The sequence below is a fragment of the Imperialibacter sp. genome (assembly GCF_040222815.1).
In the GTDB taxonomy this organism is placed as follows: Bacteria; Bacteroidota; Bacteroidia; order Cytophagales; family Cyclobacteriaceae; genus Imperialibacter.
This window is the reverse complement of record NZ_JAVKCH010000057.1, coordinates 115344-173014: the sequence shown is the minus strand read 5'-3', so window position 1 is coordinate 173014 and position 57671 is coordinate 115344. Positions and strand designations below refer to the sequence as shown.

Below are 57671 nucleotides of genomic sequence, written 5' to 3'. Positions count from 1 at the left end.
GTTTTGCTGTGTCAGGAATTCCATGGCAAAATACACTCCCTTCAAGTCCCGTCCGGGAATTGGGATATCTCTAGGAATGGTAGAGCCACCTGCCAGCAAGATACTGTCATACTTTGACTGTAGTTCCTTAGCTGTAATATCAACACCTACGTTCACTCCACATTTAAATTCAATTCCCTCTGCCTTCAACACCTCAACACGGCGCTCCACAACCCACTTTTCGAGCTTAAAGTCGGGGATGCCATAACGTAGTAGTCCACCGGGCTGAGCCGCTCTTTCGTACACCGTTACGGTATGACCAGCTTTATTTAGCTGAGCCGCCGCCGCCAGGCCGGCAGGCCCCGAACCAACCACAGCAATGGTTTTACCGGTTCTTGTTTTAGGTGGGTTCGGCTTTATCAGACCCAGTTCGAATGCCTTTTCCGCTATCGACTTCTCGATGTGCTCAATAGCTACCGCAGGCTTGTTTATTCCCAACACGCACGATCCTTCACAGGGTGCAGGGCATATCCGCCCTGTGAATTCAGGAAAGTTATTGGTGCTGCCAAGTATCTCGGCGGCCAGCTCCCAGTCCTGCTGGTAAACAGCGTCGTTGAACTCGGGTATGTTATTCCCTAACGGGCATCCGGTGTGGCAAAAAGGTACACCACAGCTCATACAACGAGCCGCCTGTTCTTCTGTCTTCTCATCAGCAAACTCGTCGTATATTTCTTTGTACTCGTTAATGCGCTGCTTGGGAGGCTTTGCAGTTGGCAGCTCCCTATTGTATTCTAAAAAACCTGTTACTTTTCCCATGATCTTATACTGCTTGACGGATTCTACGCTTATTGGCATTGGCCAAAACTTCCTTGTACTCTTTTGGCATCACTTTGATAAACTTACCAATATGCCTGTCCCACTCTGACAAAATCATTTCAGCCTTTTTGCTACCCGTAAACTTCACGTGATTCGTCACAAGTGTTTTAATTGTGGAAACGTCCTGATGATCTATTGAATCGAATAGCACCATTTCCATGTTGCACAGCTGCTCAAATTCTTCTCCCGGAGAATAAACATAAGCAATACCTCCACTCATTCCGGCAGCAAAGTTCTTTCCAGTAGGACCGAGTATTACAACTCTACCTCCAGTCATGTACTCACAGCCATGATCGCCCACACCTTCCACAACGGCGTTAGCACCTGAATTTCTGACGGCAAACCGCTCGCCAGCCATACCATTGATATAGGCCTCTCCCGTAATTGCGCCGTAAAGGGCCACGTTGCCTATTATGATCTGCTGGTCGTGCACAAACTTCGTACGCCTGTCGGGGAAGACTATCAGCTGGCTACCAGAAAGGCCCTTACCAAAGTAGTCGTTGGCCTCTCCTTCAAGCACAAACTTAAGCCCAGGAGCGCCAAAAGCGCCAAAGCTCTGGCCAGCTGACCCCCTGAAGTTTATCCTTATTGTTCCTTCCGGAAGCCCCTCTTCGTTGTATTTCTTCGAAATTTCATTCGAAATAAGCGCTCCTACTGACCTGTTGATATTCACTATCTTCAACTTGCCTGAAGAGAACTGACCGGTGTCCAATGAAGGCTGTGCAATTTTTAAAAGCTTCCAATCCAGTGCCTCGTTCAGCTTATGCTTTTGCGCAATTGAGTTGTAAGCGGTCTCTCCCTGAGCTGGCTCGGCATATTTCAATACAGGGCTCAAATCAATTGTAGCAGCCTTCCAACCAGGTAGTTTGTCTTTCACCTGAAGCATATCAGCACGGCCGACCATCTCGTTGATTGTCCTGAAGCCCAGCGAAGCCATTATCTCTCTTAGCTCCTCCGCCATATATGTAAACAAGGCAATCACTTCTTCGGGGTTACCGGTGAAGAGCGCCCTCAAATCCGGGTTCTGGGTCGCTACACCAACAGGGCAGGTGTTCAGATGACACTTTCTCATCATAATACAGCCCATGGTAATCAAAGCGGCCGTAGAAACGCCCCACTCCTCAGCACCCAGCATTGCAGCTATGGCGATATCTCTTCCCGTCCTTAACTGGCCGTCGGTTTGCAGTACCACTCGGGAACGTAGCCTGTTTTTCACGAGCGTTTGATGTGCTTCTGCCAAACCAAGTTCCCATGGCAAGCCGGCATGCCTGATTGAACTTATTGGGGAAGCTCCGGTGCCGCCGTCATAACCAGATATAAGAATGGCGTCAGAAAATGCCTTTGCCACACCAGCTGCAACAGTTCCAACACCTGCCTCCGAAACAAGCTTAACGTTGATCCTCGCTTCCCGGTTGGCATTTTTAAGGTCGTGGATAAGCTGCGCCAAATCTTCAATCGAGTATATATCGTGGTGCGGGGGCGGTGAGATAAGACCAACACCCGGCGTAGAGTTTCTAACACGTCCTATCCAATCATCCACTTTGTGACCCGGTAGCTGCCCACCCTCACCTGGCTTTGCACCCTGAGCTACTTTGATTTGAAGCTCGTCAGCATTGCTGAGGTAGTAAGACGACACACCAAACCTGCCAGACGCTACCTGTTTGATAGCCGATCTCATGTAGTCCCCATTTGGCTTGCGCTCGTAGCGGATTGGGTCTTCACCACCTTCCCCACTATTACTTTTTCCACCAATCCGGTTCATGGCAATGGCTAATGTCGTATGGGCTTCAAAAGAGATAGAACCAAATGACATAGCTCCGGTAGCAAACCTTTTGAAGATTTCCTCCTTTGGCTCCACCTCTTCGATAGGAATAGCCTTACCAGCCTTAAATTCTAGTAAGCTCCTGAGCGTAATGGCCTTCTCTTCTTGTTTATTGATCTTCTCAGCGTACTTTTTATACAAGTCGTACGACTTAAGCTTAGTAGATTTTTGAAGCAAGTGGATTGTGTCGGGGTTAAATAAGTGAACCTCTCCCCGGCGCTTCCACTGGTAGATTCCTCCCTCTGGAAGTCGCTTTGTTTGGTTCGACTCCATGAATGCCAGCTTGTGCTTAGCCAGCGTTTCCCGTGCGATGCCATCGAAACCTAGGCCCTCAATTCTGGAAATAGTGCCGTAGAAGCATTTGTTTACCACAGCACTGGAAAGCCCAAGTATTTCGAAGATTTGAGCTCCCTGGTAAGACTGAAGAGTAGAAATGCCCATTTTCGACATTACCTTCAAAATTCCATCACCTATGGCTTTGATGAACTTGGCGTTTGCCTCCTGAAAGCTCAAGGGTTTATCAAGCTTTTCACTTTTCACCAACTCAGCAATAGTATCAAGCGCCATGTAAGGATAGATAGCACTGGCACCAAAGCCAACAAGAGTCGCAAAATGATGCACTTCCAGGGCGTCGCCGCATTCCACGATCAGACTTGCCTTGGTGCGTATTTTGTTCTTTACAAGGTGATTCTGAACTGCTCCCAGTGCCAGCAATGATGGTATGGCGGCTCTGTTCTTACTTAGGTTTCTATCACTCAGCACAAGGATGTTGGAGCCTTCAGCAATGGCCTTTTCGGCCTCTTTGCAAATTTCGTTGACCCCTTCTTCAAGTCTGCCTGCCTTGCCGTCTGCGTTGAACAAGATATTTATAATCTTGTAGTTATAATGCTTGTGATCCCACTGAAGCAGCTTTTCAAAGTTTGACTTGTCCAGAACGGGCTGCGATATATGTATCTGCCTGCAATGCTCAGGCGTTTCAGCCAAAATATTCTTTGAGGTACCCACCCTGGTGAACAATGACATCACAAGCCGCTCCCTGATGGGATCGATAGGTGGGTTACTTACCTGAGCAAACAACTGCTTAAAGTAGAATGAAAGGTGTTGAGGCTGGTTAGACAAGACGGCAACAGGGGTGTCGGTCCCCATAGAGCCGAGTGGCTCTTTTCCATCTTCGACCATCGGCTTAAGGATGGTTCTCACGTCTTCGTTGGAGTACCCAAACGCCAACTGCCTCGTTTTCAATTGGTCGTCCTCAAACGACGGGTGCAAATCCTTGGGCTCGGGCAGCAGTCTAAGCTTTGTTCTATTGCCTTTAATCCACTCGGAATAGGGCTGCTTGTCAAAAATCTGCTGTTTGATCTCTTCGTCAAACAACACCTTTTTTTGCACCAGGTCAACCATTACCATTTTTCCCGGCTGCAACCTTCCGTTGGAAATAATTTTGGAAGGGTCGACGGGGTAAACTCCAACCTCCGAAGCCAAAATGATCAGGCCATCGCTGGTTACTGTATAGCGAGCTGGCCTTAGGCCGTTTCTATCAAGCGTAGCACCTATTCTCAAACCATCAGTAAAGCATACTGCTGCGGGGCCATCCCAGGGCTCCATCATCGACGCATGAAACTTATAGAATGCCTTTCTGTCCTCATCCATCAGAGGATTGTTTTGCCAGGCTTCAGGAATAAGCATCATCATTGCATGCTGTATGCTTCTGCCAGAGAGCACCAAAAGCTCCACCATCGCATCCAGATTGGCAGAATCTGAATCGGCTGAATCACAAATGGGCAGCAACCACCGCATCTCCTCTTTGGTAAACAACGAAGACTCCATCAGCGCCTGCTTCGACTTCATTTTGTTCACATTCCCTCTTATGGTATTTATTTCACCATTGTGCGCAAGAAAACGAAAGGGCTGTGCCAGCTTCCATTTGGGGAAAGTATTGGTAGAAAACCGGGAGTGAATCATGGCAAAGGCTGACGTCAGCCTTTTGTCTCTCAGGTCTGTATAGTAAAACCGTAATTGGTCTGTACGCAACTGCCCTTTGTAAACCACTTTAAAAGCAGAGCACGAGGCTATATAGAAATCGGGATGTGATTTGGCAATGAAGTGAGTGGCCTGGTTTTTAAAAACGTATAGTTTTCTTTCTAATACCATTGAGTCTTCCAAGGGCTCCTTTGGCACCAGAAGGTAGTGATACATGTCAGGCTCTGTTTGCCGGGCCGACAAACCTATTCTGCTATTGTCGGTGGGTATTTTTCTGCGGAAAACAATATTAAACTCCCTTTCGGTGGCGATTTGCTTTAGTTGACTAACAGTATCTTCTCTTCCCCTTTGGTCTTTTGGAAGAAAGAGTGTAACCACGCCATATTTACCCGGGGCCGGAAGTTTGACTCCTGAAGCCAGCGCCTCTGCTTCAAAAAACTCATAGGGCACCTGAAACTGAATACCAGCCCCATCTCCGGTTTCTGGCTCAGCGCCGGTAGCGCCTCTGTGCTCCATGTTTTCAAGCATGGATATAGCACCAGTAATTATCTCATTCGATTTATGGCCATTGTAATTGGCAAGAAAGCCCATACCACAATTGTCGTGTTCGAGCTCCGGGCAGTACAAGCCCTCACGTTGTTTTTTTATTTCTTCCATACTTAGGATGTCTAAAAACGTTCAAGATGCATTTAGCAAAAAGCAAATGGCGATGCCTTTTTGGAAAAAGGCCAATTATCATCTTGGGGTTAATGCGAAGCCGTTTTTATGAATTTGTCAAAATGAGAGGCGAAGCAACCAATTTTGTTGTGAAATTCACAATTTAATTATCACGGTACTATGAAAATACGGAATTTCTTGAATGATTCGCAACAAATACGAAAAATTATTAAAAATCAGCAAGCTTCACGTTGCGATGAAAAGATGCATTTAAAGCGCTTTTCCTTCTTTTTGAAAAATCGTTAAGAATGAAGCTCTTTTTATGAAAATACTCACAGTGGGTATAATTTTAGTCGTAAAAATTCATAATTGTGTAAATTTTCATTTTTAAGGGTAAAAAAAAGACCTAAAACTTTCTCATTTGCATTTTTTTAGAAAACTTTGGGTCATATTTGAAGCAGAAAAAGAATTCTTCATGATTTTTGTGTAAGGATTTGCCATAAATAAATTAGGGTGTTGTTTAAGCGTGAAAAGGGTGATTAATTTAGTCACCTTTTTTTTTTGTGTCGTCTCTCATCGATTTCAGAAACGATGACAACTCAGTTCCCCCAGTGCCAATTACCCCTTCTTCTGCTTTTGCCTGCGCAATTATATACTCGTGCGCTATTTTGAAATGCTCTGTCCTAAAGTCATGGATTGTCTCTACAGCTTTATCGTAAAAGAACCGGAGTGTCGATTCCGAACTACAATAGTCTTTCAGGGGAGATCCTTGTTTTAGCTTTCTCACAATCGTGGCATGCTGCGGAGGCATGTAATTAAGCATATCTTTCATGTATGCCGAAGACTTAGGCTCCATGTGCTCAATCCCCATTCCTGCGTCCAAAAACTGCAGGACAGCACTTTGAGCAGCACTCCCACCGTGCCAGCTCTCTGTCACTGTTCTCCCTCCAAGGTCATACCTGACATCCTTGAAAGAGCTGAGAAAAGGCCGTATGCTGGAGTAAAAAACTGAAGGGTTACACTTCTCTTTCATCCTCTTCAGCGTCGTGGTCATCATCCTCACTGAGTTCCTGACTACTTTCAGTTGTTGGAGAATATTCTCAGAGTTTCTCGTGGTGGTGTATTCCAGCGCCAGGGCAACGGCAGCAATAGCTTCTGCAGCCTGCGATTCAATCTCCACGGTGACCATATAGAACCACTTCTCATCTTCAGTTCTGGTGAATGTTACCAGAGGCTCAATGTTATCCAATGACACCACCCCCATATTGCCTATTCTTTTCCAATTAGCCAGCACAGCGGATGCATGCGATAACACGGGGGGCCTTCCTAAGCGAGTGGCAATGTATCGCCATGGAACGGAGATGTTTCTCGGGATAAGTGGCGAAGCATCGGCAGATGTATGAACTATGGCGCTTCCCAAAAATGAAAGCACCAGCATGGCCCTTTCCATTTCGCCTTTGCTGCTTATTCTGCCCGGGTCTTTGAATGGTAATTTGCCTGCCTCTTCGGCTACGCTGCCGTTTTCTATCCACTCTGGCAAATGGAGTGCAGCCTGATCCCAGGGAGCAAAATAGGACGAAAGGCTTACTTCAGGAAACGGAGTCAAAAGAAATCCGTAGTCAGGGTCGACGCCATGTTCAACCAAAAAAAATTTCCAGTCTGTTACCATTAGCTTAATTAAAGTTCTATGATGGAAGGTGTAACTTTTCACAAGTTATCGGGTACTATAGATATAGCCAACAATAGCAAGGGGGAATTGTCAACGATTTGTTCAGGTTCGGGCCGGAGGCATTTTAACTTTTTTTAACACAATGCAACCAACTAATCCTGATGCGCATCGTATATACAGCAACCAAGAGGTAGTGCCCAACCGTAAATGATTCTCCAGTACTAATGCTCAAGGCATTTTTTTAAAATGGGGGCTAAAATAAAGTGAAGTATTGACGCAACCTGAACGGAGAATAACCGTCTTTAGTGAAGATTTGTAAGAGGATCTGAATAGCATAATCAATCGGAAACTAATGTGTGACTATTGAACACTTAAATTTTCGTGCTATGAGAAACTCAGTAAAAAGGACACTAGTGGCTGGCGTTATGAGCCTGTCACTAATTGGAATGACAAATTTGGTTTGGGCAGCAGGCCCAAAAGAGAAAAATGAAAGCAGGGCAGTGCAAAAGGCCAGGGAAATGGTTGAGGAGTCGGCCTACCATGATTGGAAAACACTGGCAAAAGCAGCTGAAAGGTGCATTGTGATTGACAAAAACCTGAAGGAAGCTTACGACTGGCTTTCAAAGTCAATAGACCTCAATGAGGCGGTTTACAACCTGACAGTGTTGGGGGACTATTACCTCAAAAATGACTTGCCCGTCAAGGCAATGAACACCTACCTGAAAGCGTTAGGTAAGGGTAGAAGCGAAATAGAAGATTTCGACGGGCGTGAACTAGAAAGTAAAGTATGGGTGGTGAGAAACATCATCTACCCTTAAAGATAACAAGTAGTAGAATCCTCTTACGGGAAAGCGCCGGGTAAATTATCCGGTGCTTTTTTTTGCATTCTATTCACTGCTTCAGGACTATTGCTTTTGAAGCTGGGCAAATTCCCTGGCAAAATAGCTCAGTATGATGCTGGCACCTGCTCTTTTGATACTCAAAAGGGACTCAACCATCGCCTTCTCCCCATCAAGCCACCCATTTTGAGCAGCAGCTTTAATCATGGCGTACTCTCCGCTCACATTATATGCCGCTATGGGCAATGGAAAATTATCTTTCAACAGCCTGATCACGTCGAGGTAAGCCAGTGCAGGCTTTACCATCAATATATCAGCTCCCTCATTATAGTCCAGTTCGGCTTCCACGAGGGCTTCGTTCCGATTAGCCGTATCCATCTGGTAAGTTTTTTTGTCTCCGGCTTTTGGAGCCGAGTCAAGCGCATCTCTGAATGGACCGTAAAAGGCACTTGCATACTTGGCTGTGTAGGCAAGGATAGACGTATTGGTATATCCTGCGTCATCCAGCATTTCTCTGATGTACCCAACACGCCCATCCATCATGTCGGAGGGGCCGATAATGTCAGCTCCGGTGCCAGCCTGAGCAACGGCCATTTTTCCGAGTATCTCGAGGGTTTCGTCGTTTACAATTTGTCCATCTTTTACTAACCCGTCGTGTCCGTCGCTGCTATAAGGATCCATAGCAACGTCAGTCATCAGGCAAGCCTCAGGAAATCTCTTTTTAATCTCGCTCAGCGCCCTGAGGTAAAGCCCTTCACCATTTAGGCTCTCGGTAGCGTACTTATCCTTCTTTGAATCGTCGATGGCTGGAAAAATCGCAAATGTGCGAATACCTAACATCAGGCATTCCTCAATTTCCTTCAAAAGGAGATCCAACGAAAACCGGAAAATCCCAGGCATAGACTTTACCTCCACTCTTTTCCCGGCCCCCTCTACGACAAAAAGCGGAAAGATAAAGTCTTTTGTAGAAAGCCTTGTTTCCTCCACCATTTCCCTAATTACCGCCGATTTCCTGTTTCTTCTTGGTCTTCTTGAAAGCATTGTCCATCAATATTTTTACAAATATAACAGGCCAAAAAGGTAAGTCGGCAGAAACAAGAAAGATATTGGTGCCGCCGTCACTTTGAGTGGAATATTGCGCTTCAAAAATATTCTTACATCAAAGGCCTGTGAACGATTCCGTTATCTACATTTGTTCCGTACTAGCGGCTTTTATGACAAGATTATTCATTGCTCTTTTGTTCATTGTTTCCGGAGTGGCCTTTGCTCAGGAAAAGAGTCTGGAGGATGAGTCAGCGGACTTCTCGCCTGATCGTCAGCTTCTATTGTACTACCAGTCGTTTGCTAAGGAGGAGCCCCTACCGGATTTTGGGCTTTTCAAGCTTGCAGTCACAGGTTATTTCAATCTCAAAGATAGCGATCGTATTGGCCAGGCAGATATTGTCACCATTATTGACTTCCGAAAGCCTTCCAACCAAAAAAGACTTTGGATAGTTGACCTGAAAGCGAGAAGCGTGCTGTATCATACACTTGTTGCACATGGAAGAAATACAGGAAACCTCTACGCAGAGTCATTTTCTAATGTTCCCAATTCCAACACGAGCAGCCTTGGCTTCTACACCACAGCTCAAACTTACATAGGTAAACATGGGCTCTCCCTTCGTTTAGATGGGCAGGAAAAAGGCTTTAATGACAAAGCGAGAGAAAGAGCGATTGTGCTTCACGGCGCTGACTATGTAAGCAAAGACTTTGTAAAAGCACATGGACGACTAGGACGTAGCTTCGGATGCCCTTCAGTTCCAATGGCTGTTCATAAGGAGGTTATCAACACCATCAAAGACGGAACGGCCCTCTTTATATTCTACCCCGACAAAAACTATCTTTCCAAAAGCAAATTGCTTCAACCAACCAATTTGGTTGCCCAGGTTCAAAAATTGACATCAGAGCCTGCTGCCAATGCTGCTGCCCCCCTGGGGAGTTCCCGATAGGCCTTTGGCTATCCTGGCATCACGTTCGTATATATCCACACCAAAGCGAAGGCTGTTACTTTCGCTTACCCACGCCGTGAGATAGAGTATGTGTACATCAAGTGGTTTCGGCAAGGTGATGGTAGTTTCCACCCTCGTTTGCACGATTTTTCCAATCTCCTCTCTGGTATACTTAGTGCCTGCTAAAAGGTAGGCAGCCATGTTCAATGGGTTTTTTAACCTGATACACCCGGAGCTGAACGCTCTTTCACTTTTGTTGAACATCTCCCGACTCGGGGTGTCATGTATGTAAACACTGTAGGGGTTTGGAAACATAAACTTCACATCTCCCAAAGCATTTGAGGGGCCCGGTGGCTGGCGTAGCATATAGGGAAAGTTGGTTGAAGAAACATTTGGCCAGTCTACATCTGCCAACGGCACTTCAGTTCCATCACTTCTCAGCACCTTTAAACCTTTTCTTGTGATTACAGATGGATCCTTTCTGGCCTCCGGAAGAATATCGGATTTAAGAATAGTTGGGGGCACAGTCCAGGTTGGATTAAGCACCAAATAGGTCATTTTACTGCTAAACACGGGGGTCTTCCTATAGGTTTTACCAATGATCACTTCCGAGTCATACGTCCTGGAGGCCTTGTCGAATATTTCAAGCTCAAAGCTTCCAAGGTTGACGAGTATGTAGCGTTCGCCAAGATCTTCGGGCAACCATCTGAGTCGCTCCATGTTGATCTTTATGTCCTGGATACGTTTCTCGGCAGGCACATTAAGTAAATCCACGGTTTTTACCCCAGCCACACCATCTGCCCCCAACCCATTTCGGCGTTGAAATATCTTTAAGGCTGCTTCCAGATCGTCATCGAAAAAAGGCGACATGTTGCCATCTTTAATTTCTACGTTCGATCCCATGTACAGTCGTCTCTTGATGGCCACTACTCGCTCACTACTATCTCCCTTTTGAAGCTTATCACCAGCAGGCACGTTTGGAAAGCCTCCCTTTGACACCACCTCACGGTAGTAGTCGAGAAAAGACTTGAGTATCGTGTACTCCGGCAGGCTGGGAGCCAGCACTTGGGTGTACTCTCTTAGCTTGCCCGACTCCACCGCCTCGGTTAAATAACCGGCAAAGTCGAAGCTATCGGTTTTTCGTTTTGCTTTCCACTCGGGGTCGGCAGTCTCAGGGTTCAACTTTCCATAGTAAAGGTGAGAGGCGTACAAAAAGAAGGCGTCGGAAAGCAAAAGCTCTAATTTAATAAGCTCAAAACGACCGACCGAATCATGCCGAATGGAGTGATTAAGCGACTTCAATATATGAGCATAGTGATAGTCGTCAGGTGCTAGTCCTTCTTCCTCCGCATCGCCGATGATGCTCAGCATCTCCTTTGCTTTTTGGTATTTGTCCCTGGTTGTTATCCAAAGTGGCTGAAAGTCTCTGCTTACATAAAACTCAGGCAAAGTGTTGATGCAAAAAACTGGCTCTTCGCCAAGCCTCATTTGCCCATATGCCTGGGCTGTTTCCAATCGCAAGCGGATGGCTTCAGCCAACTCATCATTGCTAAAATCGTGAGCTGATACCTTGGGCACAAAAAAGAGAAAGCTAAGGAAAACAAAAAAGAAAGCGTTGCGAACGATCATTTTGATAGATTTGTAAAACGAGGGCCTCTTTAATATACGAAAATAAACGCAATAAATGCATCCAGAATTCATTTCATTCGAGCTTTTTGGGAAGCCCGTCACCATCCATTTTTACGGTTTATTGATCGCTCTTGGAGCAACATTGGGCTATTTTTACGCAGCAAAAACCGCCAAACGGGAACTGGGGATCGAGTCAGATGTCATCCAAGGACTCGCAAGATGGGTAATTATTGCCGCCTTTGTTGGGGGGAAATTGTTCTATTATTTCGAGTCACCTGCCTACTATTTTGGCGAACCGGCCAATATGTTAAAAAACTTTCGAACAGGTTTCGTTTTTTACGGTTCCCTCATTTTTGCCATTCCGACCGTCATTTGGTATTTCAGAAAGCACAAACTACCGTTTTGGCCCATGATGGATTTGGTAGCTGTTACGGGCTGCATCGTTCACGTTTGTGGTAGAATGGGCTGTTTTTTTGCTGGCTGCTGCTACGGCAAGCCAACTGACATGCCGTGGGGTATTAGCTTTTCCGACACCCTTTCACAAGCCAAACCACTAAACACTCCGCTGCACCCGACACAGCTTTATGAGATCTTTCTCATTCTTTCTATTTTGGTAGTGCTGCTAATGTTCAAACGGCACAAACGGTTTGAGGGGCAGTTGTTTTTTCTGTACATCATGATGTACGCTGTTGGCAGGTCGGTTACAGAAATATTCAGGGGTGATATCCGAAGGGGGTTCATTATTGAAAATGTACTTTCACATTCTCAGCTTATCTCTCTTGTTCTGATTTCTCTGGTAGGTATTTTCTACTACCGGTTCTCCAAAAAACAAAAGCCTATCGTCAAGCGGAAGCCCTGACTCTCACTTTTAATGCCTTCTTATGAATGTTGATTTCAAAAGGTGGGTGGCCCAAAAGCTCCCCGTCGATATGCATCCATTGCTTTTTGTCAGCCTCTATGCTTACGTGACTGGCCTTAAAGAAACTTACTTCTTCAAGCTTGCCGTGCCTTCCGGCTCCAAGCTTACTCAGGCTCAGGAACCTGTTCCAGGGGAGAATTCTTTCAATAAGGCACACATCCAGCAAGCCATCATCCACTTTGGCATCTGGCGTTAGCACAAAGCCGCCGCCAAAAGTGGTTCCATTGGCCACCGTGAGCAAAAGAACTTTTTTGGTGTATTTCTTACCATCGATGCTGAATGATAGCTGCTTCTCCTGGTATGAGCTTAAGATTCTGAGCACCCTGTACAAGTAGGCCCCGTAGCCCCAGAGGAGTAACGGCCTTTTCTTTTGCTTCATATCAGCTACAATCTGACCATCGAACCCTATTCCAACCCCGTTGTGAAACAGCCGATCATTGCAAACGCCCAAATCGATGGTTTTCTCTACCCCATGAAGAAGGGTATCCAACTGCTGGATGAGATTGCTCCCAACATTTACCGACTTAATAAAGTCGTTGCCTGTGCCGGTAGAAATTACATTTACAACGACCTTCCTATTCTCGCCAATGCCGTTTATCGCATCGTTGAGCGTTCCGTCTCCGCCGATAACCAAAAGGTCAGTAAAGCTTTCGTCCAATCTCTTCTTCACGATTGCCCTTGCATTCTGGCCTTTCTTAGTAAAGAAAGATTCGTACACCAGGTCGTTCGTTCGCAGGAATTTCTCTACCTCTCCAACTATTTTGGCACCTTTGCCATACCCGGCGGCCGGGTTTACCATTAACAGAAGTTTTCTGGGCATAGTCGGCTATAGGTTGTCAGTAATGAAATTAGTCATCATATTGTACAAATGATACCGGTACTTACCACCAGAAATACCATGCGTTTTATCGGGGTAGTAAAACGACTCAAACTGCTTTCCCTCTCTGATAAGTGCATCTTGCAGAGCCACCGAGTTTTGAAAGTGAACATTGTCATCACCCGTTCCGTGTATAAGCAAGAAATTGCCCTTTAGCTTATCGGCATGAGTAATGGGGGAGTTGTCATCATATCCACCGGCGTTGTCCTGCGGACGCATGAGGTAGCGTTCAGTATAAATGGTGTCATAAAATCGCCATGTGGTCACAGGTGCCACCGCAATGGCCGCCTTGAAGAGATCGGCTCCTTTGAACAACACCAGTGAGCTCATGTATCCTCCGTAGCTCCAACCCCATATGCCGATGCGGGAGGTATCAATAAATGGGAGCGTTCCGAAATACCGGGCCGCTTCTATGTGATCCTCCGTTTCATACTTCCCAAGTTGCTTATAGGTCATTTTCTTAAACCCTTCCCCACGCCCTCCTGTTCCCCGGGTGTCTATCACTGCAACAATGTAGCCCCTTTGGGTCAGCATTTGGTGCCAAAAAAAATGCCCTCCACCCCAGGCGTTGGTGGCGTTTTGTGACCCTGGCCCACTGTATTGATATAGCAATACTGGATATTTTTTGTCAGAGTCAAAATCAGTCGGCTTCAGAAAATAGCCATTCAGGTTACTTCCCTGCGAAGTTGTAAAACTGAAGAACTCCTTGTCTACAAATCCATGGTCTTGAATGGCTTTCGCCAGTGCGGCATTGTCCTTCAATACTTTTACTAATTTGTTGCCTTTGCTTTGATGTAAAGTAACTTTCTGTGGCTGCGTGGCACTGGTAAAGTAATTTATATAAAACCTGGTGTCGGTACTCATCACTACCCTGTTCCACCCTTTATCAAGACTCAATTTCGCCTTGTTCTTCCCCTTTATATCTATTCTGTAAAAGGCTCTTTCCATCGGCGAATCTTCAGTAGAAGTATAGAACAACACGGGTGTTTTGGTGCTTTGGTCAACGCCCACAAGCGACACCGCCTCCCATGAGCCATTGGTAATCTGACGGATCAACTCGCCACTCAGGCTATACAGATAAAAGTGCTTGAAGCCACTTTTTTCGGAGGAAAACAAAAATGTTTTGTCATCCACCAGGTAGGTAAGGTCGTCACAAAACGTGAAGTCAATGTAAGTCTCCGACTTATCGGTGAGTATGATTGCTGATTTCCCCGTGGAGGCGTCAGTGTGCAAAATATCTAATTGGTTTTGAAGACGGTTCAGTCGCTGAATCGAAAGGGTTTTTGCATCCTTCAGCCACTTGATTCTGGGGATATAAATATCTGTTTCGCTACCAATGTCGGCTTTAACGTTTCGGTTGGCTCCCACCTCGTAAATAAAAATACTTACCTCCGAGTTTGATTCACCGGCTTTCGGGTACTTGTATCTATAGTCCTCCGGATAAAGCTGGCCCTCATGCCACACTTGCATGTTGTACTCCTTCACCAGCGACTCATCGAACTTGTAGTAGGCTATCCGCTGTCCGTCGGGTGACCATTCAAAGGCTTTGGTGAGGTACAACTCCTCCTCGTACACCCAGTCGGTACTACCGTTGATGATGGCGTTCCGTTCGCCATCGGTGGTTATCTGGACTTCCCGGTCTGAAGTAATGTCTTTCCAAAACAGATTGTTGTCACGGGTAAAGGCAACTTTGGTTCCGTCGGGTGAAAAGGTGCCGTATGCCTGGCGCCCCTCAGAAAGTTTCGAAATTGCCTTCGTAGCGATGTCATACACGTAAAACACCGCCGTGTAGGATCTCCTGAATACTGACTGCCTATCAGTTAACAATAATAGTTTAGTCTCGTCGTCGCTAAACGTATAGTCGTCTATTTTTAGCGAAGGGGAAAGCGCACTTCCATCAACTATCTCCTCAACTGCCACACCGGTAGTCACATCAAATTTTACAACCTTATTGTCCTCGAGTGCAGAGTAAAACTGCCCGTCTTTCATCCAGTTCACACTGTTCACCGACTCCACGTTGAAAGTGTTCTTCAAAGTAAAATCTTCGATAGATATCTGGCTTTGCGAAAGAAGAGAAGTATTCAGGCTAATTAGAAATAAGAGCGTTGCGACTAACTTATGCATTTTTTCATGTGTATATAATTTGTTTCTCAGCGGCCACATGGAATAGCTTTTACCAATGGGAATGAATATTTAGATTTTCGATCCACTTATTCATTTCCGTTGGGTATGGTATTCCTTATGGCTATTTCATCTTTGAACTTCGAAAATAACCATTTCCAGAAGTATTTCTAAACATATAGGAAATCCGCTCCTATATGTATAATTAACTCTGCTGTTTCCTTCCTTAAATTTCTCAATTCCCATACTCAATACGTTCCATAAATAGTTATCTTTATTATCAATTATAAAATGTCAATATTTTCAACTATGCTAAAAGTAAAAACCAGGCAGGAATTGGCCAATGAGCTTGGCGTGAGTTATCATACCCTCAGAAGAAGAATCAAAGATCATAGTCTAAACATTTCTCCCAGAAAATACCTGAGTCCCAAAGAACAAAAGTTAATAATTGAGATTTTTCACGCATAATAGAGCAATGTAGATCAAGATTAAATTGAGCCTTGCAATGACTAATACAAAGATTTACTCTTAGTTATTCATTTAACTAAATAATGCCATGAAAAAAATCTTAAGTATTACCGCTTTTCTAGCACTCATGCTAGCTTTTTCTTGCTCTCAGGATGATGTTTCCAACCCTGAACCTGCCGCCGCTATACCATCCAAGGTCAGTGTGACGGACGGGAGGCTAGTATTTCCTAGCGTCACAATATTCAATAGTACACGAAAGGCACTATCAGACGCTACTAACGACGACCTCGACAATTGGGAAAGTGGGTTCTATGAATTCAAGTCTCAGAGATCTATTCTAAACGAAATATTAAAAAAAGATGAAAAACACAAGGAAGCCATCGATAACCTCCCTATGGAGGATGCTCTTAAGTTAAAAGAAACTGTTGGAGATGACTTTTACTTTGACGAAAGCGTTCTTTCAAACAAGAATCTTCTTGACTTCGACGAAGATGGAATTTACTCGCTAAAAATAGAGGGCTACGACCAGGGAATTGAAAGGTTTGTTAATAAAAAAGGGCTATTGCAGATAGGCGACTCCATTTACTCCTACTCCAAAGGCTTTATTAGAATTATTATGAATGGGGATGTTAGTAAGTTGAAAACACTTGATAAATACGAAAATTCAAGTGTCGAAGACCAAATAACTGTGCTTACTGTTCGCCGAGAGGTTATCAGTTTACCCTCTCAAAATGGCAAGATTCTCTTTAACGGCACAACAGATTGCACTGGATACACTAGTGGAGGTGGACAGCGGGTCAAAGGACGAGCCGCCGCTGTCTATACAACAGGATCAGGGGTGTACGGAATCTACATGTATCTGCATGCCTGGAACGAGTACCATGGGGTATTTGGCTGGCGGCTTAAAGATACTTCTCAATTGAATATTAGTGGAATTATCGATTATTATGTAACTACATATCCCGTTAATACAGTTTCCGACCAGTTATCGATTTATGCCACTACGAATGGACAAACTGTTTCCTCTATTCGATATGACATCTACGATACTGTCAGTTCGTCGCCGATCGGCTATGGCCTGTCAGGTAATCTAACCTACACAGGCAGGCATGGATCCAGCTGCTCTCTCTAACCAGTTTAAGCGAGCGTCAATCAAAATAACACAAAAGGCCATAGAGGGAATACCTCTATGGCCTTTTTTGCATTGTAAGTAAATCTGCTAGTTTCCTCCAGTTGGAGCAGCCTTTGGAGTAATCCCCATTTTCTGCAACACGATGTTAGAAATCTCGTCACTGTCCTTGGCAAAAAGCAACGCTTCTGATCTGAATACGTGAGTGAAGCCATTTTCTTTGGCTACATCGTCAATCGCTTTCTGAATTTTGTCGTAAGCCGGCTGAAGCAACTGAAGCTCCTTGTCCTGCATAGACTGCTGCGCATCACGCTGAAATTTTTCGATAGAGGCCTGAAGGTTCTGAAGCTCCTCCTGCTTGTCAGCCCTTTCGATGTCGGTCATCGTCTGGTAGCCGCTTTGGAACGCCTGGCCTTTGGTTTGGAACTCCTGAATTTTTGCCTGAAGGCGGTTTTGCAATTGAGTTTCATATGCCTTGAGATCGGCCTCGATTTGCTTCGATTCGGGCATTTGGGTGAGTATATAGTCTACATTGGTGTACCCAACTTTCAGTTCCTGTGCTGTGACTGAAACAGCGAAAAGTACAAATACACCAAACAGCAAGCTTCTAAGTTTCATGACTTTACGTTTTAATTTTTAATTACATCGTTTTCGTTGGCCAGGCCAAGCTCTTCAAGTACATAGTCAGTATAATCATGAATCGGATCTGTGTAGATCATGACCAACTCACCGGATTTATCAAAAACAATGGCGAGGCGATTGTTCTTTGCCATTTTTTCCACTGCCTCCCATATTTTATCCTGAACAGGCTTTATCAGCTCTTTCTTCTTTAAGAAAAAAAGACCTTCAAAGCCAAACACTTTCTTCTGATACTCCTTCACTTCCTGCATCTTCCGGTCGATCTCCGTCCGTCTGTCCTTCTTCATCTCCTCAGTAAGAAGCACCTCTTCTGCATGGAAAGCAATCTGCATCTGCTCCACTTCCTGGAACATTTTCTTTATTTCTTCTTCCCAGGACAGCGACAACTTGTCGATTTCTCCCTGGGCTTCCCTGTAATCCGGCATTTGCTCCAGGATATACCCGGTGTCAACATAACCGAATTTTTGGGCAAAGGTAGTATTTATCCCTAAACTTAAAATAAATACCGTAAAGACTGTCCTTTTCATAGCCACATGAGGTTAGCGTATTTGCTGCCCTATGGAGAAGTGGAACTGTCCACCACTTCTGGAGGTTTGGCCTGGTATGGTGTCAAAGCCATAACCATAGTCAACACCCAGAAGTCCAAAAGCGGGCATGAATACTCTAACGCCTGCTCCTACTGATTTATATAAGTTATAAGGATTATAATCCTTCAAAACGTTCCAGTTGTTGCCGCCTTCAGCGAAGGTAAGCAGGTAAATGGTGGCAGTTGGGCTCAGGGACACTGGGTACCTCAACTCGAACACAAACTTGTTATATATCACACCACCCGTAATATTGTTTACCTCGTCGTAGGTCCGCAGGGAGTTATCTGTATACCCTCTCAAACCAATAATGTCGGTGGCGAGAATAAAGTTTTGTCCTGCCAAACCACTACCTCCCAAAGAGAACCTTTCAAAAGGCGTGCCAGGACTGTCTTTGTCGTAAGACCCGATAACACCAAAGTGCACACGGTTCACCAAAACAAGGTTACCCACCAACTTGAGATAGTACCACGAATCGAACATCCACTTGTGGTATTCCACCCATTTGTACTTTTCGTTAGGGGGTAAGTCCGAGATCCCCTGACCTCTGATAGCAGAATAAGGGGGCGTAAACGATGCCGTCAACGAGATATTAGAGCCTGACCTAGGGTACATTGGCTGATCTACACTGTTTCTGGCAATCGTAGTATTGAATGTTAAGCTATTGGCAACACCGTCGGTAAAGCCTAGCGACTGGGTGCTCGAGAAATTAGCCCCGTAATTGTTCAAATCATACTTCAAATAAGAAAGGCTATTGCTTACCGTGAAGTAATCATCAGGCCACGTAACACGGCGACCTAAGCTTGCGGTAATGCCTTGTACTCCAAGAGTTCCCAGCGGCTTGCCAACAGTTGTGTAAAGGTATTGCCGCTGAATAGAGTAGCTGTACGAAAGTCCAAAGGAATTCGGCTTGCGACCTCCCAGCCATGGCTCAGAGAACGAAACTGAATAGGTCTGGAATCTTTTTCCGTTGGCCTGGAATCTAACGGAGAGCTTTTGACCATCACCCACAGGAAGCGGGCTCCATGTTTTTGGGTAAGGTATCTTCCTTAGAGAGAAGTTGTTGAACGTGACACCGAGTGTGCCCACAAAGCCGATAGGCCCACCCCAACCACCAGAAAGCTCTATCTGGTCACTTGGGCGTTCTTCCACCTGCCATTCGATGTCGGCGGTTTCCTTGGCTATGTTAGGAAGCACATTGGGTGTTACTGTCTCCGGGTTAAAGTAACCTAGCTGTGCAAGCTCCCTTTGCGTACGGATCACGTCGTTACGGCTGAATTTCTGGCCAGGAAGCGTTCTCAGCTCACGAAGAATTACGTGGTCGTTCGTCCGGTCATTACCGGTCACATATATCTTGTCAAGCGTCGCCTGAGAGCCTTCGGAAAGGCGCATTTCTATGTCGATACTGTCACCGTTTATTCTAACTTCTACCGCTTGGGGGTTAAAGAAAAGGTAGCCATTGTCCATATACAGGGAGCTAATATCCGGCCCCTGTGGGTTGAAGGTAAGCTTCTTCTGAATGAGCTCCATGTCATACACGTCACCCTTCTTTATGCCGAGCACCTTATCCAGCGTTTCACTGTCATATACGTAGTTGCCTGACCAGGTGATGTCCCCAAAGTAGTATTTCTGACCTGGGTCTACCGTAATGTAGACATCAAGCCCTTTGTCGCTCTTTACGGTTGAGTCGGCTACAATTTCCGCATCCCTGTATCCCTGAGAATTAAAATAAGTGATAAGGCTCTTTTTGTCCTCCTCGTATTTTGGCTGAAGAAACTTCTTGGTTTTGAAAAAATTGATTTTAACGTTGTCGTGCAAGTAGCTTCTAAACTCTCTCCACCCGAAGGGCTTAGTCGACGTAACAAATTCTTTTACTTCCTTAGGCTGGAAGATTCTAAGAGAACGACCAACCAAGTCCTCTATAAGCGTGAACCTAAGCCGCTCTCCCGTGTTTTTCATTTTTGACTTCAGCTTGGAGTCAAGAAAAACATCATTGCCAGTAAATTTGATGTCGTTTACCTTGACCTTGTACTTTTTGTCAACTACTATCTTCAGCATGACGCTGTTGGAGAGCAGCGTGTCTTTTTGTTGCACAACCTTTACGTCGGCATTCAAATACCCTTTTCCCTGAAAATACTTTTGAATCGTCAGTTCGGTGTTCTTGATGACGGCGTCGGTTACAACCCTTCCTTTTATGAGTTTAATATCGTCTTCGATATCGCTTTTCTGCGTTTTGTTTAGACCCTCGAAAGTGAACTTGGTCAGTCGTGGTCTTTCCTTCAACTCAATCGTCAAAAAGATTTGGTTGCCCTCTATTTTGCTTACAAAAAGAGAGACGTCTCCCAAAATCCCCTGGTTCCAAAGCTTTTTGATGGCACCGGAGGTAGCGTCACCAGGCACCTTAATCGTTGACCCAACACTCAGGCCCGAAATTGAGATGATGGCATTCTTGTCCAGGTATTCTGAACCTGTCACATCTATTCCTCCAATCTCATACTCCTTTGGGTTGGAGTAGTCAAGCTGAAGACCAGAGCCAGACGTGGCTGGCGTGCTCCGAAGTCCCGGGCGGATTTGTGCGTCCACACTTTGGACAATGCACAACAGGGAGGCCGCAAATACAATTACAATTTTCTTCATTCTCAGGAATTCACTTGTTCACTGATTTTTCCAAATCTTCTTTCTCTTCTTTGGTACCCAACTATAGCCTCATAAAGATGCTCTCTTCTGAAGTCGGGCCAAAGCACTTCTGTAATAAACAACTCGGTGTAAGCAACTTGCCAAAGTAAAAAATTACTTATGCGCATTTCCCCACTAGTCCTGATTAACAATTCCGGGTCAGGAATGCCCTTAGTGTCAAGGTAAGCGCCCAGCAGCCCCTCCGTAATGTCTTCTGTGCTTCTGTGCCCGTCCACGATATCCTGGGCTACTTTTTTGACAGCTTCCGTAATTTCCCACCTACCGCTGTAATTTAAGGCCAGTATCAGCGTCAATCCATCATTGAACTGGGTCGCCTTCTTGGCATAGTCCAGGTTGTCCTGGGCATCCTTGGGCAGGCTCAGAATGTTGCCTATCGACTTAAGCCTTATATTATTTTTCTGTAGTGTTGGCAACTCCTTTTTTATGGTGGATACCAACAATGACATTAATCCATTTACTTCCTCAATAGGCCTGGCCCAATTCTCCGTTGAAAATGCATACAAAGTTAAATAATCGACGCCCAGCTCTGCACTTCCTTCTGCCGCATCTCTCACTGCCTGTATGGCATTCTGATGTCCGAATATCCTTGCAGCGCCTCTTTTCTTAGCCCATCTGCCGTTGCCATCCATAATGATGGCAATGTGGCGGGGAATAGCGTCTGAATTAATCAATTCTTTCATGCCCTAAGGGTCTCTCAGTGTCTAGCAAACCGCAAAGTTGCTAATTTTTAGCTAAATAAATAAGGAGAAATCTAAATAGGAGAGTCAATTATACTCATAACGGTTGGGAACATACCTGAAAGGGCATGGAATTTCGTACAAAATATAGGTAATCGAGAACCCAGCGAAGTAATACCAATCTTTGCTTTCCGGGTTACCGTACTGGTAGTTTTTCAATGTGATATCACCATCGGACACGCTGTCCAAATAGTCGAAAAAGGTCTTTCTCAAACCAAATTCTAATCCTACTGCATATCTTTTTCCTACCAGCTGCTTAATGCCTACCCCAAATGGAATAACTGGTTGCAGCTTATTAAAGTCTGCTCTTGCCTCATCGTAGCCGAAGGTTCTGAAAATGCCAAAACCCGCAAAAAAGTAGGGAGAAAAGTAAACGTTGGTGTGTGGGTGCTTATAGTCCAGAAAATAGTACTCAAACACAGATGAACCCTCAATTAACGTGATATCGAATGAGTAGTCTCTATTGGTGCCTAGTATATCAACTGCCCGTTGATCGTCTCCTTTTATCTTCCCTGCCGTCAGCCCAAGCCTTACACTAACGACGTTGTTAACATTCATCCTGTAAAATGCGTTGAGCCCGGGAGTCCAGCCTTTCAATCGCAGCTTTGGGCTTAGATCTCCGGTATAAGTAAGCATTCCCAATCCCCCACCGTACTCTGTATATTGAGCAAGGGCCTTGCCGCTAAAAAAAATCACCAGCAGACTGGTGATTAATGATATGTAAACTCTTTTTTTCAACTTCCCAATATTATCTGAATTTAGCACTCCGGCGAACTTTGCCGAACACGTACATTAAACGTATCTGGGTGACAATATATTGGTCGTTGTTACTGGGATTTCCTCTTATGTCGTCTTCGAAGCCCCAGCCAGCTATTGTTGGATAAGGCTGACCATCAATTTGAGAAACCTTAGTACTCGTTCCACCATAGGCTTCGGTGATCAAAGTCAGCTGTCGGGGTTGCCCCGAAGCCGAAGTGGCTTCACGAGATCTGTCGGCCATGGTGCGGGCAAGCTCATTCGTGCCAAAAGCTCCCGGATCCACATACCTTCCACTCAAGTCGTCAATATAATCGAAGAAAAGAAGGCGATACCCTATTTCGAAAGCAGCGTCGAAAGGGCCAGGCAGCCTAAATCTTGATCCTATACCAAACGGAATAGCATAAGAAAGCGACTTGTAGGGCTCAATATCATACTGATCGCTGTTTTGACCTTCAGTACCCAAATCTTTTAGAGAAACCCATTTCCCTGCTTCGGCTAGTGGAGTGCCATCATTGCCAAGCTCCGGGGCAAGTCCTTTGGGGTTATGAAGAAAAGCTGCCCCCCCAGCAAATACGTAGGGAGCGAATGGTAGCCTTGACCCTGCACCACCTTCGTTTGGAAATATGTCCATTTCGAGAATTACTGACAGTTCCTTGACATCGTTTCTGAAGGAAAGATTTCTCGTGTATCGTGGAAGACTTTCGATTAGCGCAGGATCAGCCGAGTCAAAATCATCAGATTTCAATCTTACCCAGTTGAAACTAGACCGCACACTGGCCATTTTATGGGCCCTGTAAGTGTGCGTAATACCAAAACCAGGTCTGGTGAAAGAGATATCTGTACTGACAGCCCGGGAAAGTGGAGCTATATCGCCAAAGTAGTTTGATGCATTCAAATTCACGCCAAGTGAGTGATAGCTCTTGAACCGGGAAACGCCGCCACTAATCCGGCCACCTCTGTAGGAAGACATAGCTTTGTTTCTTTGCAATTTGGCTTTGCTTCTTCTTTTGTACTGACCAAACGCATCTTCACTTGCAAGCAGTGCAGGAACCAAAATGATAAGTATGAGAATAAACTTCTTCATTGAAGAGTTCTATTTTTTTGTAAAAGTAGTGAAAAAAGAAAAGCTGGATTAAAATTAATTTCTAAGATCAAAGCCCCAATTTAGTTTATTCCTAAGTGTATCCAAAAACGAGTAGCCGTTGAGCTGGATCAATTTGGCTCTGAAATCCTCCTTCCTAACCGACATTTCTACCGAAGAATCAACCGTATGTGACCGTGAATCCAATGAGGCCAGGAAGTTTCTCCCCCTGCTTTCTATAACGAACGAAATGACACTTTCGTCAGGGACAATCAAAGGGCGTACGTTCAAGTTATGGGGACTAACCGGGGTTATCACAAAATTGTTTGAATGAGGCAGAATAACAGGCCCGCCACAACTAAGTGAATAGCCAGTGGATCCTGTTGGCGTCGAAACCATCAGTCCGTCAGCCCAATACGAATTAAGGTACTCTCCATTAATATAGCACTTAACGGTGATCATTGAAGAGGTATCCTTCTTTGTAATTGTGAATTCGTTCAGAGCAAAACTTGTATCGCCAAATACTTCCTTGTTCGTTTCTAGTCTCAGAAGTGTTCTGTAGTCGTAGGTAAAGCGTTGCTCAAAAAAAGATGTCAAAGCATTCTGAATATCCAGCTTTGAGATATTTGCCAGAAACCCCAGTCTGCCGGTGTTAATTCCCAAAATTGGTGTTTCTGCATGCTTCACATAGGTGACAGTTTCAAGCAATGTCCCGTCGCCACCTAAGCTGATAATAGCATCCAATGACTCAACGGGATTTGCTTTGCTGAGGTCCGGGCCATCTGGCAAGTCAAACCCCGCTTTGGTAGCGTGCTTTCGAAAGATTTGCGAAACTATTACCTCAACATTTTTCTTCTGAAGAAATAAGATAACCTCCTGAATAAATGGAATGGTGTCGCTGTTGAATTTATGACCATGGAGGGCTATTCTCATATCGGATTAACTAATTGTGCTGGCTTTAAATGCCCAGGTATTTCATTAAAATGTCCATTCTTTCCTGTTCGTCAACAGCTTCTGGAGCATTATTGAATTTAGCCACTATTTGATATCCAAACCTTTCCAAAGTTGCTTGTACCCGGCTAAGGTCTTCGAGGTTGATCTTGATCGTAAGGCTCACTTTTGAAGAATCATTTGGATCGTCAGTTAGATATGAGCTGAGAATCTTGCCATTGTCCGATTCTATGAGCCGACTAATTTCTGCCAGGGAATAATCTATCTGTTTCATTGAAAGCACGAGAATGCCCCCATGACTTTTTATCGAAGATGTCATGGCAAATGCCTGAATAACGTCTTCCAGCGTAATTACACCAAGGTAAGTGCCAACGTTGTCCGTTACTGCCACAAGCGACAATCCATTGTTGTCGCAGGCCTTTATCACGTCATAATAATGCTGCGATTGATCTACTTTACATTTAACGCCCTGTAAATCGTAGTCTGCTACTCTTGGCAGGGCTCCATTCAATTCAAGGATCGTGTCTTCATTGATGAATCCCAGAAATTCTCCCTTCTCAACAACAGGAAGTTCGGTCGAATGGAGTTCTTCCATCCACAGAATAGCTTTCTGAATTTCGTCACTCAGCTTGAGTGGAGGAATCATGTAATTGATAAGATCACTCGCTATCATGCAGCTTCATTTAGTAGAAACTCACTTAATATATCGTTAAACTTATCAGGGTGTTCCATCATTGGGGCATGGCAACACTTGTCGATGAACCTAAGTGTTGAATTGGGTATCAGTCTGTTGAATTCATGCGCCACCTCCGGAGGGGTGATGGTATCGTTAAGCCCCCACACCAGAAGGGTAGGTATTTTAATTGATTGTACTTCTTTGGCCATATTGTGGCGCTGAGCAGATTTTGCAATGGCTACAATGCGCATACACTTCGGGATGCTCTTAGTCGTTTCAAAAACTTCCTCTATATACTCCGGTGTTGCAGTTTTTGGATCGTAGAAAGTATATTCAACTCTCTCTTTTATGTACTCATAGCTACCTCTCTTTGGAAACGAGCCACCCATCGAATTTTCAAAAAGTCCGGAGCTGCCAGTAAGGATCATTTTCTTCACCTTGCTTTTGTTTGCAAGTGTATATATCAGCGCTATGTGGCCTCCAAGTGAATTGCCCATAAGAGTAAAATCTTTGAGTCCCATCATTTCGACGAAACCTTCAAGGTATTCGACTAATCCATCGAGGCCAGCTTCTCTAATCGGCATTTCGTAAATCGGAAGCATGGGAATGACGACTCTGTGCGTCTTGGAAAATCGGCGAACTACACTATCCCAGTTACTAAGGGCACCAAAAAGGCCGTGAAGAAGCAAAAGCGTTTCGCCCTTGCCCTCGTCGATATACGGATAGTTATTCTGTGTTTTTAGTTCTATGTTCATTCTGATCACTGAATTAACCCAATATAGATAAAATCCGTTCTGAGATAAAGTTTTTTGTTGATGTGTTGCTCAAGCCTAAACAATTCTTAGCTGAGTTAATGCCACAATATAGGCTTGCCTCTCTGCAGGCTGTTGTTCCGGGGTCAGCTTTTCGAAAAACTCCTTGACAAACGGCAACACTACAGAAATAGTGTCGATCATCCAGGGGGCGAGGCTCACCACAAAAGGATAAATTTTGGCTCCTTCGACGTATTCATCAGCTAGCTGAAACCCAAAAAAGGTCAACAGCCAAAGCAGGAAGCTTAAGGCTAAAGCCCATTTCAAAACACCAGCCAGAGACCCAGCCAGGTCGTCGAAGCTCCCAAGTAAAGTTAAGTCAATCGTTTTTTTAAGTGCCAGGCCAATTAGGTTAACGACGAGCACTATAACGACAAAAACGATAATAAAAGAGATGACAGGAACAAGCCCCGGCACTTTAGTAAAGTATCCGTCGAGGAAACTTGCCACAAGTGGGGTGAATTGAAACCCGCCAATAATTCCCAAAATGAAGGCAAACAGACCGACAATTTCCAACAGAAGTCCTTTTTGGAAACCCCGAAACGCTCCAAGAACAAGGATAATAAGAATGACTATATCAATGACTCTCAATGATCTTACTTGCTTAGTAGCTCTTTAACCAGCGTTGAGATCATTTTCCCGTCGGCTTTTCCAGCCAATGCTTTCGTAGCTGCGCCCATCACTTTGCCCATGTCCTGAGGGCCAGAGGCACCGACTTGAGCAATAATTTTTGCAACCTCCGACTTCACTTCTTCTTCTGAAAGTTGCTTTGGCAAAAATTCGTTGATAACATCCAGCTCGGCTTGCTCCTTTTCTGCCAAATCGGGTCGGTTTTGCTCTTCAAAAATAGCCAATGAGTCTTTTCTCTGCTTGGCGGCCTTAGTCAAAATGGCCATTTCCGCTGCCTGATCCAGCTCTGCTTTGGCACCCTTTTCAGACTCCGCCAACAAAATCAGCGACTTGATAGCTCTCAGTGCCCTCAGCCTTTCTGGGTTTTTGCTAAGCATGGCTTGCTTTATATCTCCATCGATTTGGGTTTTAAGGCTCATATCTGAATTTTTTAAAATCGTTATTGGTTAATTTGCAGCAAAGTTATACAAATCAGTATAAGAATGACCAGGCTCAGTGTTAACATAAATAAAGTGGCCACGCTCAGAAACGCCAGAGGAGCAAATAACCCTGACGTGGTAAAGGTTGCAAAAGACTGCGAGGTCTTCGGCGCACAGGGGATCACTGTACACCCACGGCCCGATGAAAGGCATATTCGCCATAGCGACGTGCTTGAGCTTTCGAAGATAGTGACCACTGAATTTAATATTGAAGGGTATCCCGACAGACGGTTTATCGATCTGGTAAAAACGGTAAAGCCTGCGCAAGCCACTTTGGTTCCAGATCCGCCGGAAGCGATCACATCAAACACAGGTTGGGATACCTTGAAACACCAGGTTTTCCTCGCTGAAGTCTCAGCAGAGCTCCACGCTGCTGGGGTAAGGGTCTCCATTTTCCTCAATCCGGACGTAAAATTGGTGGAGGCTGCAGCCAAAAGTGGAGCAGACAGAATAGAGCTCTACACCGAGCCATATGCCACGCATTATCATAGCAACCGGGAAAAAGCTGTCGCTTCTTATATCGAAACAGCAAAGCTGGCAAAGTCAGTGGGGCTTGGCATTAATGCCGGCCATGACCTTGACCTGCACAACCTGGCTTATTTAGTGCAGCAAATTCCGGCAATTGACGAAGTATCCATTGGGCATGCCCTGATCTGCGATGCCTTGTATTATGGGCTGGAAAACACTATCCAAATGTATCTGCGCCAGTTAACTTAAAACTATGAGTGACAAAAAGCTATTCTTTAGAAAACTGGGGCAGGGAAAGCCACTTATTATTTTGCACGGGCTTTTTGGAGCCTCGGACAACTGGTTGACCATTGGCAAGTCATTGTCAGAACATTTTGAGGTTTATCTGGTCGATCAGAGAAACCATGGCCAGTCGTTCCATGACCCAGCGCAAAATTTTGATGTGATGGCGGAAGATTTGGGCAACTTTATCAAAGAGAATAATATTGCTCAGCCGATTGTTCTTGGGCATTCAATGGGTGGCAAGGTGGCTATGAACTATGCGTTGAGCCATCCGGGCAAACTTGAGAAGCTGATTATTGTAGACATTTCACCTCGTGGTTACAAAATCCACCATGACCAGATACTGGAGGGGCTAAAGTCTATTGACCTTGGCTCTTTGGAATCGAGAAAGGAAGCGGATGATCAGCTGGCCAAATCTGTTCCCAATGTGGGCGAAAGACAGTTTCTGCTTAAAAGCCTTAGCAGAACCGGTGACGGATTCGAATGGAAAATAAACGTGGCTGCCATTGATAACAATATAGGACTGATTGTGGGGAAAATAGAAGGAGAGCCGAATCCAGTTCCCACCCTTTTCATTGACGGCGAGAATTCCAATTACATTCGGGACATTGACCTTCCAATTATCAAGAAGCTTTTTCCTGACAGCCAGGTTGTCACTATAAAAAATGCCGGACACTGGGTGCATGCCGAGCAGCCTGAAGCCTTTCTTGAGACATTGATGGCCTTTCTATCGTAGCAGAGCACATGAGCGCTGGAAAACTTTTTCTTGTACCAAGTCCACTTTCCGACAACAGGGTTGATCTGATAATAAATGGTCAGGTTAAAGAAATAATTTCCTCCCTCAACTGGTTCTTCGCTGAGAACATCAGAACCTCCAGAAGGTTTATCAGCTCCTTGAATTTAGGCAAGCCCATCGAATCGCTGCATTTTGCTGAGCTCAACAAAGACACTGAGGATGCAGAAATATCGAAGCTCATGGATATAGTCTTTTCGGGCGAAAGCGCTGGAGTTATATCCGAAGCTGGCTGCCCCGGAATAGCCGATCCAGGTGCTAAAATAGTCGCCCTTGCCCACAAAAAAGGAGTTGAAGTAATCCCACTGGTTGGTCCTTCGTCTATCTTTTTGGCGTTAATGGGTTCCGGGTTTTCTGGTCAGTCATTTACTTTTCATGGGTATTTGCCAATTGATAAGAGAGCAGCTCAAGACAAAATAAAACAAATGGAGAAGGAGGTTGTGCAACAGGGAACAACGCAAATCTTCATGGAAACACCTTACAGAAACAACCAGCTTCTGGAAGTGGTGGTCAGTGCCTGCCAAGATAACTCACTTTTGTGCGTGGCAAGTGATATCACAGGAGAGGGGGAGTTTATCCAAACAAAGAAAATTTCTGGCTGGAAGGCCAAGCGGCCTGACCTGCACAAAATACCAACCGTTTTCCTGCTTGGAAAATAATACCTGGGCCTCAGGTTTTTAAATAAGGAAAGCTCCGCTAAATTTGCACGCTTAAAAATCAGACAACAAAGAAAAACAAATGCCATATCTATTCACGTCGGAATCTGTGTCGGAAGGGCACCCTGATAAAGTAGCTGATCAAATTTCAGATGCACTGGTCGATCATTTTCTCGCTTTCGACCCTAATTCGAAAGTTGCTTGCGAAACACTTGTAACTACTGGACAGGTAGTGTTAGCTGGCGAAGTAAAGTCAGACACTTACATTGATGTACAATCAATTGCCCGTGAGGTGATCAACCGCATTGGTTATACCAAATCAGAGTATCAGTTCGAGGGCAATTCGTGCGGAGTGCTTTCTGCAGTGCATGAGCAATCGCCTGATATTAACAGAGGCGTTGATCGTGGCAAACCAGAGGAGCAAGGTGCCGGCGACCAGGGAATGATGTTTGGCTTTGCCAGCAACGAAACCTCAAGTTACATGCCTTTGGCACTTGACCTTTCACACAGGCTGCTGAGAGAACTGGCAGTGATGAGAAGAGAGAATGGCGCCATCAAGTACCTGAGACCTGACGCCAAGTCGCAAGTGACTATTGAATATTCTGATGACCATACGCCGATCAGAATCGACTCCATTGTTGTTTCGACGCAGCACGACGATTTTGATGAAGAAACAAAGATGCTTGTAAAAATTAAGCAGGACATCATCAGCGTTTTAATTCCAAGAGTAAAAGCTCAACTTCCTGATCATATTCAAAAACTGTTCAACGATCAGATAAAATACCACGTTAACCCAACTGGTAAGTTTGTGATTGGTGGCCCCCATGGTGACACTGGTTTAACGGGAAGAAAAATCATTGTCGACACTTACGGCGGCAAAGGCGCCCACGGTGGTGGTGCATTTTCCGGTAAAGACCCGAGCAAAGTTGACCGCTCCGCAGCTTATGCTACACGCCACATTGCCAAGAACCTTGTAGCTGCAGGTGTGGCTGATCAAATTCTTGTGCAGGTTTCTTATGCCATTGGCGTGGTAGAGCCAATGGGTATTTTTGTTGATACTTATGGCTCGGCAAAAGTGAAGTTGTCAGACGGCGAAATTGCCAGGAAAGTTTCAGCAATTTTTGATATGCGTCCAGGCATCATCGAACAGCGCTTGAAGCTTCGTCAGCCGATGTACCAGGAAGCAGCAGCTTACGGCCATATGGGCAGAAAAAATGAAGTGGTTAAGAAGAAGTTTGCCAGACCCGGCGAAACAAAAGAAATGGAAGTGGAGCTTTTCACCTGGGAAAAACTTGACTATGTTGACAAAGTAAAGAAAGAGTTTGGCCTATAAGCCTGGCAATAAATGATACGAATACTGACCTGTTAGCGAATGCTGGCAGGTCTTTTTTTGTCACTTAACGAACGCCTCGATTGTCACTGAATTATCTGGCAAATATCGCTGCATGAAGAAATCTTCCAGCACTATTCCTCTTTCCTGGCTGTAGTCAAAAATCATGGTTTGTATTTTTTCCCGACTGGGCCGCACCAACCAGTGCATGGAAAGGTTCAGCGTAAGGCTTCCCGGGGCTCTCAGCTTTTTCAATTGATAGTTGCCTTCAATTTGGGTTACCCTCCCTGTCAGCAATACACCAAAAAACTGATTTATTTCATCGCCATCTTCCGGGGGATAAGTGAGCTCCACCAAATCTCCCTTCCAGTTTTCGTTAACTATTTTTGATCGGATATCTTCAAAAACCATTCTTGCTGAATCTGCCACATACCGACCCTTGAAAGGTGTGCCCACTATATCGTAGCTTACAGTACCAGATTCCCGTACTTCGTATTCTTTAGTGCCACCAAGAAGAAAGTAAATGCTGAACGAAATAATTGCCAGAGAGACGGTGGAAATAGCGTAATACTTGTACCTGGGGTCAATCGTCATCGATCGGATGTTTTGAGGGTTCAAAAGAAATCAAAAAAAGATCGATTTCAAACTGCACTAAACAACCTCCTTATATTGCATTTTATGTAATTGAGCATAGTAGCCATTCATGCCCAAAAGCTCATCATGGGTGCCTTCCTCCTTTATTTCGCCTTTCTCAAGCACCACAATTTTGTTTGCCCGTTGAATTGTCGAGAGACGGTGAGCAATCACAATTGATGTTCTTCCTTTCATTAGCTTATCAATGGCTCCCTGAATCAGCTCTTCAGTCTCAGTATCAACTGATGAAGTGGCCTCATCGAGGACGATGATTTTGGGATCATACACCATGGCCCGCACAAAGGAGATGAGCTGGCGCTGCCCTACAGACAGTGTGGCGCCACGTTCCATCACATTATAGTCGAAGCCGCCTGGCAGCCGCTCTATAAACTCCCTTGCACCAACAAGTTCAGCTGCGTCAATCACTTTTGACTTTGGAATTTCGGGGTTGCCGAGAGTAATATTGTTGAGAATGGAATCTGAAAACAGAAAGACGTCTTGAAGCACGACACCGATATTGAGCCTGAGCGACGCCAGGTCATATTCTCTTACGTCCACCCCGTCAATGGTGATGCTGCCCTTATTGATTTCATAAAATCTACTCAGAAGGTTAATCACCGAAGACTTACCGGCTCCTGTAGCCCCCACCAAAGCAAGGGTTTCTCCCGGGTTCACTTCTAGATTGATATCCTTCAGCACATATTCTTCGTCGATGTAAGCAAACGATACATGCTCAAACTTCACTTCGCCCTTCAACGTAGTTGGCGCAAAAGTACCGTTGTTGGCGATGTGCTCTTTGCTGTCGAGCAAATCCAGAATCCTGTTGGAGCTAACGATGCCCATTTGCAGGGTGTTGAAGCGATCAGCAATCATCCTGATGGGGCGGAAAAACATCTGGATATACATGATAAATGAGATCAGCACGCCAAGGGTGATTTGATCGTCTATAACACCTCTGGCACCGTACCAAACTACAAGGCCGATACCCGCTGCCTGAATAACCTCCGCCACTGGGAAATAAATCGAATAGTACAATACCGACCTGATATTGGCCTTTTTATGCTCCCGGTTAATCTCTTTGAATTTTTCGTACTCCCTGTCTTCGCTGTTGAATATCTGCACGATGTTCATGCCTGTGATATGCTCCTGCACAAAAGAGTTCAGGTTGGAAACGGCTGTACGCACCTCATTGAATGCCACCTTTACTTTCTCCTTGAACACGTAGGTACTGATGATCAGTAGTGGCAGGGTTGAAAGACTTACAAGGGTAAGCTTCCAGCTGATGGCGAACATCATAGCAAAGATGACGATGATTTGAAGCAAGTCGCCTATAATAGCCGCTAAGCCTTCGCTGAAAACATCGGACAGGGTTTCCACGTCAGAAACGTTGCGGGTAACAAGGCGACCGATGGGTGTTTTGTCAAAAAACTTGAGTTTCAGGGTTTGGAGGTGCTTGAAGAGCTTGATCCTGATGTCTCGAATAATGAACTGGCCCAGCCAGCCGGACAGGTAAGTATGGCTGTATTGCACAATGGCGGTGGCGACGATTACCCCGACCAAAATGAGCGTCATGTTCACCAGCCCCTGGAAATCACCAATGGCCACGTACTTATCAATCGTAATCTGAATGAGGTAAGGGCGAAGTGGGGACAAAAACGCTAGCAGAATGGTGAGCACCACCAGAAAGTAAAACTTGCCTATGTAGGGCTTTGCAAAGACAAAAAGTCGCCTGAGTACTTTCAGGTCAATGATATTTCCGCTTACGGTTTCCTTTTCCAAAACTATCGACTAGGGACGTGGTTAGTAATTAACTGCAAATTTCAAGAAAGGATATAAATTTCTTCAGGATAAGTAACGTTTGTTAGAAAAAGACCTTCAGCTGGCACATTGCGGGCCGCCGACTTCCTGTCTCTGCTCTCCAAAATCTCCTTAAACTCAGTCTGGCTCAGTCTGCCCTGTCCTGCCTCCAGCAGTGTTCCAACCACGGCCCGAACCATCCCTCTTAAAAATCTATTGGCACTAACGTAAAATACAAGGCTATCGTTCTCTCTTCTCCAGCGAGCTTCGAAAATATCACAATCAAAATGCTTGACATCAGTCTTCACTTTGCTGAACGACTGAAAGTCCTTCCATGTCAACATGAGTGCTGCCGTGCTGTTCATGACATCCACATCCAACTCCGGCCTGAAAAGATAGCTGTATTTAGTTTTGAAGGGATCCTTTTTTTGATGAATGTGATATTCGTAAGATCGTGACTCAGCGTCGAAGCGGGCATGCGCTTCGGGCCGCACAGGCTTTATCCAATGAGCGGCAATGTCGTGAGGCAGTAGGGAATTAAGCCTGTAGAGAAATTCCTCAGGTTCGTGCCTGAGTTCCATGTCGACGTGGGCCACCTGCACCCTGGCATGCACGCCTGCATCGGTTCGCCCACTGCCCACACATTCCACTTCGGTGCCCTGTAAGGTGCTCAAACATTGGGTAACAACCTGCTGCACAGCCACAGCGTTGTGTTGGGTCTGCCAACCGCTATATTTTGTGCCATCGTAACTCAACTGAATAAAATACCGCATGCCCGGCAAAGGTAATTCATTCAACATAATTCACATGTTCAGCCGATTAAGGTTTTCTCTAAAGTCTTTTATGCGTTTATTTGCCAAAAATTCTTCCAATGCTTCAGCGAATCCAATCTATATTTCTGGCGCTTGCTGCCATCGTCATGGTCATCATTGTCTTTCTCCCGCTATGGCAAAAAATTGATGTCGAAAAAAGTGAAATAGTGACCATTACCGCTCTTGAAATCACCCATATCAGATATGCTGGAGACGGAGTGGCAGTAGACGAGATCTTAGCTGAAAAAAACATCATGTATGTAGCGGCCCTTTGCCTGATAGCTGCAGGAGTCGCCATTTTTTCTATTTTTCAGTTTGGTAACAGGCTACGTCAAATTCAGTTCGGTGCTCTGAACTCACTTATTATTGGTGGTACGATGTTTCTCGTCCTCTACTTTTGCTGGAACGCAGAAAAGACAATCGTTCCTTCCGAAAAAGGTGCTTACCTGGCGGCCTTCTATCTTTTTCCAGTGGCCCTCATCCTCAACTCTATGGCCAATCGTTTTATCCGGCGTGACGAGAGGCTGGTGCGTGACTCCAACAGGCTCAGATAAAATCATAATTCTTTAATGCGGCAGTAATCGACAAAATGGTCGACGAAGGTGGCTAATTCCGTTGGCCTGACACTTCTTACTGCCATCCTGACAGCCTTGTGGGTAAAATCGGGCTATGGAACGGCTTTTGCCAACCCTTCACTTATTGACCAATCATTTGCAAACAAATACAAACATGGTAACAGAAGAAAAAGGCACCCTTTCGATCCACACCGAGAATATTTTTCCCATTATCAAGAAATTTCTCTATTCGGATCACGAGATCTTTTTGAGGGAGTTGGTATCGAATGCCGTGGATGCCACACAAAAGCTGAACCGCCTGGCAGCCCTGGGCGAGTACAAAGGAAAAATTGGTGACACAAAAATTAAAGTGTCTATCGATGAGAAAGCAAAAACAATCACAATCAGTGACAAAGGCATTGGATTAACGACCGATGAAATAAAAAAATACATCAACCAAATTGCCTTTTCGGGCGCAGCCGAATTTGTTGAGAAATACAAAGATAAAGGAGAGGAAAAGCAAATCATCGGTCATTTCGGCCTTGGTTTCTACTCTTCCTACATGGTCGCCAAAAAGGTAGAAATCTTCACGAAATCGTATCAGACAGGTGCCGAAGCTGCCCGCTGGGAGTGCGATGGGTCGACTGATTTTGAAATTACCCCGACCAAGAAAAAAGACAGGGGTACCGACATAGTGCTTCACATTGCTGAAGATTCTGAAGAGTTTTTGCAAAAGCACAGACTTCAGGGTATTCTGGATAAATACTGCAAGTTCCTGCCTATCGAAATTGAATTCGACGACAAGGTGGTTAACAACCCAAGCCCCATCTGGACCAAGCAGCCAAGTGAATTGAAGGATGAGGACTACCTGAACTTTTACAAAGAGCTTTATCCATTTGCTGAGGATCCGCTTTTCTGGATTCACCTGAACGTGGATTATCCTTTCAACCTTACTGGTGTGCTGTATTTTCCTAAGCTGAAAAATGAGCTGGATGTTCAGAGAAATAAAATTCAGCTATACAGCCGCCAGGTGTTCATTACCGACGAGGTGAAGGACGTAGTGCCTGAGTTTTTGATGCTTCTTCACGGCGTGATCGACTCTCCCGACATTCCTTTGAATGTATCGAGGAGCTACCTTCAGTCGGACGGGAACGTGAAGAAAATCAACACTTACATTACCAAGAAAGTAGCAGATAAGCTTGGCGACCTCTTCAAGAAAGACAGAGCAGGGTATGAGAAAAAGTGGAACGACATTGGCCTTTTCGTGAAATACGGGATGATCAGCGAAGAGAAGTTCTATGAGAAAGCGCTTGACTACACGCTTGTGCAGGACATCGACGACAAGTTTTACACGCTTAAAGAATACGAAGAGCATGTAAAGCCGAATCAAACCGATAAAGACGGTAACGCTATTTTCCTTTACACAACAAAACAAGCTCAGCAGCACAGCTACATTGAAAACGCCCGCAAGCGTGAGTATGGTGTGCTGAAAATGGACGGCCAGCTCGACAACCACTTCATCAACCACATGGAAATGAAGATGGAAAAGGTAAACTGGAAGCGAGTGGATGCTGATGTGCTGGACAAATTGATCGACAAAGACGAGAAGAAGGAGTCGGTGCTTTCAGAGAAGGAGCAAACTGAAGTAAAAGAACTTTTTGATAAAGCGATAAACAACAAAGCATTCACAGTAAATGTGGAGGCTATGTCGACTGACGACATGCCGGTGGTAATCACATTGCCGGAGTTTATGCGCAGAATGAAAGACATGTCGGCAATGGGTGGAGGAATGGCCATGATGGGCAATATGCCTGACGCTTATTCAGTAGCTGTAAATGGCAATCATGCGTTGGTTGGCAAGATTCTCAAAGCAGCATCAGATGAGGAAAAAACTGCCCTTGCCAAGCAGGCATTTGATTTGGCCAAGTTGTCTCAGAACTTGCTGACAGGCCCTGAGCTAACCGCCTTTATCAAAAGAAGCCTTGATATAGTATCGGTCTAGGCGCCAATGCCAGCTATAAAGTTAAATCCCCGGAGCGATTCGGGGATTTTTTGTTTTTCAGCATTCAGTAGAAGCTACTTTTTGTATCTGCAGGCGCCAGGCTTCGATTTGATGAAATAGCTTTTGTAATTCGTAGCCTTCGGATCCATGCAACCTTCCAGGTTAAGTAGCTCGATATTCTTGAAATCTATCGGCTGTCCTTCACTCTGCAAGGCAATATATCCTTCTGTCAATGGCTTGCCTGGCTCCCAAAGAGCTGGATCGTAACCAGTAACGACGCCTCCGCCCATTTGAGGTTTGGAATAACGCAGCACTTCTTCGCCATTCACCTTATGAATGACCAAAGAGTCGCCCATCACGATTAACTCCGTGTGCACCCATTGGTCACCTTCATAGGTAGCTGAAGTAGAGTTGATACAGTGGTTAGGGTCAACCTTGCCATTGTACACGACATCAGTGCCAGGCGAGCACATGTTGCACGTGGGCCGTGGCTTACCATCGCCCAAGCCTGCGAGGAACTGCATTTCCACAGAGATCGGCCAGTTTTGCTCTTTCGGCATTGAGCGTGGATCCTGTGAATGGAACATCACCCCGCTGTTTTTTATCGTGTACTCGGGGGCACCCCGCTGCAATTCGCCAACAAACCGATAGTCCATCACGAGGCGATAATAGGAGTACGGTTGCTTGTAGTATAAATGCCCAAACTGCTCGTTGAAGTCGCCGTATTGATCGTAGCGAACTTTGATGATGCCATCCTCCACTCTGAATGTATTGCCAAAGTTGACGTCCACATCGTGGTGGTGAATTTTAACAATCCAGTCATTGATGTCCTTTCCGTTGAAAAGCGTCGTCCATTCCTCCTTGGCCTTTTTTGACTGGCCTATTACAGCCGTTGCCAGCGTAGGTATCAGTAGAATCGCTATTGTCACTGATCTAAACAAACGAGAAATAGAGTGGTTTTTCATAGGTGTTTTTCTTGTAATTATAGGCAGTTCCAAAGAATTACTCCCCGGATACCACTGATCTTTTGATAATTAGACGAGTTACCGGCGTTTGTTCCTAAATTCGCCAATAAATTGAACGGCAAGTGGCAAACCAAAAGGCGCCACTTCTTTGTTGTTGATATAATTCTGAAGACTAAAAATAACCATAAATGTCAAACCCTCTTTTAGAAAGTTTTAACACCCCATTTGATACTATTCCTTTCAGCAAAATTAAGAATGAGCACTATCTGCCTGCCTTTACAGAAGGTATTAAGCTCGCCAAGGAGGAGATAGCTCTTTTAACACAGTCCAGTGAGCCTCCTACTTTCGAAAATACTATTGTGGCCCTGGAAGCCTCTGGGAGCAAAGTCGACCTCATATCTAATATTTTCTTCAACCTGAACTCGGCTGAAACAAGCGACGAGATGCAGGCGTTGGCCAAAGACATTTCGCCTTTGCTTTCAGAGTTTAGCAATGATGTGATGCTCAATGAAGCGCTTTTCAAAAAAGTAAAGCTGGTTTACGAAACTACAGACAAAGCCAAACTTGATGAGGAGTCTCTGACGCTTCTGGAGAAGACCTATAAAGGCTTTGTTAGGAATGGCGCCAACTTGTCGGCAGATAAAAAAGAGAAGCTACGTGCGATAGACAAAGAGATTTCTGTGCTGGGCCAGCAATATGGAGAGAACGTGCTCAAAGAAACCAATGCCTTTAGCATGGAGGTAACTGACGAAAAGGAGTTGGAAGGACTTCCAGATTTCGTGAAAGAAGCGGCGGCTGAAACAGCCAAAGAAAAGGGCAGGGAAGGTGCCTGGATATTTACACTTCAATACCCCAGCTACATTCCCTTCATGACCTATTCGGCCAATAGGGAGCTTCGCAAGAAGATGTTCATGGCCTATGGCTCACGGAGTTTCAAAGGCAATGAGTTCGACAATCAGGAGGTGGTGAAGAAACTAGTGCAACTCCGCTTCGAACGGGCTCAGTTGCTCGGCTACTCTACCCATGCACATTTCGTGCTTGAAGAAAGAATGGCCGAAACACCGGAGAAAGTCAATGAGTTTCTCACCGACATACTGGCGATTTCTCAACCTGCCACCCAAAAAGATGTAGAAGAACTTACTGCTTATGCCAAAAAGCTGGATGGACTTGATGCAATTGAAAGGTGGGACTTTGCTTACTACAGCGAAAAGCTGAAAAAAGAAAAGTATGAGGTAGACGACGAATTACTCAAACCCTATTTTCAACTTGAAAAAGTGATTGATGGGGTGTTCAAAGTAGCTGAAAAACTTTTTGGGATTCACTTTGTGGAAAACAAGGACATTGATAGGTACCACCCAGAGGTGCTTGTGTATGAAGTGAGAAATGAGAAGGAAGAGCTCGTAGCCATTTTCTATGCTGACTTCTTTCCCCGGGAAGGCAAACGAGGGGGCGCCTGGATGACAGTTTTTCGTCAGCAAAAGAAAGCTAATGGAGAGGACAAGCGCCCACATATCAGCATCGTGTGCAGCTTTACCAAGCCCACGAAATCTACGCCCTCGTTGCTCACCTTCAATGAGGTCCAGACACTTTTCCATGAGTTTGGTCACGCACTACACGGCATGCTGGCCAAAGGCAACTACGGCAGCCTGAGCGGCACTAATGTGTACTGGGATTTTGTGGAGCTTCCGTCGCAGATTCTGGAAAACTGGACACTTGAGAAAGATTGCCTCGACCTGTTTGCCAGGCATTATAAAACCGGCGAAGCTATTCCTGCAGATCTTGTGCAAAGGCTGAAAGACAGCGCTAATTTTCAGGCAGGTTATGCAACAACCCGTCAGGTGGCGTTCGGCATGCTCGACATGGCCTACCACGGTGTAGATCCGTCGGGCATAACGAATATTGGGGAGTTTGAGAAAACACTATTCGAGAAAATGGAGGTGCTTCCTCAGGTGAAAGAAACCAATATGAGCTGCCAGTTCTCTCACATATTTAATGGAGGCTACTCCTCGGGGTACTATAGCTACAAATGGGCCGAAGTACTAGACGCCGATGCATTTGAGTTTTTCAAGGAGAAGGGCATTTTCAACAGCGAAGTGGCTGGAAAATTTAAAGACAATATTCTTTCCAAAGGCGGCAGTGAACACCCAATGATACTCTACAAGAAATTCAGAGGACGTGAACCAGATCCAAAGGCCCTGTTGAGACGAGCTGGGCTTCTGAAAAAATAGTGCTAAAAGGCAACAAAAAAGGCGATTGGCTCACACCAGTCGCCTTTTTATTTTCCTAAAAGGAGGATTAGAAAATAAGAATGATCAGTAATACTATGATAATAATAGCACCTACTGACAATGTCAGCTTATTGTTCAAGAAATCCAGTTCTTTCTTGATCTCTCTCAGCTCTTTCTTCACCTCCTTGCGATCTTCCTTTGAGAGTTCATTTTTTTTCATGTCTTTGATCTCATTCACCCTTTGGGTCAGCTGAGTCACTCTCTCTTCGGCCTGCTCTTCCGTAAGGTTATTGATTTGTTCTTTTGTCATTGGCTCCGTTCCGGCAGCGAAAGCACTGGTGCCGAAAACCAAAGTAAATGCCGCCAGGGCTAGAATAGATGTAAATAGTTTCCTTTTCATAGATTGATAATTTTCGAATTCAATTCAAAATAGGCCTTTTCGAAATACCAAACAAGATGGGAAGTGTTGATTGAAAAAAGAAAAGCCGATCTTAATTGACCGGCCTTTTTTGGATGCGATGTTTAGCCAACTATTTTACTTTAATGCCCAGATCTTATCGTAGCCTCTTTCTATTTCGGCTTCTCGCAGGCGTTTCATTGCGTCCCTCATAGCATTCATCATGTCGTCTTTTCTCACTATGCTGTTCAGGGCATTAATGTCATTAAACTCAGACTCGGAGAAAGGCTTGCCATCGGACGCTGCTACCCAACCTGAGCCATATTGCACATCTTTATTGGTATAGGTTTCTTCCCTCCCTTGAATAAAAAAGTTGAGCCTGGGTACAAGGATAATTTTTCCGTTGTCATCCCCCGCAATCTGCAAGTCCATTTGCACATTGATAAGGCCGTCAACATCTGCGTCCTTCATCAGGTTGATGATTGGCCGATCAGAGGTCATATTGGTGGAAATAGAACCAAAAATGTCAGCAACCTTGGTTGGCTGCATATTGACCGTGTTTTTATAAGTCTTCACAATCAGGTCATCGGTATTCTTTTCTTTAACCGGATAAAATTCCTTGTAGTAAGAAGATGCCGTCAGCTTTTCAGTAGGCACCATTTCTATAGAAAACTCTTCTTTGAACATTTTGACAATGTCAGCGTGCATGTTGTTAAGCAGTTGATCCCAGAAAGCATCTGGCAGTTTTGGAAACTGGTAGGTGGTCGTTGTGGTAGTGGTGATCTTGGTGTTGTAACCATAAGAAACTGATTCGCTGGTTTCTTGTTTGAACAAAACACCCCGAACAGAAAGCGACGAAACTGCAAATTTCGTCCCTTGCGAAAATGGCGCCCCTGTGGCAGCGTTGGGCTTGCTTGCTGCAAAATTCAATACGCCAGAAGGGTTGTCAATTTTCCCTTTCACACTTGTGGACCCATAAACACTTTCCTGCTGCTTGCCTGACACATTCACTTTCATCGAGCCATACGCCCTGCTCTGAAGCTCCGCAGCAGCGGTCGACTGCTTATCGGTAGGCGCTTGCACATAGCGTTCTACTATCAGATAATTCTCGCCCTGATTGTAATTGCCAACGCCATCTACACTGCCTGAAATAGTCGGGTTGCTGAGTGATTCCTTGGCGATGATTACTTTATCGGTAGACTTGAATGAAGCGAAGTAGTTGAATCCCCTGGCACCAGCTACGTCGGTTACCAGCGCCACATTTAAAAGGCTGCCTTCGTGGCCGGAGCCATTTTCAAGTACTAACTCAATATCTTTAGATAGGTCGACCTCAGCGTTTGACGTCGAGCCATTCACAGAAATGATTTTCACCGACGGTACAGGCTTAATCGTAAAGGATGCTTTATCTCCCGTTACGGTTTCCACGTTCACGGTTTTTGGGCTAAGATCGCCAGGCTCAAGCTCGATCATGTAGTACCCCAAACCCGTCGAAGTCAGCTCTTTGCCCTCGCTGGTTACTGAGCCGTCTATGTTGAGCATTCCGAGACCCTCTGCTTTTGAGAAAAATATAGCAACGGCAACATCGCCTTCCTTAAAATCTTCGGGGTACACCTCCTGGCCAGAAATCCGGGCTTCCATAGTGTGCATGCCGTTGATATGATGTACCAATACGGCAGCTTCTCCCAGGTTAGAGGTTTTGGAGGTCATCAGCTTGGCTGTTAGTTTACCTATTTTTTCACCCAACTTTAACCCTCTCTTTTCCTGTGCCTGAGAAATCTCAGTCGCCAGCAAAAAGACAAACGGTATGAGTAATCCTATTTTTTTCATAGTCGATTAATTTGGTGCTAAGTACCTGATAATCGCATTTCGAGAAAATCGCTCATACGGGGTATTTAGTACTACCCACCAGCACTGATATTCAAACAGGTCGGCCTTGCTACTATGTATAAAAAGGAACCTTTTAATGCAACTTATTAGAGTTGATGCCGTTATTCTTTTCAATAAAGTGTTCGATGAAAAAATTTACCTCTTTCTTCTGGTTCTGTTCGGGAGCTTCTCATTCGCTGCTGAAAAGATGCCCAACAGAGTCGGCCCGCTTTGTGAGCATTGGCGGAGCCGTATTTTTCACGGGGCTTTTGGCCGCCGTAAGCGGAGGGTTTGCCTTGCATGCTGTTTTTGGCAACTACTGGATCGCCACGCTATTCGGTCTGCTTTGGGGGCTTATGATATTCAACCTCGATCGCTTTCTGGTTTCCAGCTTAAAGAAAAACGAAAACAAATGGGAGGAGTGGCTAATGGCCGCACCAAGAATCGTGCTTGCAGTGTTGATAGCGATAGTGGTAGCAAAGCCTTTGGAGCTGCGGATATTTCAGCCTGAAATAGCAGCGGAGCTTGTTCTTATCAAAGAAGAACAAAAGACTGCTGAAGGAACGATGATTGCATCCCGCTATGCACCTCATGTGGCTGAATACAAGGTTGAACTCAACCAGCTGGAAACGCAAATTGCCAGCAAAGAACAGGTAAGAGATGAGCTTACCCGAATGGCTCAGGAAGAGGCGGATGGCACTGGCGGTTCGGGCCGTCGTAATCTGGGGCCTATTTATGCCGTAAAGAAAGCAAATGCTGAAAGAGCCGAAGCTGAGTTGAACGAGCTTAAGGCAAATCATCTGGCACTGATTTCAGCTTTACGGGAAAAGCAAGACTCAGTAGCACTACTACAAGCCAATGAATTGGCCAAAATTGATGTCTCGCATATTGGTGGGCTGGCATTGCAACTCGAATCATTGGATCGGCTTGCCAACAAGCATTCCTCCATAGCATTTGCCAATATCTTCATCATGCTTCTATTTGTAATGATAGAAGCTTCGCCCGTTTTGGTAAAACTCATGAGCCCCAGGGGGCCTTACGATGATTTGTTGGAAGCACATGAACATGCCTTCGCTAATTACAGAAAATCAAAGATTCACAGGCTGGACACTGCACTTGAAAAAGAGCTGGCCTGGAAGGGGTAACTAGTCGGCGTGGTAGTCCTGAAGTTTCTTTCTCATCATCCTCAGCTCTTCAGGAGCCTTCATATTGATGTGCACATGAGGATACAACTCCATAAACGCTGCCAATTGAAAGCCGAGAGAGTTGGCTATTTTTTGACAAAAAAGCAGCTCAGAGTCCTGAATAACGCTGTCTGCCTTCATGAGCAGAATGACATTGTAGAGATAATCAAAGCGATCGTCGTAGGGCATCTTGTCAAGGCCTTCGACAGGGTCGGGCTGCTTGATCAAAAGCTCCAGTTCTTCCTGCGAGATATCCCCTGACCTCGCCACTCTTTCTATAACATGCCTTTCTCTTTCATGAAATTCACCATCACTGTTGGCAAGGGTAATGAGGAGCGACAACTGCGTTCTGATGTTTTCCATAGAGCTAATTTATCTCTATAAGTCAATAAAAAAAGCCCTTTGAAGGGCTTTTTCGTTATTTACTTAAAAATGGGTACCTGAAATCCGTTGGCGGAGCAAAGGTTTCCTTAATGGTTCTTGGCTGCACCCACCGAATCAAATTAAGAATAGAACCCGCCTTGTCGTTGGTTCCTGACCCCCTGGCACCACCAAAAGGCTGCTGGCCTACCACGGCTCCTGTTGGTTTATCATTGATGTAAAAATTGCCTGCGGCATGCATGAGTTTGCTCATGGCCAGCTCGATGGCATAACGATCCTTCGAGAAAATGGCGCCTGTCAAAGCATAAGGCGAAGTGCTATCCACCAGTTCCAATGCCTCTTCGTAGCGCTCGGCCTGGTACACATAAACCGTTAGCACCGGGCCGAATAGTTCTTCGCACATGGTTACATACATCGGGTCTTTGGCAAGCAGCACGGTAGGCTCTATGAACCAGCCTTTGCTGTTATCGTAGTTGCCACCGGCAACCACTTCCACCATGGGACTTTTCTTGGCCTCATCAATATATTTGCTGATTTTGTTAAATGAGCGCTCATCGATCACAGCATTCACAAAATTGCCGAAATCTTCGACGTCACCCATTTTCACATGCTTTAAATCCTCAAGAATATACTTTTGCACATCGGGCCAGAGGTTGTCAGGAATGTACGCCCTTGAGGCAGCCGAGCACTTTTGCCCCTGAAACTCAAATGCACCACGGATAATAGCGGTAGCCAGCTCTTTTGCATTAGCCGATTTGTGGGCAATGATAAAGTCCTTGCCGCCAGTCTCGCCTACAATGCGGGGATAAGTTCTGTACTTGGTAATGTTCTGGCCAATGGTCTTCCAGAGTTGCTGGAAAACGCCAGTGCTGCCGGTGAAATGGAGACCTGCAAAATCTTTGTGGTTGAAAATAACATCACCGGCAACAGGTCCATCCACATAGATAAGATTGATGACGCCATCGGGCAAGCCCGCTTCTTTGAACACCTCCATGATCACCTGTGCCGAATACACCTGGGTATATGCCGGCTTCCAGATGACCGTATTACCCATCAGCGCTGGAGCGGCTGGCAGGTTGCCTGCAATAGAGGTGAAGTTGAAGGGTGTGATGGCAAATACAAAGCCCTCAAGTGGCCGGTAGTCCATACGGTTCCACATGCCTGGCGCCGAGTCGGGCTGCTGGTGAAACAGCTCCACCATAAAGGCCGCATTGAATTTTAGGAAATCAATGAATTCACAGGCGGCATCAATTTCTGCCTGAAAAGCATTTTTCGACTGCCCGAGCATAGTGGCGGCGTTTATTTTTGCCCTGTAGGGGCCCGCCAGCAGGTCGGCGGCTTTGAGGAAAATGCTTGCCCTGTGCTCCCAGCTCATCTCTGCCCATGCCTTTTTGGCGCCAAGCGCAGCGTTAACGGCCTGCTCCACATGGCTGGCATCTCCTTCGTGAAAGTAGCCGAGGGTATGCTTATGGTCGTGAGGCGGCGACATCCGAATCTTCTTTCCGGTCCGCACTTCTTCACTTCCGATGTACATAGGAATATCAGCCTCTTTTGACTTCAACTCCTTCAGTTCCTTTTGCAGTGCTGCCCGCTCGGGTGTGCCGGGTGCGTAGCTGAGAACAGGTTCGTTGGTTGGTTTGGGGGTCTTAAAAATCGCTAATGACATGTTGTTTATTTGGTTTTGTCGACTGCAATAAATTGAGGGGCGAATTTACTCACCACCGGCCTAAAAACCTTTAGAAATGGTGATGCAATTCACTAAGGGAATGTATTTCGAGTGTAACTGGTTCCGTATGTGGAAGTTTTTCAGGGTTGAAGTAAAAGTGATCTATGCCATGCCCTCTGGCTCCCCCAATATCTGTGACAAGGTTGTCGCCTACCATGGCCGACGTGGACGGTGTGGCACCGGTGAGCTGCATGGCGTACTCGAAAATTTGTGGAGAGGGTTTGCGGGCACCTGCCCTTTGAGAAGTAATAACCTCAGAAAAGAATTTCTCCAGGCCTGAACTTCTGATCTTCACCGACTGGATGTCGTCAAAACCATTGGTAATGATGTGAATCGGGTATTTTTCAACAAGGTAAGTAAGCAACTCTATGGCGCCGGGCATCACTGCCGTTTTGGTGGGACATAGGTTCACATAGTCCTCGCCAAACTGAAAAGCGAGATCCATATCTGCGAAACCCAATTCCCGGAACACTGTTCTGAATCGCTCCTCCCTGAGATGTTCCTTGTCGATTTTTTTCAGGTCGTACAGATACCAGAACTGTGTATTTACCCGGAAAAACTTGTCGACAAGTTGCTCGGCACTGAACTTACCGAAGTTTTTGAGAGCGTACACGGAATAGAGCTCCACAAGGGACTCTCTGGCATTTTGATCGTAATCCCACAGGGTGTGGTCGAGATCGAAAAAAAGGTGTTTGTATTTTTTGCCCATACATTTATCTAAGGCCGGTTAACTGGCGTTTTTCCATTTTGTTTTTTACAAGCTCCCTGTTCGAATAAAGGATTCGAAAGGTTTCAAGGTCTTTCTGGAGGCTGGCGTCTTTCTGCAAAAACTGAAATATTTGGCTAACGATGTCCGACACCTCCTCCTTGATAGAATAGAAAACGTACTGGTCTATTTTTCGGACGTTGACCAGCCCGGCGTTTCTCAGGTAGGTCAGGTGCCTCGACGTTTTGGTTTGAGTAAAGTCCAGAGACAATTCAATATCGGTAATGCAAAGTTCTTTTTGATTGAAGAGTAAAAAGAGAATACGCACTCTTGCCTCCTCCGAGAAGGATTTGAATATTTGGTTTCCGTATTGCAGACTAAAGTTTTTGAGCCTCATGGGAACAATAATGAAAGTTTATGGCTTATCCGTGTAACACAAAACCTGTGCAATTGATCTAATAATTTGTAGCTTAGGGCCCAATTGCAACTATTAACCCATAATTAGTATCCTCTTAATTCATAAGTAAAGAAAGGCTTGTCAAAGTTCATCTCTAAATATTTTCTGCCTTTTATGTGCTTCCTATTTATGCTGGTGGCACATCAGGAAAGCTGGGCCCAGGGCGGAAGCAGGGTCATCCAGTTTTCCGGGGTAATATTGGGAGAGGACAGCGTTTCGGGAGTGCCGGGAGTGCACGTGTATGTGCCGAAAGCCGGAAGAGGTACTACTTCCAATGTGTATGGTTATTTCTCGATGCCTGCCCTGGTTGGCGACAGTGTGGTGATCAGTGCCATTGGCTTTGAAAAGCAACATTTCATTGTTCCGGGCAACAAAGGGGAAAACTTTACAGCCATTATTGAGCTCGTTACCGACACCACTTATTTACCACCGATAGAAATTTTGCCCTACCCCACGGAAGAGCTCTTCAAACAGGCTGTGCTTGCCCTCAAGCTGCCCGATGCCGAAGACTATCGTAAGATGGAGGAGGTGCTTAGGGCGGATATTTTGATGAGAATGATGCAGGGAGCTCCGATGGATGCTTCGGAGAATTATCGGTATTATTCTAACCAGCAGTTTCTGGCGATGACGGATAAATTTCAGCCCAGAAGCAATCCGCTACTCAATCCTTTCGCCTGGGCGCAGTTTATCAAATCTTTAAAAAAGGACAGGAAGTAATTCAGCCTTTTTACCAGGTTCTGCTCACCTCACTCCAGTAAAGCTGCACCCAACTTTCCATCCCTTCTGCCAATTGTATTCTGTCTTCTAAAAACACTACCACCCCAAGCGAAGACAACCTGATCAGGTCGTATTTAAGGGCTAAAGAAAGTGTGTTCATGCTCTCAGCATTTCTTGAGATATACTTGTTTGTAATTAAAGCATTGAATGCTTCGTGGGTGGCATTTTGGAACAATAGGTCAGTTTGCATGGGCATTGCGATTTGTTTGACTTTACAAAAATGCAATGATGCCCGTCGGCAAAGTATGATTTCTGTCAGGTATTAAGCTGATGTATTGTCGGGGTAATTCAGACTCCGTCGGATTTTACTAGGGAATTAGTCTCTTCTTTTTGAATTGAACTCGATCAACTTATCCCAATCAATAGCACCCTTTGAATCGCAGAAATCTTTTGAAAACTCAAACGTAAACTTGTTGATCATCTGTGAGTAAGAGGCGATAAACTCGTCGTTCTTCTCCTGCGCTTTGTATCCAAGCGGGACAATGATTTCTTTGTAAAGCTCCGGATCACCGGAAATAAACTCCCAAAACGATTGCCCGCAAAGCTTATAATAGTCGCCCTTTTCTTTGTATTCATGTTGTTTTGAAGACCTCCCATAGCAGCAACCATTCACTGCCTTTACATTGATGTTTGCACCCGACGTTCTCAGCACTCGTCTGGCAGAATTGAAGTTGTCAGTCATTTTCTTTATCTGGCTATCATTTCCCCAATTTGGCCCAGACTTTATTGATACAATGTTTCTAACTCCATCAACGTCGAACTCTAAATCAACACCGGGAACTGCAGATTTTCTACCTTGATAAACAAGTTCGTTGACGTAAATCGCAAGCCCCTCAAGCCATTCACCAAATATGCCTTCTTCACTTGAAGAAACGAATGCGTCAACGATTCCCTGAATAAGGTCTTTAGCAATCAATAAGTTCTTCGCTCTAAATAGATATGGGTTTTTCTTGGCCAAGACATCTTTTAAGCGCAGACCATCGATTTTCTCAATCCTTTTCTGGTGAAATGTTCCGATATTTTTTTCAACGTACTTTCGTACATCATCCAGGTCAAGTGAATTCATATGGCGATTTTGAATTGGCCTAACTCTCTGGATATATCGGCTAACCACGCCTTGTCGTCAGTATTTCTATATCTGGAATATTTAAAATCGGGAAACCCGGCAATCTTCACTCCCCGGATGTGGTTCATAATGAGATCTCCCACGGCTTTGCCCAAGCCTACAGGCACTGCATTTCCTATTTGACGATATTGCTCAATCAAGCTGCCTTCAATTTTCCAACCGTCTGGAAATTGTTGAACCCTTTTGTACTCCTCTATGCTTAAGGGTCGGTCTTCTTCTGGATGAGCAAGGTCAGTGGCTGGCATGGCTGGGTGCGTGACCAAAGTTGGCGCAGGCTGATCCCAAGCCAGTCTCCTCAGGAACCCCGTTTTACCACCTCCGGAATAATAAGATTTCCCTAACGCTTCTTTTTGGATATCCTCTGGCAGGTGCTTCCAGTACTGGCCGGGGGTCAGCATTCGGTAGTATCTCAGTCTTTTTTCCGGAAATTTTACATAATGCATGTTCTGCATTGGCAAATCTCTGACGGCATCTTCAAAGGTGTTCCAAGCTGGCAGACCAAACTCACCCTTTTCAGAATTGCTTGGCGTCAAATAGGGTAATCTGCCTCCATCTCTCGACGCAACGATGATGACCCGCTCCCTCTTTTGGGGAGTCCCGAAGTTTGCAGCGTTGTATAAATTGAAGCTTACACCATAGCCCTCATTGTTCAACACCTTGACTATATGCATAAGTGCGCCACCATTCATTTCTTCTACTTCGAGTGGAGGATCGCCCACGCCCCGTTTCTCATGGGGCCTGTGCTTCAGCGCCGCTGATAGAATACCTCTAACGTTTTCTATGACGGCGTATTTCGGCTTTAATTCAATGATTCGATCCAGAAAGGTTAGGAATACATTGCCTCGATCATCCTCAAATCCCTTTCGCTTGCCAGCAGTACTGAAGGCCTGACACGGCGGCCCGCCCACGATCAAGTCGATCTCGTCTGATGCACTTAGGCCAGCCTTTTCTCTAATATCAGATGCTGTATAATTTCGGATGTCGCTTATCAAGGCAATCTCAGGCCTATTTCTAACAATGGTTTTCCTACAGGCGTTGTCTGTTTCGCAGGCAAGCAATGTCTTGAAACCAGCTTTTTCGATACCCAGGTCAAGGCCCATGGCTCCAGTAAAAAACGAAAGTGCAATCGGCCTTTCAAACCCAAGGCCGAATGTGTCATGATCGCCCGAAGCTTCTTTGTCTTTTGTCAGTCCGCATTTGTTGTTTGCTTTGTAGAAAGCGACTTGTTCCTCCTCCAATATCCAGGTTTTACCCACTTTTTGGCTATATATCTTTTCATGCCGACAAAGGTTTCTTACTTGCTGCGGAGTCAAATTTAATTCGCTTGCAGCATCCTGTATTGTGATTTTGGTACCTTTCATACTTTCGGGAACGAAAATTTTAAGAGTACCCAAAAATATATTTCGTCATCCTAAGATCAAAGGCTCGCCAGCAAACAATTTGATTGAGGTTTACGCTTTTGTAGCCTTGTCGACTTGATATTGAATCGACTTGTTTGATTTACTTACGGTGGTACATCCTATCCAAATCATTGCCCAAAGCATGCAGGCTAATCACAGTGAGGTAAATACAAATTCCGGGGAAAACAGCCAACCACCAGGCTTGCAGGTTTTCGAGGTAGCCATGGATGATACTTCCCCAACTGACAGTTTCGGGAGAAACACCTACACCGATAAATGAAAGGGTGGCTTCGGCAATCAACAACCCCGATATAGTAAAACATACCTGCGTGGCCACAGGCCCGATGGCATTTGGCAATGCATGCCGAAAAAAGACCTTAGATTCTGATAACCCTATTACCCTCGCCGATTCGATATAGGTTATCTCTCTTACTTTCAGCATCTCAGCACGCACCATCCTCGCCATCACATCCCAGCTGGTAACAGCAAACAGCACTATTAGAGTGAACATATTGATGGGAATGATCATAGCAAAAGCCACGATTAAATACAAGCGGGGAATGACCGAGATCACCTCAATAAACCGCTGGGTGATGGTGTCCAGAGGAAAAGTCATTCTGCCCGCCAAAACGCCAAACCTTTTAAGCAACCACCATGTTACTACAACTGAAACAACCAGAAGAAGGACAATCAGCGCCCCGGCAAGCACCTGGCCAGTGGAAGAAACGGTCGGCCAAAGCACCGCAGCAAAATAAACGGCAATGAGCAGCAGCAACAGTCCCGTAAGGTAGGTTCTGATAGTAAACCGCAGGCGATCATTTCCGAAAAAGGCAGCAACACTTCCAAAGCCAACACCTATGCTCCCACCGATTAACGCTGCGCCGATGCTGACCAGGATTGACCTTTGGGAGCCAGCCAAAATAGCCAGCCATACATCTCTGCCGAGTGTGTCCGTTCCCAGCCAATGGCCTGCTCCGGGAGGCAGGCTTCTCATGTCAAGCCTGAGTGCAGGCTTTAGCTCCTCAAAGAACCACGTAAACACTACCACTATCAGGATCGCTCCCAGGATCGCCAATGGCCACCACCTGAATGTTGGTCGGTTGCTCATTGGTTGGACAGCCTTATTCTGGGATCAAACCAATAGTACAAGAGATCGGTAATTAAGTAGGATAGCATCCTGACCAAAATCAACAGCAGAATAATTCCGGTGACAACGGGATAGTCCTGGGCACCAACCGACTGTGTGAGCAGCATGCCAATGCCCTGAATGGAGAATAGCACCTCAACCACCAATGCGCCACTTACCACGGCCAGCAAATACTCCCCGAATAGCGTAATAGCAGGCAATAAACTATACCTGAGTCTATATCTCTTTTTGATGACATGCTCGCTAAGACCTCTTGCTCTGGCCATAAACACAAACGGAAGGTCGGCAGACGTTTGAAAGGCATTGTCGATGTGCTTGGTGATATAAGGCAATGTGCTTATCCAAAGAATGGCCACCGGGAGCACATAAGGCCAGAAACTCCTCGACCAAAAAGAAAAGCTATTGAGTGAGCTGGCCGAAATATGTGACGGAAACCAGGAGAAAACCGTTCCACTGGCAAACAGAATCATCGCCAAAAGCGCCCAACCGAAAAGGGGAACCAGGTCAAAGAAATAAATGACCTGATCCGCCAATGCTTTGGTCCTGGGCCCGAGGTGCGACATCCCAATCACCAGCCAGTAGGCAGAAAGAAAAATCAGAATAATAGCAGGCACTGTGAACACAATAGTGTTGGAAAGCGCCCGGCTGATGACGTCAAACACCCTTTCCCGGTTTTTCCAGCTCACTCCCAGGTCTCCATGTAAAAGCTGAGAAAACCACAGATGAAACTGATTGCCTGAACCATTCCAGTACAATGCTGGCACATAAGCTCTCCACTGCTGGGACGAAGCTTCCAACTCATCTACCTGCGAAAGAATTTCGGATGATGCAGCCACCTCATTGCCTAAAACCCAGGTTCGCACACTTTGCCACTGCAATTTGGTATTGTCAGGCACCCATGCAGAGAAATTTTTAGCCTGCAAAGCTGCTGCCAGTTGCAGAACCCTTTCTGGCTGACCTGTAAGTAAACAAATGCTCCTGACCCATTCCTTTTGCACATCCGGCATGTCAAGAGGCAGGGCTGCTGGCAACGCTGCAGATCGCAAGGACAGATAAAACACCGGGAGGTCAAGACCAAGCTCTTTCCTTATCCTTTTTTTTTCCTGTTGGATTCTTAGTGTGTTATAGCTGCCTCCTTCCAATGCCAGAAGGTCAATCCTCTCCTCCCACACCGACTGCGACGGCAAAACCCTGAAGACAAAAAGCCCAATCAGTCCAAGGAGTAGTGCGGGGAATGCAGAAAGTAACCGTACAATCAGGTATCGCAGCATAAGTCTCAAAAATAGCAAACTGACAATAAGAACCGCTAACCGGGTGACTCTTTAGGAAGAGGAGATGGTTCTTGAGCCAAGGTATAGCGGACAAATAGTACTAAACTGATATAAGTTAGAAAAATACCTAAAAACAGGTATGTATCCGGGATGGGCTATACGTAACATTGTAATGTGTATTTGAAATGGGCTCAACATCAACCTTGACTCGTAGATTTTACACATAAGCTCACAGGTTAGAAGTGAAAAAGGACTACTCTCAATGAGTGGTCTTTTTTTGTTCAGCTTGATTCCGCCTTGTTCATATCGACCACCTTATTTGTAATAGCCCACAATTACTCTTAATTTTCACAGGTATTCTAACAAGCATCAATGACCTCGACTTATGAAAGCTATTGTTAAACTAGGGCTGGTATTTTTCATTGTAACATTTTTTGCGGCCTGTAGTGGCAGGTATCCCAAGCACAACTGGGGTTCTAAGTATGAGTATCTGGAAAAATACGAATCCGACGAAGGTCATCATATCACGTATACCCACGACTTGATTTTAAGAAAGCCCCGCAGACCGGATGAGGAGCATCATTACTCTGTCATCTTAAAAGGACAACAGGAAGATGACGACAGCGATGCAAACTTTTGGGTTGAACAGTATCTCGGAAGGGCGGTAGAAACCGACAGCACTTTGCATATCATCTATTCCTCTATGCAAACTGACGTTGATCATGGACACGACAGGTTCAGTTTCACCTCCGGCGACACACTCATCCGAATTCACCGTGACGGCGAAGTATACCACACCGAGTGGGTGAAGTATACGCCAGTGGCAAGCCACAATCACGAAGATGACTGGGTAAGAATGAACTAAATATTGACCACCATCAATGATTCCCGGAATTTGGTGCACCTATGACCATCCACTTCGTTCTCAGCCATCCGGCTGTTTCTGAAAACATCGGGTTTGCCTCCCGTGCCATCAATACAATGGGATTTGGCAGTCTCAGGCTGGTTAATCCAACAGATCACCTTTCGCAACAGGCCAGGAAAACAGCCTACGGCTCACATGATATCCTGGAAAATGCAGTAGTCTATCCATCGCTGGCAGATGCATTGAGCGATATTGACCTGAGCATAGCCACCACAGCCAAGAAAAGACTTGGGAGACACGACTATCATTCGCCGGAAAAAATCGGCAATCTTCTCCAAGAAAAAGGCACAACAATCAACGATGTAGCAATTGTTTTTGGTAGCGAGCGAGACGGTTTAACAAAGGAAGAAATCGGCATGTGTGATCTGATTAGTAGTATTCCGCTTGCGGCCCCGCACCCCTCCCTAAACTTGGCCCAAAGTGTCCTTATTTATGCCTGGGAGCTTTCGAAAGCCTCCTTTAGTAGCAAAGCGAAACCACCAAAGCAGGAGGCGGAAGAAGGTGCTCAAAAAGCCCTGAAAGAAAAAGCCCAGAAAGTGCTTAGTGACCTTGACGTGCCCCGCCAGCCCAGTCTTTACAACCGGCTAAAAGACCGACTGATGACTGCTGATGCGGAGGATACCAGGCTGATGCTGGCGCTTGTCAGATTCATTGAGCATAGACTTAAAAATCAATAGGTTCAGCCTGTGTTCTATTTGCCTTGAGCGGTATGGCGACAACAAAATTAGAGCCCACCGGCTCCACTTGCCCATCTCCACAGGCAATACAGTGCGGCCTAAAATTTCTGGAAAAGAACACATCAATCTATTTCCTACAGGATTTTGTTAGTTAATTTACTAACAACCGGCGTTAAGTTTGAAAAATTCACATTTTGACTGGGAATATTTAGGACGCATAAATTGGCATGTCAATTGATAAGGACTATCTTTGTCATCCGAATTTCGATATGGAAAAGATACTTTTTGCACTTACGTCTTTTTTGATTTGTTTCATACTTACTCCGGCGGTTATCTATTTTTTCGTAAGGAACAGGATTACCGATACGCCAGGGGGAAGGAAAATACACAAAGCAAGCACTCCTTCAATGGGCGGAATACCAATCATGATTGGTGTGTTTTTTGCCGTTTTGCTTTGGTTTACCCTTGGGGAGTTGAATCAAAGCCGTAGTATTCTATTTGCTGTTACTATCATGTTTATTGTCGGCCTCAGGGACGATCTTGTTAACCTTTCAGCATTTCATAAGCTGGTAGGTCAGCTGGCTGCGGCACTGCTTGTAGTTGTCTATGGTGGGGTTCAGCTCACTTCGTTGTACGGACTTTTTGGTGTATACGAGTTACCCGTATTTGTAGGTATACCAGTCTCCCTATTTACAGTTATAGTGTTAACCAACGCTTTTAACCTTATAGACGGTGTTGATGGGCTGGCGGGTATGTGCAGCCTTTTAGCGTTGACCTTTTTTGGAACATGGTTTGAACTGAACGATCAGCATCTGTATGCAGCCATAGCTGCTACGTTCGCCGGTGGCATAGTGGGTTTCTTGATGTTTAACTGGTCGCCCGCAAAGATTTTTATGGGAGATACCGGAGCTTTGGCAATTGGTTTGCTACTGGCATCTTTCGCCGTTTTATTTATCGAAAGCAATTACGCTCTTGATGCGAGCTCTCCAATAAAGTTCAGTGGTTCGGTGGCCACAGGAGTGGCGGTAATGATTTTACCTATTTTTGACACCGCCCGTATTTTTGTGAAAAGGGTGAAAAAAGGAAAGTCTCCGCTTTCGCCTGATAAGAGTCACGTACACCATTTCATTATGCGGATGGGGTTTGAGCATCGACATATCACACTTATATTGACGTCTGTTAACTTGTTGTTCGTGGCGATTGCTATCGCTGGAAAAAGCTATTCAGACTTGATGATGCTTCCCATTGTAATTGGTACAGCCATTTTTCTCGGACTTACGTTAGACTATCTTGTTTTGCGGTCGGTAAAAAATAAAGTCAGAAAAAGCCCTAAATTACTGGTCAATAAAAAATCCCCTGGAGCCAAAGTACCTACTAATCACCCTATTGTAGAAAAGACCCTTATTGAGACCGAAAACATTTTGCAGAATTAATTTTACTCTGTAACGCATTTTGAAATGCCTAAAAGGTTTTACAAACTATTTCCAGCACTTTTCATATTTGGAGAGCTCGTTATAATATCCATTCCGTTCCTGCTTTCCTATTACATTATTAATAACAACCTTGAGCTTGCGCCAGTGTACCGTTGGGCTTTTGGGTTTTACCTGGGCATATGGCTCTCTGTTTCTGTTGTGGCGGAGGACTTTAAAATTGGCCGATCTACAAACTATTATGTGACGCTGAAGCGAGCTTTTTTTACGCTCTTCATTTCTCTCTCACTAATATCGTTCTTCTGGGTTTTGTTTGAAGCATACGAGCTGAGCCGGGAATTTTTAGTTCTTATTTTCATTCAGCTATTTGTTGCGGTCGGCTTCTATAGAGTGCTAGTTCACATAACGCTTAATAAATATCGGAAGTTTGGAGGCAACGTTAGAAGCGCCATTATTATTGGCTTCGACCAGCAAGGAGTGCGACTTTATAATTTGTTTAAGAGAAAGCCTGAGTACGGAATACGGTGCGTCGGATTTTATGATGATGCATATTCGGGGCTCTCTCAAAGAGATGGTATTCCCATTCTTGGTGGGATTGACGACTTTATCAGAAATGGTATTGATGATACTGAGTTTATCTATGTAAGTGAAAGCGTTAACCGGTTTGCTCTCAGCCAAATCGTTAATGTAGCCGATGCACAACTGAAAAAGGTTAAGTTAATTCCACAGTTCAACACCGAACTTTTTAAGACCTACTCCCTTACCAGGTTTGATGACATCTCAATAGTCGATATTAACGACCTGCCCCTGGATGGCATCTTGAATCGTGTTGTAAAAAGAACTTTTGACATTGTCTTTTCGCTGTTTGTTGTGGTTTTTGTGCTAAGCTGGCTATATCCGATACTTGGGCTACTGATTAAGCTTGAGTCCTCAGGCCCGGTCTTTTTCAGGCAACTTCGTCATGGCAAGGGAAATTCACCATTTGTATGCTACAAGTTCAGGACGATGGTGATCAACAATGTGGCAGACACCAAATGGGCATCGAGAAACGATCCAAGAATTACAAGAGTTGGCACGTTCCTCAGAAGGACAAGCCTTGATGAAATCCCACAGTTCTTAAATGTCCTCATAGGTAATATGTCGATAGTTGGGCCAAGACCCCACCCAATTCCGCTAAACGAGTCTTATCAAAACCGAGTGCACAAATTCACTCAGCGTCATGCCTCGAAGCCTGGTATCACTGGGCTGGCTCAGGCTATGGGGTATAGAGGCGAGATACAAAAGTTCCATCAAATGAGCTCACGGGTGAAACTGGACAGGTTCTATCTTCAGAATTGGTCTTTTATTCTTGACTTGAAAATCATAGTTTTGACTGTTTATTCAATAGTATTCAATAGGGAAAATGCCTATTAGAATGGTCTTTAAAATGTTCTAGCAAGTGCATAAAGAATCAAAAGTGTTTATTGCCGGCCATAGGGGAATGGTCGGCTCTGCTATTTTAAGGGGTTTGCAGAAGCGTGGTTTCTCGAATCTTGTATTGAAAGCTTCGTCGGAATGTGATTTGCGTCGCCAAACTGATGTGGAAAGCCTGTTCGAGGCTGAAAAACCAGATTATGTCTTTCTGGCCGCTGCTAAGGTCGGAGGAATCAATGCCAACAACACTTATCGGGCAGAATTTCTACATGACAACCTGATGATTCAGAACAATGTCATTCACTCGGCCTGGAAATATCAATCGACTAAATTGATGTTCCTTGGCTCTTCTTGTATTTACCCGAAACTTGCCCCACAGCCGCTTAAAGAAGACTATTTGCTCACAGGCTTGTTGGAAGAGACAAACGAACCCTATGCGATAGCTAAGATTGCTGGCATCAAAATGTGTGAGGCCTACAGAGATCAATACGGTTGTAATTTTGTATCGGTAATGCCTACCAACCTATATGGACCGAACGACAATTATGATCTGAAAAATTCGCACGTGCTGCCTGCGCTCATTAGAAAATTTCATGATGCAAAGATAAGTGGCGCCAGTGAGGTGGAGGTGTGGGGTACCGGTTCTCCCAAAAGGGAGTTTCTTCATGTCGACGACATGGCTGAAGCGTGTATTTATCTGATGGATAAATTCGATGCCAAGCCACATTCAAAGAATCCGTCATTTTTGAATATCGGTTGGGGAGAGGATATTAGCATAAAAGACCTGGGGCTGTTAATAAAAGATATTGTTGGCTTTCAGGGAACCTTAAAGTTCGACACATCAAAGCCCGATGGGACACCAAGAAAGCTCATGGACACATCCCGTCTCTCGGCGATGGGTTTCAAGCCAACTATTACTTTGGAACAAGGAATAAGAAGTGTTTACGAAGAGTTTCATAGAATATATAGCTCGAAAAACATACGGCTTTAGTTTGGCTCTTGGTCGGCTGCAACTAGCATTTTGATTAAGGGGCGAGTTGCTTACTTTTGTAAAAAATTTCTTTCATGATTGAGCGAATTGAAGAGTTAAAGGAGGAGGTGCGGAAGTTTGTTGCTGAGAAGGAGACTGATCTTGAATCTTTCAGGATGAAGTTTGTCAGCAGAAAGAGCGTTCTTACAGATTTGTTCGATGCCTTCAAGGATGTCCCGCCAGCTCAAAAGAAAGATTATGGAGCTGCTCTCAATCAACTGAAAATGCTGGTACAGGATC

Annotated in this window: 52 protein-coding genes (2 of these 52 cut by a window edge); 19 read left to right on the top strand and 33 right to left on the bottom strand. The window is 45.2% G+C overall.

Features of this window, described 5'->3' with window-relative positions; all coding sequences use genetic code 11:
* The 3 genes from RIF36_RS26870 to RIF36_RS26860 all read right to left on the bottom strand — a co-directional run.
* On the bottom strand, positions 1-795 hold the 5' portion of the coding sequence (locus tag RIF36_RS26870) for a glutamate synthase subunit beta (RefSeq protein WP_350092066.1). 675 nt of this gene lie to the left of the window's left edge; only the first 795 of its 1470 coding nucleotides appear in the window; the start codon lies at positions 793-795; its stop codon lies off the left edge, out of view.
* Between the two features lie 4 nt (positions 796-799).
* Positions 800-5314, bottom strand: coding sequence for a glutamate synthase large subunit (gene gltB, locus RIF36_RS26865; protein ID WP_350129613.1), 4515 nt, complete (start codon positions 5312-5314; stop codon positions 800-802).
* 544 nt (positions 5315-5858) lie between these two features.
* Entirely contained in the window at positions 5859-6983 is a 1125-nt protein-coding gene (locus RIF36_RS26860; RefSeq protein WP_350129610.1) for a PrnB family protein, read from the bottom strand.
* 386 nt (positions 6984-7369) lie between these two features.
* Between RIF36_RS26860 and RIF36_RS26855 the strand changes: the two genes are divergently transcribed.
* Positions 7370-7801, top strand: a complete 432-nt coding sequence (locus RIF36_RS26855) for a hypothetical protein (protein ID WP_350129607.1) — start codon at positions 7370-7372, stop codon at positions 7799-7801.
* Between the two features lie 87 nt (positions 7802-7888).
* On the opposite strand, the gene hemB is transcribed toward RIF36_RS26855, so the two are convergent.
* Positions 7889-8863: a porphobilinogen synthase gene (gene hemB / locus RIF36_RS26850; protein WP_350129604.1), complete on the bottom strand. Its 975-nt coding sequence runs from the start codon at positions 8861-8863 to the stop codon at positions 7889-7891.
* A gap of 173 nt (positions 8864-9036) precedes the next feature.
* Between hemB and RIF36_RS26845 the strand changes: the two genes are divergently transcribed.
* Positions 9037-9810 (top strand): murein L,D-transpeptidase catalytic domain family protein, encoded by a 774-nt coding sequence (locus tag RIF36_RS26845; protein WP_350129601.1) that lies wholly within the window; start codon positions 9037-9039, stop codon positions 9808-9810.
* On the opposite strand, the gene RIF36_RS26840 is transcribed toward RIF36_RS26845, so the two are convergent.
* Positions 9763-11439: a L,D-transpeptidase family protein gene (locus tag RIF36_RS26840; RefSeq protein ID WP_350129598.1), complete on the bottom strand. Its 1677-nt coding sequence runs from the start codon at positions 11437-11439 to the stop codon at positions 9763-9765. The two genes, RIF36_RS26845 and RIF36_RS26840, sit on opposite strands and share 48 nt — an antisense overlap.
* 55 nt (positions 11440-11494) lie before the next feature.
* Here RIF36_RS26840 and lgt point away from each other — a divergent pair, with 55 nt between their 5' ends.
* The gene (lgt, locus tag RIF36_RS26835) at positions 11495-12298 is read left to right on the top strand and encodes a prolipoprotein diacylglyceryl transferase (RefSeq protein WP_350072883.1); all 804 of its coding nucleotides are present in this window, start codon (positions 11495-11497) and stop codon (positions 12296-12298) included.
* On the opposite strand, the gene RIF36_RS26830 is transcribed toward lgt, so the two are convergent.
* Together RIF36_RS26830 and RIF36_RS26825 are read right to left on the bottom strand one after the other, a co-directional pair.
* Positions 12282-13178, bottom strand: coding sequence for a diacylglycerol/lipid kinase family protein (locus tag RIF36_RS26830; RefSeq protein ID WP_350072885.1), 897 nt, complete (start codon positions 13176-13178; stop codon positions 12282-12284). The genes lgt and RIF36_RS26830 overlap by 17 nt on opposite strands.
* Positions 13179-13184: 6 nt before the next feature.
* A complete protein-coding gene (locus RIF36_RS26825; RefSeq protein ID WP_350072887.1) occupies positions 13185-15359 on the bottom strand; it encodes a S9 family peptidase in 2175 nt (724 codons plus the stop codon).
* Between the two features lie 553 nt (positions 15360-15912).
* Between RIF36_RS26825 and RIF36_RS26820 the strand changes: the two genes are divergently transcribed.
* Entirely contained in the window at positions 15913-16956 is a 1044-nt protein-coding gene (locus RIF36_RS26820) for a hypothetical protein (protein WP_350072889.1), read from the top strand.
* An 87-nt stretch (positions 16957-17043) separates the two neighbouring features.
* Here the strand turns inward: RIF36_RS26820 and RIF36_RS26815 are convergent, their stop codons facing one another.
* From RIF36_RS26815 to RIF36_RS26765, 11 genes are all read right to left on the bottom strand, one after another.
* The gene (locus tag RIF36_RS26815) at positions 17044-17571 is read right to left on the bottom strand and encodes an OmpH/Skp family outer membrane protein (RefSeq protein WP_151997790.1); all 528 of its coding nucleotides are present in this window, start codon (positions 17569-17571) and stop codon (positions 17044-17046) included.
* 11 nt (positions 17572-17582) lie between these two features.
* The gene (locus tag RIF36_RS26810) at positions 17583-18119 is read right to left on the bottom strand and encodes an OmpH/Skp family outer membrane protein (RefSeq protein WP_350072891.1); all 537 of its coding nucleotides are present in this window, start codon (positions 18117-18119) and stop codon (positions 17583-17585) included.
* 12 nt (positions 18120-18131) lie between these two features.
* Entirely contained in the window at positions 18132-20813 is a 2682-nt protein-coding gene (locus RIF36_RS26805) for a BamA/OMP85 family outer membrane protein (RefSeq protein WP_350072892.1), read from the bottom strand.
* A gap of 2 nt (positions 20814-20815) precedes the next feature.
* Positions 20816-21553 carry an undecaprenyl pyrophosphate synthase gene (gene uppS / locus RIF36_RS26800; RefSeq protein ID WP_350072894.1) on the bottom strand — a complete coding sequence of 246 codons (738 nt, stop codon included), beginning with the start codon at positions 21551-21553 and terminating at the stop codon, positions 20816-20818.
* 84 nt (positions 21554-21637) lie between these two features.
* Complete coding sequence (porG, locus tag RIF36_RS26795; protein WP_151997786.1) at positions 21638-22348, bottom strand: type IX secretion system protein PorG; 711 nt, start codon at positions 22346-22348, stop codon at positions 21638-21640.
* Positions 22349-22358: 10 nt separating this feature from the next.
* Positions 22359-23453 carry a DUF6089 family protein gene (locus tag RIF36_RS26790; protein ID WP_350072896.1) on the bottom strand — a complete coding sequence of 365 codons (1095 nt, stop codon included), beginning with the start codon at positions 23451-23453 and terminating at the stop codon, positions 22359-22361.
* A 54-nt stretch (positions 23454-23507) separates the two neighbouring features.
* A complete protein-coding gene (locus RIF36_RS26785; protein WP_350072898.1) occupies positions 23508-24383 on the bottom strand; it encodes an NAD kinase in 876 nt (291 codons plus the stop codon).
* A 25-nt stretch (positions 24384-24408) separates the two neighbouring features.
* Entirely contained in the window at positions 24409-25074 is a 666-nt protein-coding gene (locus RIF36_RS26780) for a CBS domain-containing protein (RefSeq protein ID WP_350072900.1), read from the bottom strand.
* A complete protein-coding gene (locus tag RIF36_RS26775; RefSeq protein WP_350072902.1) occupies positions 25071-25832 on the bottom strand; it encodes an alpha/beta fold hydrolase in 762 nt (253 codons plus the stop codon). The genes RIF36_RS26780 and RIF36_RS26775 overlap by 4 nt, the downstream gene beginning before the upstream one ends.
* Before the next feature lie 75 nt (positions 25833-25907).
* The gene (locus RIF36_RS26770) at positions 25908-26480 is read right to left on the bottom strand and encodes a CvpA family protein (RefSeq protein ID WP_193217808.1); all 573 of its coding nucleotides are present in this window, start codon (positions 26478-26480) and stop codon (positions 25908-25910) included.
* A 5-nt stretch (positions 26481-26485) separates the two neighbouring features.
* Complete coding sequence (locus RIF36_RS26765; RefSeq protein ID WP_350128367.1) at positions 26486-26938, bottom strand: GatB/YqeY domain-containing protein; 453 nt, start codon at positions 26936-26938, stop codon at positions 26486-26488.
* Between the two features lie 63 nt (positions 26939-27001).
* Here RIF36_RS26765 and RIF36_RS26760 point away from each other — a divergent pair, with 63 nt between their 5' ends.
* The 4 genes from RIF36_RS26760 to metK all read left to right on the top strand — a co-directional run bounded on the left by RIF36_RS26760 (position 27002) and on the right by metK (position 30530).
* On the top strand, positions 27002-27715 hold the full coding sequence (locus RIF36_RS26760) for a pyridoxine 5'-phosphate synthase (RefSeq protein ID WP_350128371.1): 714 nt from the start codon (positions 27002-27004) through the stop codon (positions 27713-27715).
* 4 nt (positions 27716-27719) lie between these two features.
* The gene (locus RIF36_RS26755; protein WP_350128374.1) at positions 27720-28484 is read left to right on the top strand and encodes an alpha/beta fold hydrolase; all 765 of its coding nucleotides are present in this window, start codon (positions 27720-27722) and stop codon (positions 28482-28484) included.
* A gap of 8 nt (positions 28485-28492) precedes the next feature.
* Positions 28493-29200 carry an SAM-dependent methyltransferase gene (locus RIF36_RS26750; protein WP_350128377.1) on the top strand — a complete coding sequence of 236 codons (708 nt, stop codon included), beginning with the start codon at positions 28493-28495 and terminating at the stop codon, positions 29198-29200.
* 79 nt (positions 29201-29279) lie between these two features.
* Entirely contained in the window at positions 29280-30530 is a 1251-nt protein-coding gene (gene metK, locus RIF36_RS26745) for a methionine adenosyltransferase (RefSeq protein ID WP_350128380.1), read from the top strand.
* A gap of 60 nt (positions 30531-30590) precedes the next feature.
* Here the strand turns inward: metK and RIF36_RS26740 are convergent, their stop codons facing one another.
* From RIF36_RS26740 to truA, 3 genes are read right to left on the bottom strand one after another with little or no spacing between them, the layout of a single operon-like run.
* Entirely contained in the window at positions 30591-31121 is a 531-nt protein-coding gene (locus RIF36_RS26740) for a hypothetical protein (RefSeq protein ID WP_350128383.1), read from the bottom strand.
* A 57-nt stretch (positions 31122-31178) separates the two neighbouring features.
* Complete coding sequence (locus RIF36_RS26735) at positions 31179-32945, bottom strand: ABC transporter ATP-binding protein (protein ID WP_350128408.1); 1767 nt, start codon at positions 32943-32945, stop codon at positions 31179-31181.
* Between the two features lie 35 nt (positions 32946-32980).
* Entirely contained in the window at positions 32981-33757 is a 777-nt protein-coding gene (gene truA / locus RIF36_RS26730) for a tRNA pseudouridine(38-40) synthase TruA (RefSeq protein WP_350128386.1), read from the bottom strand.
* 71 nt (positions 33758-33828) lie between these two features.
* On the opposite strand from truA, the gene RIF36_RS26725 reads away from it, so the two are divergent.
* Together RIF36_RS26725 and htpG are read left to right on the top strand one after the other, a co-directional pair.
* Complete coding sequence (locus tag RIF36_RS26725) at positions 33829-34323, top strand: DUF4293 domain-containing protein (RefSeq protein ID WP_350128389.1); 495 nt, start codon at positions 33829-33831, stop codon at positions 34321-34323.
* Positions 34324-34498: 175 nt separating this feature from the next.
* On the top strand, positions 34499-36325 hold the full coding sequence (htpG, locus tag RIF36_RS26720; RefSeq protein WP_350128392.1) for a molecular chaperone HtpG: 1827 nt from the start codon (positions 34499-34501) through the stop codon (positions 36323-36325).
* 74 nt (positions 36326-36399) lie between these two features.
* Here the strand turns inward: htpG and RIF36_RS26715 are convergent, their stop codons facing one another.
* Positions 36400-37290 (bottom strand): 3-keto-disaccharide hydrolase, encoded by an 891-nt coding sequence (locus RIF36_RS26715; RefSeq protein ID WP_350128395.1) that lies wholly within the window; start codon positions 37288-37290, stop codon positions 36400-36402.
* Between the two features lie 188 nt (positions 37291-37478).
* Between RIF36_RS26715 and RIF36_RS26710 the strand changes: the two genes are divergently transcribed.
* Positions 37479-39518: a M3 family metallopeptidase gene (locus RIF36_RS26710; protein WP_350128398.1), complete on the top strand. Its 2040-nt coding sequence runs from the start codon at positions 37479-37481 to the stop codon at positions 39516-39518.
* 67 nt (positions 39519-39585) lie between these two features.
* Here RIF36_RS26710 and RIF36_RS26705 read toward each other — a convergent pair whose 3' ends face one another.
* Together RIF36_RS26705 and RIF36_RS26700 are read right to left on the bottom strand one after the other, a co-directional pair.
* The gene (locus RIF36_RS26705; protein WP_350117709.1) at positions 39586-39918 is read right to left on the bottom strand and encodes a hypothetical protein; all 333 of its coding nucleotides are present in this window, start codon (positions 39916-39918) and stop codon (positions 39586-39588) included.
* A 135-nt stretch (positions 39919-40053) separates the two neighbouring features.
* On the bottom strand, positions 40054-41742 hold the full coding sequence (locus tag RIF36_RS26700; RefSeq protein WP_350128401.1) for a hypothetical protein: 1689 nt from the start codon (positions 41740-41742) through the stop codon (positions 40054-40056).
* Positions 41743-41927: 185 nt separating this feature from the next.
* Here RIF36_RS26700 and RIF36_RS26695 point away from each other — a divergent pair, with 185 nt between their 5' ends.
* Positions 41928-42926 carry a DUF4407 domain-containing protein gene (locus RIF36_RS26695; protein WP_350128404.1) on the top strand — a complete coding sequence of 333 codons (999 nt, stop codon included), beginning with the start codon at positions 41928-41930 and terminating at the stop codon, positions 42924-42926.
* On the opposite strand, the gene RIF36_RS26690 is transcribed toward RIF36_RS26695, so the two are convergent.
* The 4 genes from RIF36_RS26690 to RIF36_RS26675 form a co-directional block, all read right to left on the bottom strand.
* On the bottom strand, positions 42927-43328 hold the full coding sequence (locus tag RIF36_RS26690; protein ID WP_151997767.1) for a TerB family tellurite resistance protein: 402 nt from the start codon (positions 43326-43328) through the stop codon (positions 42927-42929). It lies immediately after the preceding gene.
* A 55-nt stretch (positions 43329-43383) separates the two neighbouring features.
* Positions 43384-45012, bottom strand: a complete 1629-nt coding sequence (gene pruA, locus RIF36_RS26685; RefSeq protein WP_350149708.1) for an L-glutamate gamma-semialdehyde dehydrogenase — start codon at positions 45010-45012, stop codon at positions 43384-43386.
* 70 nt (positions 45013-45082) lie between these two features.
* Entirely contained in the window at positions 45083-45781 is a 699-nt protein-coding gene (locus tag RIF36_RS26680) for a YjjG family noncanonical pyrimidine nucleotidase (RefSeq protein ID WP_350127933.1), read from the bottom strand.
* A 4-nt stretch (positions 45782-45785) separates the two neighbouring features.
* On the bottom strand, positions 45786-46175 hold the full coding sequence (locus RIF36_RS26675; RefSeq protein WP_151997764.1) for an ArsR/SmtB family transcription factor: 390 nt from the start codon (positions 46173-46175) through the stop codon (positions 45786-45788).
* A 174-nt stretch (positions 46176-46349) separates the two neighbouring features.
* On the opposite strand from RIF36_RS26675, the gene RIF36_RS26670 reads away from it, so the two are divergent.
* Entirely contained in the window at positions 46350-46952 is a 603-nt protein-coding gene (locus RIF36_RS26670) for a carboxypeptidase-like regulatory domain-containing protein (RefSeq protein ID WP_151997763.1), read from the top strand.
* 10 nt (positions 46953-46962) lie between these two features.
* On the opposite strand, the gene RIF36_RS26665 is transcribed toward RIF36_RS26670, so the two are convergent.
* The 5 genes from RIF36_RS26665 to RIF36_RS26645 all read right to left on the bottom strand — a co-directional run bounded on the left by RIF36_RS26665 (position 46963) and on the right by RIF36_RS26645 (position 51956).
* A complete protein-coding gene (locus RIF36_RS26665) occupies positions 46963-47202 on the bottom strand; it encodes a hypothetical protein (protein ID WP_151997762.1) in 240 nt (79 codons plus the stop codon).
* Between the two features lie 126 nt (positions 47203-47328).
* The gene (locus RIF36_RS26660; protein WP_350127930.1) at positions 47329-48078 is read right to left on the bottom strand and encodes a PmeII family type II restriction endonuclease; all 750 of its coding nucleotides are present in this window, start codon (positions 48076-48078) and stop codon (positions 47329-47331) included.
* A complete protein-coding gene (locus RIF36_RS26655; protein ID WP_350127927.1) occupies positions 48075-49499 on the bottom strand; it encodes a DNA cytosine methyltransferase in 1425 nt (474 codons plus the stop codon). The genes RIF36_RS26660 and RIF36_RS26655 overlap by 4 nt, the downstream gene beginning before the upstream one ends.
* Before the next feature lie 139 nt (positions 49500-49638).
* Positions 49639-50646: an ABC transporter permease gene (locus tag RIF36_RS26650; RefSeq protein ID WP_350127924.1), complete on the bottom strand. Its 1008-nt coding sequence runs from the start codon at positions 50644-50646 to the stop codon at positions 49639-49641.
* The gene (locus RIF36_RS26645) at positions 50643-51956 is read right to left on the bottom strand and encodes an ABC transporter permease (RefSeq protein WP_350127921.1); all 1314 of its coding nucleotides are present in this window, start codon (positions 51954-51956) and stop codon (positions 50643-50645) included. The genes RIF36_RS26650 and RIF36_RS26645 overlap by 4 nt, the downstream gene beginning before the upstream one ends.
* 385 nt (positions 51957-52341) lie before the next feature.
* Between RIF36_RS26645 and RIF36_RS26640 the strand changes: the two genes are divergently transcribed.
* From RIF36_RS26640 to pheS, 6 genes are all read left to right on the top strand, one after another.
* Positions 52342-52821: a DUF5991 domain-containing protein gene (locus RIF36_RS26640; RefSeq protein WP_151997757.1), complete on the top strand. Its 480-nt coding sequence runs from the start codon at positions 52342-52344 to the stop codon at positions 52819-52821.
* Between the two features lie 41 nt (positions 52822-52862).
* Positions 52863-53558: a tRNA/rRNA methyltransferase gene (locus tag RIF36_RS26635; protein ID WP_350127919.1), complete on the top strand. Its 696-nt coding sequence runs from the start codon at positions 52863-52865 to the stop codon at positions 53556-53558.
* Positions 53559-53827: 269 nt separating this feature from the next.
* Positions 53828-54991, top strand: coding sequence for a glycosyltransferase family 4 protein (locus RIF36_RS26630; protein WP_350072947.1), 1164 nt, complete (start codon positions 53828-53830; stop codon positions 54989-54991).
* Between the two features lie 24 nt (positions 54992-55015).
* On the top strand, positions 55016-56401 hold the full coding sequence (locus RIF36_RS26625) for an exopolysaccharide biosynthesis polyprenyl glycosylphosphotransferase (RefSeq protein ID WP_350127916.1): 1386 nt from the start codon (positions 55016-55018) through the stop codon (positions 56399-56401).
* Between the two features lie 25 nt (positions 56402-56426).
* Positions 56427-57392 (top strand): GDP-L-fucose synthase family protein, encoded by a 966-nt coding sequence (locus RIF36_RS26620; RefSeq protein ID WP_151997753.1) that lies wholly within the window; start codon positions 56427-56429, stop codon positions 57390-57392.
* 74 nt (positions 57393-57466) lie between these two features.
* A protein-coding gene (gene pheS, locus RIF36_RS26615; protein ID WP_350127912.1) for a phenylalanine--tRNA ligase subunit alpha crosses the window boundary here: on the top strand, positions 57467-57671 show its start. 818 nt of this gene lie beyond the right edge of the window; the window shows 205 of its 1023 coding nt (coding positions 1-205); its start codon is at positions 57467-57469; its stop codon lies off the right edge, out of view.

Coding starts and splice junctions, on each gene's coding strand:
- pruA (WP_350149708.1), bottom strand. CDS start 45,012: ATGTCATTAGCGATTTTTAAGACCCCCAAACCAACCAACGAACCTGTT.
- RIF36_RS26765 (WP_350128367.1), bottom strand. CDS start 26,938: ATGAGCCTTAAAACCCAAATCGATGGAGATATAAAGCAAGCCATGCTT.
- RIF36_RS26825 (WP_350072887.1), bottom strand. CDS start 15,359: ATGCATAAGTTAGTCGCAACGCTCTTATTTCTAATTAGCCTGAATACT.
- RIF36_RS26760 (WP_350128371.1), top strand. CDS start 27,002: ATGACCAGGCTCAGTGTTAACATAAATAAAGTGGCCACGCTCAGAAAC.
- RIF36_RS26805 (WP_350072892.1), bottom strand. CDS start 20,813: ATGAAGAAAATTGTAATTGTATTTGCGGCCTCCCTGTTGTGCATTGTC.
- RIF36_RS26665 (WP_151997762.1), bottom strand. CDS start 47,202: ATGCAAACTGACCTATTGTTCCAAAATGCCACCCACGAAGCATTCAAT.
- gltB (WP_350129613.1), bottom strand. CDS start 5,314: ATGGAAGAAATAAAAAAACAACGTGAGGGCTTGTACTGCCCGGAGCTC.
- RIF36_RS26645 (WP_350127921.1), bottom strand. CDS start 51,956: ATGCTGCGATACCTGATTGTACGGTTACTTTCTGCATTCCCCGCACTA.
- RIF36_RS26780 (WP_350072900.1), bottom strand. CDS start 25,074: ATGATAGCGAGTGATCTTATCAATTACATGATTCCTCCACTCAAGCTG.
- RIF36_RS26630 (WP_350072947.1), top strand. CDS start 53,828: ATGGAAAAGATACTTTTTGCACTTACGTCTTTTTTGATTTGTTTCATA.
- RIF36_RS26675 (WP_151997764.1), bottom strand. CDS start 46,175: ATGAGGCTCAAAAACTTTAGTCTGCAATACGGAAACCAAATATTCAAA.
- htpG (WP_350128392.1), top strand. CDS start 34,499: ATGGTAACAGAAGAAAAAGGCACCCTTTCGATCCACACCGAGAATATT.
- RIF36_RS26625 (WP_350127916.1), top strand. CDS start 55,016: ATGCCTAAAAGGTTTTACAAACTATTTCCAGCACTTTTCATATTTGGA.
- truA (WP_350128386.1), bottom strand. CDS start 33,757: ATGTTGAATGAATTACCTTTGCCGGGCATGCGGTATTTTATTCAGTTG.
- RIF36_RS26830 (WP_350072885.1), bottom strand. CDS start 13,178: ATGCCCAGAAAACTTCTGTTAATGGTAAACCCGGCCGCCGGGTATGGC.
- RIF36_RS26855 (WP_350129607.1), top strand. CDS start 7,370: ATGAGAAACTCAGTAAAAAGGACACTAGTGGCTGGCGTTATGAGCCTG.
- RIF36_RS26810 (WP_350072891.1), bottom strand. CDS start 18,119: ATGAAAAGGACAGTCTTTACGGTATTTATTTTAAGTTTAGGGATAAAT.
- RIF36_RS26650 (WP_350127924.1), bottom strand. CDS start 50,646: ATGAGCAACCGACCAACATTCAGGTGGTGGCCATTGGCGATCCTGGGA.
- RIF36_RS26655 (WP_350127927.1), bottom strand. CDS start 49,499: ATGAAAGGTACCAAAATCACAATACAGGATGCTGCAAGCGAATTAAAT.
- RIF36_RS26680 (WP_350127933.1), bottom strand. CDS start 45,781: ATGGGCAAAAAATACAAACACCTTTTTTTCGATCTCGACCACACCCTG.
- RIF36_RS26755 (WP_350128374.1), top strand. CDS start 27,720: ATGAGTGACAAAAAGCTATTCTTTAGAAAACTGGGGCAGGGAAAGCCA.
- metK (WP_350128380.1), top strand. CDS start 29,280: ATGCCATATCTATTCACGTCGGAATCTGTGTCGGAAGGGCACCCTGAT.
- RIF36_RS26705 (WP_350117709.1), bottom strand. CDS start 39,918: ATGAAAAGGAAACTATTTACATCTATTCTAGCCCTGGCGGCATTTACT.
- RIF36_RS26815 (WP_151997790.1), bottom strand. CDS start 17,571: ATGAAACTTAGAAGCTTGCTGTTTGGTGTATTTGTACTTTTCGCTGTT.
- RIF36_RS26690 (WP_151997767.1), bottom strand. CDS start 43,328: ATGGAAAACATCAGAACGCAGTTGTCGCTCCTCATTACCCTTGCCAAC.
- RIF36_RS26670 (WP_151997763.1), top strand. CDS start 46,350: ATGTGCTTCCTATTTATGCTGGTGGCACATCAGGAAAGCTGGGCCCAG.
- RIF36_RS26635 (WP_350127919.1), top strand. CDS start 52,863: ATGACCATCCACTTCGTTCTCAGCCATCCGGCTGTTTCTGAAAACATC.
- RIF36_RS26860 (WP_350129610.1), bottom strand. CDS start 6,983: ATGGTAACAGACTGGAAATTTTTTTTGGTTGAACATGGCGTCGACCCT.
- RIF36_RS26845 (WP_350129601.1), top strand. CDS start 9,037: ATGACAAGATTATTCATTGCTCTTTTGTTCATTGTTTCCGGAGTGGCC.
- RIF36_RS26715 (WP_350128395.1), bottom strand. CDS start 37,290: ATGAAAAACCACTCTATTTCTCGTTTGTTTAGATCAGTGACAATAGCG.
- RIF36_RS26775 (WP_350072902.1), bottom strand. CDS start 25,832: ATGAACATAGAACTAAAAACACAGAATAACTATCCGTATATCGACGAG.
- lgt (WP_350072883.1), top strand. CDS start 11,495: ATGCATCCAGAATTCATTTCATTCGAGCTTTTTGGGAAGCCCGTCACC.
- RIF36_RS26700 (WP_350128401.1), bottom strand. CDS start 41,742: ATGAAAAAAATAGGATTACTCATACCGTTTGTCTTTTTGCTGGCGACT.
- uppS (WP_350072894.1), bottom strand. CDS start 21,553: ATGAAAGAATTGATTAATTCAGACGCTATTCCCCGCCACATTGCCATC.
- hemB (WP_350129604.1), bottom strand. CDS start 8,863: ATGCTTTCAAGAAGACCAAGAAGAAACAGGAAATCGGCGGTAATTAGG.
- RIF36_RS26820 (WP_350072889.1), top strand. CDS start 15,913: ATGAAAAAAATCTTAAGTATTACCGCTTTTCTAGCACTCATGCTAGCT.
- RIF36_RS26725 (WP_350128389.1), top strand. CDS start 33,829: ATGCTTCAGCGAATCCAATCTATATTTCTGGCGCTTGCTGCCATCGTC.
- RIF36_RS26710 (WP_350128398.1), top strand. CDS start 37,479: ATGTCAAACCCTCTTTTAGAAAGTTTTAACACCCCATTTGATACTATT.
- RIF36_RS26660 (WP_350127930.1), bottom strand. CDS start 48,078: ATGAATTCACTTGACCTGGATGATGTACGAAAGTACGTTGAAAAAAAT.
- RIF36_RS26640 (WP_151997757.1), top strand. CDS start 52,342: ATGAAAGCTATTGTTAAACTAGGGCTGGTATTTTTCATTGTAACATTT.
- RIF36_RS26750 (WP_350128377.1), top strand. CDS start 28,493: ATGAGCGCTGGAAAACTTTTTCTTGTACCAAGTCCACTTTCCGACAAC.
- RIF36_RS26785 (WP_350072898.1), bottom strand. CDS start 24,383: ATGAGAATAGCCCTCCATGGTCATAAATTCAACAGCGACACCATTCCA.
- RIF36_RS26790 (WP_350072896.1), bottom strand. CDS start 23,453: ATGAAGAAGTTTATTCTCATACTTATCATTTTGGTTCCTGCACTGCTT.
- RIF36_RS26695 (WP_350128404.1), top strand. CDS start 41,928: ATGAAAAAATTTACCTCTTTCTTCTGGTTCTGTTCGGGAGCTTCTCAT.
- RIF36_RS26740 (WP_350128383.1), bottom strand. CDS start 31,121: ATGACGATTGACCCCAGGTACAAGTATTACGCTATTTCCACCGTCTCT.
- RIF36_RS26840 (WP_350129598.1), bottom strand. CDS start 11,439: ATGATCGTTCGCAACGCTTTCTTTTTTGTTTTCCTTAGCTTTCTCTTT.